Annotated in this window: 47 protein-coding genes (1 of these 47 only partly in view); 25 read left to right on the top strand and 22 right to left on the bottom strand. The window is 67.7% G+C overall.

Annotation, left to right across the window (positions count from 1 at the left end):
- The 4 genes in view from ASG64_RS17455 to ASG64_RS17470 are tightly spaced (at most 28 nt apart) and all read left to right on the top strand, a layout consistent with a single transcriptional unit that may run on beyond the window.
- Nucleotides 1–444: the 3' portion of an SDR family NAD(P)-dependent oxidoreductase gene (locus ASG64_RS17455; protein ID WP_056074845.1), read on the top strand. Its footprint begins 321 nt before the window's first position; the window shows 444 of its 765 coding nt (coding positions 322–765); the start codon falls outside the window, past its left edge; the stop codon is at nt 442–444.
- Complete coding sequence (locus ASG64_RS17460; protein WP_056075186.1) at nt 441–1658, top strand: bifunctional cobalt-precorrin-7 (C(5))-methyltransferase/cobalt-precorrin-6B (C(15))-methyltransferase; 1218 nt, start codon at nt 441–443, stop codon at nt 1656–1658. Before ASG64_RS17455 ends, ASG64_RS17460 begins: the two co-directional genes overlap by 4 nt.
- Entirely contained in the window at nt 1659–2408 is a 750-nt protein-coding gene (cobM, locus tag ASG64_RS17465; RefSeq protein ID WP_056074847.1) for a precorrin-4 C(11)-methyltransferase, read from the top strand. It begins immediately after the preceding gene.
- Between the two features lie 28 nt (nt 2409–2436).
- On the top strand, nt 2437–3225 hold the full coding sequence (locus tag ASG64_RS17470) for a cobalt-precorrin-6A reductase (protein WP_056074850.1): 789 nt from the start codon (nt 2437–2439) through the stop codon (nt 3223–3225).
- Here ASG64_RS17470 and cobJ read toward each other — a convergent pair.
- Genes cobJ through cobG form a run of 3 tightly spaced genes read right to left on the bottom strand, consistent with a single transcriptional unit; the run spans nt 3163 to nt 6462 of the window.
- Nucleotides 3163–4680, bottom strand: coding sequence for a precorrin-3B C(17)-methyltransferase (cobJ, locus tag ASG64_RS17475; RefSeq protein WP_056074852.1), 1518 nt, complete (start codon nt 4678–4680; stop codon nt 3163–3165). The genes ASG64_RS17470 and cobJ overlap by 63 nt on opposite strands.
- A complete protein-coding gene (locus ASG64_RS17480; protein WP_056074855.1) occupies nt 4677–5303 on the bottom strand; it encodes a precorrin-8X methylmutase in 627 nt (208 codons plus the stop codon). The genes cobJ and ASG64_RS17480 overlap by 4 nt, the downstream gene beginning before the upstream one ends.
- Before the next feature lie 16 nt (nt 5304–5319).
- Complete coding sequence (gene cobG / locus ASG64_RS17485) at nt 5320–6462, bottom strand: precorrin-3B synthase (RefSeq protein WP_056074856.1); 1143 nt, start codon at nt 6460–6462, stop codon at nt 5320–5322.
- Between the two features lie 162 nt (nt 6463–6624).
- Here cobG and cobN point away from each other — a divergent pair, with 162 nt between their 5' ends.
- From cobN to ASG64_RS21925, 3 genes are all read left to right on the top strand, one after another.
- Complete coding sequence (cobN, locus tag ASG64_RS17490) at nt 6625–10233, top strand: cobaltochelatase subunit CobN (RefSeq protein ID WP_056074858.1); 3609 nt, start codon at nt 6625–6627, stop codon at nt 10231–10233.
- Between the two features lie 18 nt (nt 10234–10251).
- A complete protein-coding gene (locus tag ASG64_RS17495) occupies nt 10252–10632 on the top strand; it encodes a PPOX class F420-dependent oxidoreductase (protein ID WP_056074860.1) in 381 nt (126 codons plus the stop codon).
- A gap of 615 nt (nt 10633–11247) precedes the next feature.
- Entirely contained in the window at nt 11248–12291 is a 1044-nt protein-coding gene (locus ASG64_RS21925) for an HNH endonuclease signature motif containing protein (protein WP_056074865.1), read from the top strand.
- A 5-nt stretch (nt 12292–12296) separates the two neighbouring features.
- On the opposite strand, the gene ASG64_RS17510 is transcribed toward ASG64_RS21925, so the two are convergent.
- The 3 genes from ASG64_RS17510 to ASG64_RS17520 are packed head-to-tail and all read right to left on the bottom strand — an operon-like array spanning nt 12297 to nt 15986.
- Nucleotides 12297–13685, bottom strand: coding sequence for a metallopeptidase TldD-related protein (locus ASG64_RS17510; RefSeq protein WP_082518572.1), 1389 nt, complete (start codon nt 13683–13685; stop codon nt 12297–12299).
- Nucleotides 13682–15217, bottom strand: a complete 1536-nt coding sequence (locus ASG64_RS17515; protein WP_056074867.1) for a TldD/PmbA family protein — start codon at nt 15215–15217, stop codon at nt 13682–13684. Before ASG64_RS17515 ends, ASG64_RS17510 begins: the two co-directional genes overlap by 4 nt.
- 1 nt (nt 15218) lies before the next feature.
- Nucleotides 15219–15986 (bottom strand): TSUP family transporter, encoded by a 768-nt coding sequence (locus tag ASG64_RS17520; RefSeq protein WP_056074868.1) that lies wholly within the window; start codon nt 15984–15986, stop codon nt 15219–15221.
- 42 nt (nt 15987–16028) lie between these two features.
- Here ASG64_RS17520 and ASG64_RS17525 point away from each other — a divergent pair, with 42 nt between their 5' ends.
- The 6 genes from ASG64_RS17525 to ASG64_RS17550 all read left to right on the top strand — a co-directional run bounded on the left by ASG64_RS17525 (nt 16029) and on the right by ASG64_RS17550 (nt 35491).
- Nucleotides 16029–17201 carry a sensor histidine kinase gene (locus ASG64_RS17525; protein WP_042575699.1) on the top strand — a complete coding sequence of 391 codons (1173 nt, stop codon included), beginning with the start codon at nt 16029–16031 and terminating at the stop codon, nt 17199–17201.
- A 10-nt stretch (nt 17202–17211) separates the two neighbouring features.
- Nucleotides 17212–17874 (top strand): response regulator, encoded by a 663-nt coding sequence (locus tag ASG64_RS17530; RefSeq protein WP_042575698.1) that lies wholly within the window; start codon nt 17212–17214, stop codon nt 17872–17874.
- 98 nt (nt 17875–17972) lie between these two features.
- Nucleotides 17973–18494: an FxsA family protein gene (locus ASG64_RS17535; RefSeq protein ID WP_082518573.1), complete on the top strand. Its 522-nt coding sequence runs from the start codon at nt 17973–17975 to the stop codon at nt 18492–18494.
- 44 nt (nt 18495–18538) lie between these two features.
- Entirely contained in the window at nt 18539–20128 is a 1590-nt protein-coding gene (locus ASG64_RS17540; RefSeq protein ID WP_056074870.1) for an amidohydrolase, read from the top strand.
- A complete protein-coding gene (gene lnt / locus ASG64_RS17545) occupies nt 20125–21678 on the top strand; it encodes an apolipoprotein N-acyltransferase (protein ID WP_056074873.1) in 1554 nt (517 codons plus the stop codon). Before ASG64_RS17540 ends, lnt begins: the two co-directional genes overlap by 4 nt.
- Nucleotides 21679–21973: 295 nt before the next feature.
- Nucleotides 21974–35491, top strand: coding sequence for a non-ribosomal peptide synthetase (locus tag ASG64_RS17550; protein WP_056074875.1), 13518 nt, complete (start codon nt 21974–21976; stop codon nt 35489–35491).
- A 66-nt stretch (nt 35492–35557) separates the two neighbouring features.
- Here ASG64_RS17550 and ASG64_RS17555 read toward each other — a convergent pair whose 3' ends face one another.
- A complete protein-coding gene (locus ASG64_RS17555; RefSeq protein ID WP_042575694.1) occupies nt 35558–35902 on the bottom strand; it encodes an RNA polymerase-binding protein RbpA in 345 nt (114 codons plus the stop codon).
- Nucleotides 35903–36063: 161 nt separating this feature from the next.
- Between ASG64_RS17555 and ASG64_RS17560 the strand changes: the two genes are divergently transcribed.
- Entirely contained in the window at nt 36064–36426 is a 363-nt protein-coding gene (locus ASG64_RS17560; protein WP_231568752.1) for a hypothetical protein, read from the top strand.
- Between the two features lie 13 nt (nt 36427–36439).
- Here ASG64_RS17560 and ASG64_RS17565 read toward each other — a convergent pair whose 3' ends face one another.
- The 3 genes from ASG64_RS17565 to ASG64_RS17575 are packed head-to-tail and all read right to left on the bottom strand — an operon-like array spanning nt 36440 to nt 39323.
- A complete protein-coding gene (locus tag ASG64_RS17565; protein WP_056074877.1) occupies nt 36440–37315 on the bottom strand; it encodes an oxygenase MpaB family protein in 876 nt (291 codons plus the stop codon).
- Entirely contained in the window at nt 37312–38757 is a 1446-nt protein-coding gene (locus ASG64_RS17570; RefSeq protein ID WP_056074879.1) for an aldehyde dehydrogenase family protein, read from the bottom strand. Before ASG64_RS17570 ends, ASG64_RS17565 begins: the two co-directional genes overlap by 4 nt.
- A gap of 44 nt (nt 38758–38801) precedes the next feature.
- A complete protein-coding gene (locus ASG64_RS17575) occupies nt 38802–39323 on the bottom strand; it encodes a winged helix-turn-helix transcriptional regulator (RefSeq protein WP_056074881.1) in 522 nt (173 codons plus the stop codon).
- Between the two features lie 99 nt (nt 39324–39422).
- Here ASG64_RS17575 and ASG64_RS17580 point away from each other — a divergent pair, with 99 nt between their 5' ends.
- Complete coding sequence (locus ASG64_RS17580) at nt 39423–40592, top strand: thiolase family protein (protein ID WP_056074883.1); 1170 nt, start codon at nt 39423–39425, stop codon at nt 40590–40592.
- A 12-nt stretch (nt 40593–40604) separates the two neighbouring features.
- On the opposite strand, the gene ASG64_RS17585 is transcribed toward ASG64_RS17580, so the two are convergent.
- Both ASG64_RS17585 and ASG64_RS17590 read right to left on the bottom strand, forming a co-directional pair.
- Nucleotides 40605–41885: a lipase family protein gene (locus tag ASG64_RS17585; protein WP_056074885.1), complete on the bottom strand. Its 1281-nt coding sequence runs from the start codon at nt 41883–41885 to the stop codon at nt 40605–40607.
- A gap of 46 nt (nt 41886–41931) precedes the next feature.
- Nucleotides 41932–43320: a cytochrome P450 gene (locus tag ASG64_RS17590; protein WP_056074887.1), complete on the bottom strand. Its 1389-nt coding sequence runs from the start codon at nt 43318–43320 to the stop codon at nt 41932–41934.
- A gap of 115 nt (nt 43321–43435) precedes the next feature.
- On the opposite strand from ASG64_RS17590, the gene ASG64_RS17595 reads away from it, so the two are divergent.
- From ASG64_RS17595 to ASG64_RS22210, 4 genes are all read left to right on the top strand, one after another.
- Nucleotides 43436–44017 (top strand): TetR/AcrR family transcriptional regulator, encoded by a 582-nt coding sequence (locus ASG64_RS17595; RefSeq protein WP_056075192.1) that lies wholly within the window; start codon nt 43436–43438, stop codon nt 44015–44017.
- Between the two features lie 10 nt (nt 44018–44027).
- The gene (locus ASG64_RS17600) at nt 44028–44465 is read left to right on the top strand and encodes a helix-turn-helix transcriptional regulator (protein ID WP_056074889.1); all 438 of its coding nucleotides are present in this window, start codon (nt 44028–44030) and stop codon (nt 44463–44465) included.
- Nucleotides 44466–44475: 10 nt separating this feature from the next.
- Nucleotides 44476–44889, top strand: coding sequence for a VOC family protein (locus ASG64_RS17605; protein WP_056074891.1), 414 nt, complete (start codon nt 44476–44478; stop codon nt 44887–44889).
- Nucleotides 44890–44957: 68 nt separating this feature from the next.
- Nucleotides 44958–45092 (top strand): hypothetical protein, encoded by a 135-nt coding sequence (locus ASG64_RS22210; RefSeq protein ID WP_268793340.1) that lies wholly within the window; start codon nt 44958–44960, stop codon nt 45090–45092.
- A 228-nt stretch (nt 45093–45320) separates the two neighbouring features.
- Here the strand turns inward: ASG64_RS22210 and ASG64_RS17610 are convergent, their stop codons facing one another.
- Nucleotides 45321–45602, bottom strand: coding sequence for a winged helix-turn-helix transcriptional regulator (locus tag ASG64_RS17610; RefSeq protein ID WP_056074893.1), 282 nt, complete (start codon nt 45600–45602; stop codon nt 45321–45323).
- Entirely contained in the window at nt 45599–46039 is a 441-nt protein-coding gene (locus ASG64_RS17615) for a VOC family protein (protein WP_235579644.1), read from the bottom strand. Before ASG64_RS17615 ends, ASG64_RS17610 begins: the two co-directional genes overlap by 4 nt.
- A 409-nt stretch (nt 46040–46448) precedes the next feature.
- On the opposite strand from ASG64_RS17615, the gene ASG64_RS17620 reads away from it, so the two are divergent.
- Nucleotides 46449–46907, top strand: a complete 459-nt coding sequence (locus tag ASG64_RS17620; RefSeq protein ID WP_056074897.1) for a VOC family protein — start codon at nt 46449–46451, stop codon at nt 46905–46907.
- Between the two features lie 109 nt (nt 46908–47016).
- Here the strand turns inward: ASG64_RS17620 and ASG64_RS17625 are convergent, their stop codons facing one another.
- Complete coding sequence (locus tag ASG64_RS17625; protein WP_056074899.1) at nt 47017–47292, bottom strand: YrhK family protein; 276 nt, start codon at nt 47290–47292, stop codon at nt 47017–47019.
- Between the two features lie 15 nt (nt 47293–47307).
- Complete coding sequence (locus ASG64_RS17630; protein ID WP_056074901.1) at nt 47308–47871, bottom strand: dihydrofolate reductase family protein; 564 nt, start codon at nt 47869–47871, stop codon at nt 47308–47310.
- 140 nt (nt 47872–48011) lie between these two features.
- Here ASG64_RS17630 and ASG64_RS17635 point away from each other — a divergent pair, with 140 nt between their 5' ends.
- Both ASG64_RS17635 and ASG64_RS17640 read left to right on the top strand, forming a co-directional pair.
- A complete protein-coding gene (locus ASG64_RS17635; RefSeq protein WP_156148962.1) occupies nt 48012–48632 on the top strand; it encodes an FKBP-type peptidyl-prolyl cis-trans isomerase in 621 nt (206 codons plus the stop codon).
- Nucleotides 48633–48661: 29 nt separating this feature from the next.
- A complete protein-coding gene (locus ASG64_RS17640; RefSeq protein ID WP_231568751.1) occupies nt 48662–48829 on the top strand; it encodes a helix-hairpin-helix domain-containing protein in 168 nt (55 codons plus the stop codon).
- Nucleotides 48830–48843: 14 nt separating this feature from the next.
- Here ASG64_RS17640 and ASG64_RS17645 read toward each other — a convergent pair whose 3' ends face one another.
- Nucleotides 48844–49194 (bottom strand): nitroreductase/quinone reductase family protein, encoded by a 351-nt coding sequence (locus ASG64_RS17645; protein ID WP_056074903.1) that lies wholly within the window; start codon nt 49192–49194, stop codon nt 48844–48846.
- A gap of 159 nt (nt 49195–49353) precedes the next feature.
- On the opposite strand from ASG64_RS17645, the gene ASG64_RS17650 reads away from it, so the two are divergent.
- Together ASG64_RS17650 and katG are read left to right on the top strand one after the other, a co-directional pair.
- Entirely contained in the window at nt 49354–49758 is a 405-nt protein-coding gene (locus ASG64_RS17650; protein ID WP_042575680.1) for a Fur family transcriptional regulator, read from the top strand.
- A 91-nt stretch (nt 49759–49849) separates the two neighbouring features.
- Nucleotides 49850–52030 (top strand): catalase/peroxidase HPI, encoded by a 2181-nt coding sequence (gene katG, locus ASG64_RS17655; RefSeq protein WP_042575679.1) that lies wholly within the window; start codon nt 49850–49852, stop codon nt 52028–52030.
- A gap of 56 nt (nt 52031–52086) precedes the next feature.
- On the opposite strand, the gene ASG64_RS17660 is transcribed toward katG, so the two are convergent.
- From ASG64_RS17660 to ASG64_RS17675, 4 genes are all read right to left on the bottom strand, one after another.
- Complete coding sequence (locus ASG64_RS17660; RefSeq protein WP_056074904.1) at nt 52087–53412, bottom strand: lipase family protein; 1326 nt, start codon at nt 53410–53412, stop codon at nt 52087–52089.
- Between the two features lie 43 nt (nt 53413–53455).
- The gene (locus ASG64_RS17665) at nt 53456–54442 is read right to left on the bottom strand and encodes an ABC transporter substrate-binding protein (RefSeq protein ID WP_042575678.1); all 987 of its coding nucleotides are present in this window, start codon (nt 54440–54442) and stop codon (nt 53456–53458) included.
- Between the two features lie 63 nt (nt 54443–54505).
- Nucleotides 54506–55420 (bottom strand): TIGR03620 family F420-dependent LLM class oxidoreductase, encoded by a 915-nt coding sequence (locus ASG64_RS17670; RefSeq protein ID WP_056075195.1) that lies wholly within the window; start codon nt 55418–55420, stop codon nt 54506–54508.
- Between the two features lie 25 nt (nt 55421–55445).
- Nucleotides 55446–55925, bottom strand: coding sequence for an SRPBCC family protein (locus ASG64_RS17675; protein WP_056074906.1), 480 nt, complete (start codon nt 55923–55925; stop codon nt 55446–55448).
- Nucleotides 55926–56052: 127 nt separating this feature from the next.
- On the opposite strand from ASG64_RS17675, the gene ASG64_RS17680 reads away from it, so the two are divergent.
- Entirely contained in the window at nt 56053–56877 is an 825-nt protein-coding gene (locus tag ASG64_RS17680) for an SDR family NAD(P)-dependent oxidoreductase (RefSeq protein WP_056075198.1), read from the top strand.
- 9 nt (nt 56878–56886) lie between these two features.
- Here ASG64_RS17680 and ASG64_RS17685 read toward each other — a convergent pair whose 3' ends face one another.
- Nucleotides 56887–57600 carry a Clp protease N-terminal domain-containing protein gene (locus ASG64_RS17685; protein WP_056074907.1) on the bottom strand — a complete coding sequence of 238 codons (714 nt, stop codon included), beginning with the start codon at nt 57598–57600 and terminating at the stop codon, nt 56887–56889.
- Nucleotides 57601–57671: the final 71 nt, after the last annotated feature.

The raw sequence follows: 57671 nt of genomic DNA on the forward strand, positions 1-57671 counted from the left end.
GACGCTGCCCATGCCGTCGCCGTCGTGCACACCGATTACGTCGCCCAGGTCAGCATGCTGACGCATCTCGCGACGGTCATGCGAGCCCGCGGATCGGGACGGCTGGTCGTGTTCTCCTCGGTTGCCGGAGCGCGGGTGCGCCGAGCGAACTACGTCTACGGGTCCGCGAAGGCCGGACTCGACGGGTTCGCATCCGGACTGGCAGATGCCCTGCACGGCAGTGGGGTCCGTCTGATCCTGGCGCGGCCGGGCTTCGTCGTCGGGCGGATGACCGAGGGCATGTCCCCGGCCCCGATGTCCAGCACGCCGGGGCAGGTGGCCGACGCGGTCGTGTCCGCCCTGGCGTCGCGCAAGGACGTGGTGTGGATTCCCGGCCGACTGCGGCCCGTGTTCTTCGTCATGCGTCTCCTGCCCCGTGCCGTGTGGCGCCGGATGCCACGATGACGACCGACGTGATCGATGTCGTCGGCATCGGCGCGGACGGGTGGAACGGCCTGGCTCCCGCGTCCCGCAACGCCGTCGACACCGCGGACGTGGTGTTCGGCTCCGCACGCCAACTGGAGGCACTCGGATCACTCGATGCGCAGCGGGTCGCCTGGCCGACTCCCTTGATCCCCGCGATGCAGGAACTCCTCGCGGTGCACTCCGGCCGACGCCGGTGCGTACTCGCCAGCGGCGACCCGATGTTCCACGGAATCGGCGTGACGCTCGTCCGGCTACTGGGTGCCGACGCCGTCCGCGTCTTCCCGCACCCCTCGTCGGCGTCGCTGGCCTGCGCACGCCTGGGATGGGCGCTGCACGATGTCGAAGTCGTGTCGGTCGTGGCCCGACCCGTCGAGTCGGTCCTGCCCGCGTTGACGGACGGCCGACGAGTGCTGGTGCTCAGCGAAGGCGCCGAGACCGTCGGATCGCTGTCGAAGCTGTTGACGGACAACGGTTTCGCCGAGTCGACGATGATGGTCCTCGAGCAGCTGGGGGGACCGGAGGAGCAGGTGCGCACCGCACCGGTCGATACCTGGCGGGGCGCGTCCGACGTGGACCCGCTGAACGTGATCGGTCTCGACGTGCGTCACGCCGGTCCACGCCTGACCCGTGTCGCCGGATTGAGCGACGCTGCCTACATCGGCGACGGTCAGCTGACCAAGAGTGAGGTACGTGCTCTGACGATCAGTGCCCTCGCCCCCGCGCCGGGGGAGCGCTTGTGGGATGTGGGCGGGGGATCGGGAAGCATCGCGATCGAGTGGATGCGGACGCATCCGAGTTGCCGGGCCGACGCCTTCGAGAGGGTGGAGAGTCGCTCCGAGACCATCCGCACCAATGCCTTCGCGCTCGGCGTGCCGGCACTGACCGTGCGCGGACCCGCACCCGACAGTTTCGCCGATGCCCCACGGCCCGACGCCGTGTTCGTCGGCGGCGGCGTCACGCAACCGGGAATGCTGGACGCGTGCTGGGACGCGCTGGGGCACGGTGGCAGGCTCGTCGCGAATGCCGTCACTGCCGAGTCGGAAGCGCTGCTGCTGCAGTGGTACTCACGTCACGGCGGATCCCTCCGACGACTGCAGGTCCATCGAGGAGAACCCCTCGGCGGATTCACCGGATGGCGTCCCCAGATGCCCGTCACTCAATGGATCGTCCGCAAGACCCGGCAGGAGAACTAGGTGACCGTCAGATTCCTCGGTGCGGGACCCGGCGCTGCCGATCTCGTCACCGTGCGGGCCGCTCGCATCATCGCGACCAGCCCCGTGTGCTTGTACGCCGGTTCGCTGGTGCCTCGCGAACTGCTGGACACGTGCCCACCCGATGCGCGCGTCGTCGACACCGCCCGGATGACCCTCGATGCCATCGTCGACGAGTTGATCACCGCCACTCGCGCGGGACTCGATGTCGCGCGCGTCCACTCGGGTGATCCGTCGTTGTACAGCGCGGTAGCCGAGCAGGCCCGGAGGCTCGACGCCGCCGGAGTCGACTACGAGATCGTTCCCGGTGTCCCGGCCTTCGCCGCCGCGGCTGCCGCGCTCGGGCGAGAACTCACGGTGCCCGGGATCTCACAGAGTGTCGTCCTGACACGCATTTCCACCCTGTCGACGGCCATGCCCGACGGTGAGGACCTCCCCACCCTGGCGCAGAGCGGGGCAACGTTGGTGATCCACCTGGGCGCTCGGCAGATCCACACCATCGTCGAGCAGTTGAGCCCTCACTACGGAACCGACTGTCCCGCAGCGGTAGTCGCGTTCGCGAGCCGAGCCGACGAGGTCATCGTGCGCGGCACCCTGGCCGACATCGCCGACGCGACGGTAGCCGCCGGAATCGTGAAGACGGCTGTCGTCGTCGTCGGGCGAGTCCTGTCCGCGGAAGGCTTCCCGGACAGCTTCCTGTACTCGGCTGCCCGCCGGCGGCTGGATCACTAGGGTCGTCGCTGCCGGTAAGGTCGCCCGAATGCATGTTCTGGTTCTCGGTGGCACATCCGAAGCACGTCAACTGGCCGCGCGGCTCGACGGAGTACACGGAACGACCGTGACGTCATCGCTGGCGGGCCGCGTCGCCGATCCCGTCCTCCCTGTCGGCGAGGTACGTGTCGGCGGCTTCGGCGGCGTCGACGGACTGACCACCTGGTTGACCGAGAACGAGATCACGCACGTCGTCGATGCGACTCATCCGTACTCGGTGACGATGACGGAGCACGCCGTGCAGGCGTGCGCGAACGCGGGACTTCCTCTCGTGGTGCTGCACCGGGCGCCGTGGCGGCCGTTGGCCGAGGATTCGTGGATCACGGTTCCCTCCATGGAAGCCGCTGCGGATGCCCTCACGGAGCGGCCCGCCCTCACCCGGATCCTGCTGACCATCGGACGCCAGGGCGTGCACTACTTCGCACATCTGACGGACCAGCACTTCATCGTGCGGTGCATCGACGCACCCGAGGGCGAGGTGCCGGAGCATTCGAGCATCCTCGAGGCACGCGGTCCGTTCGATCTGGCGGGCGAGAGCGAACTGCTCGACGAACACCGCATCGAGGCTCTGGTCAGCAAGAACAGCGGCGGAAAGCTGACCTCCGCCAAGCTTCAAGCCGCTCGCGAGCGCGGAATTCCGGTGATCATGGTGGATCGTCCCCCGGTGCCCGAGGGCGTCGACGTCGTGTCGACGGTCGACGCGTGCGCCACCTGGCTACGGACGCGCCGCGACGCCGGCAGTGGACGTGACGGTCAGGTCGCTCCCGTAACGCCGTGAGGTGAACACCCGAGGACCGTCGGGAGTGTGATCGACCGTGGTGGTCGACGCACCGACGATGAGAAGGCACCGCATGTCGATGCTCGACGCGTCGAGATCGCCGAGACGCACGACGGTGACCGACTCCTCGGGCCCTGAGACGTCGCGACCGATCACGACGGGGGTGTCGGGTCCGCGGTGCTCGAGCACCATCGTCTTGAGAGCCTCGACCTGCCAGGTCCGGGTCCGCGACGCCGGGTTGTAGACGGCGAAGGCCATGTCGGCGGCCGCCACTGCGCGAATGCGCCGCTCGACGACGTCCCACGGCTTCAGGCGGTCGGAGAGTGAGATGACGGCGTAGTCGTGGCCCAGGGGAGCACCCACCCGGCTGGCGACGGCGTTGGCGGCGGTGACACCGGGGCACACGCGCACCGGGACCGAGCGCCAGCGCTCCTGAGCTGCGACTTCGAGGACGGCCGACGCCATCGCGAAGACTCCCGGATCTCCCGAGGAGACCACCACGACACGTGAGCCGCGCGATGCCAGATCCAGCGCCATCTCGGCACGCTCGGACTCCACCTTGTTGTCGCTGGCGTGCCGACGCTGTCCGGGACGCGTCGGAACGCGGTCGATGTACGTCGTGTAGCCGACCAGATCGGTGGCGTGCGCCAACTCCTCGCGCACCTCCGGCGTGGTCCATGCGTCGGCGCCCGGGCCGAGTCCGACGACGACGACCTCACCCGACGGTGCCGGGTCGCGGACGACGTACGACGGACTCGAGACGACGGCGATGGAGAAGTAGGGAACATCGGTGGCGTCCTCGGCGGCGAGCACCCGCTCGCCGACGGTGCTCGCGCGCTCGACGTACCGGGCCTCGGCAAGCTTCCCGCTGTCGCGAAGTGCTTCGCGCACAGCGGGGTACGTACGACCCAGTTTCAGGATCGCCGCCGAGTCGGTGTCCCGCAGTCGCCTGGTGAGCTCGGCCTGCGGAAGCGTGCCGGGAAGGATGGTGAGGACTTCCTCGCCCTCGACCAGCGGCTCACCCACGGCGGCGGATGCGGCGCTCACCGACGTCACGCCAGGAATGACCTCGGTCTCGAATCGGTGCGCCAACCGGACGTGCATGTGCTGGTACGAGCTGTAGAACATGGGGTCGCCGGCTGCCAACAGAGCCACCGAGCGGCCCGCCTCGAGGTGAGCCGCCAGACGTTCGGAGGCCTCGACGTAGAAGTCCGCGAGCGCTCCGTCGTACCCGCCGGGGTGGTCGGTGCCCTCGGTGGTCACGGGGTAGACGAGGTGCTCCTCGATCTGCCCCTCGCGCAGGTACGGCTCAGCGGTACGCCGCGAGATGCTCTTGCCGTGGCGGGCGCTGTGGAACGCGACGACATCGGCGTCGGAAATGACCCGGGCGGCTTTGACCGTGACCAGTTCGGGGTCACCGGGACCGATACCGACGCCCCAGAGCTTTCCGGTCATTCCTTCTCCGTCGCAATCGCATTGACAGCAGCAGCCGCGATGGCACTGCCGCCTCGACGACCGAGGACCAGCAGGTGATCGAGTCCCAGACCCGACGCCACCAGATCGTCCTTCGACTCTGCGGCGCCGATGAATCCGACCGGGCCACCGAGAATCGCGGACGGACGCGGCGCTCCGTCCTTGATCAGTTCCATGAGTCGGAAGAGCGCTGTGGGCGCGTTCCCGATGGCGACGACGGCGCCATCGAGGTGATCGACCCACAGGTCGACGGCGGCGGCAGTACGGGTGGTGCCACGGTCACGTGCCATCTCGGGAACATCGGGTGCGTTCAGGGTGCAGATGACCTCGTTGTCCGCCGGGAGCCGTCGGCGCGTGATGCCCGACGCGACCATGGTGGCGTCGCAGAGGATGGGGGCGCCCGCACGTAGCGCAGCACGGCCCTTTGCCACGACATCGGCGGTCGACGCGATGGACTGCGCCAGATTCACTTCTCCGCACGCGTGGATCATGCGCACGACGACCTGCGCCACATCGTCGGAGAACGCCGACAGGTCGGCTTCTGCTCGGATGGTCGCGAAGGAGCGCCGGTAGATCTCGTCGCCGTCGCGAATGTAGTCGTGCATGGCTCCACGATAGGGGTCACGACGGTGGGACTCGCTCGTACCCCTCGTCGGTCGCAACCACGTCGGTGACCTCGCCGCGGGGTCGGCCGCACCGGCGCTCGCACCCCACCCAGTGCTCCCGGCCGTCGCCCACCTCGCCGTTCTGCACGGCGGCGTCGAGATCGGCGCGCACGTCGGAGTGCGACTTCGCGCAGCCGGGAGAGCCGACGCACGAGCTCGCCCGGACCCACGGCGATTCCGCGTCGAAGATCAGACCCATCGGGGCCAGCACGCGCACGACCTGCTCGGCGACGCCCTCGTCGAGATCGACGAGCACAATTCCGCGCCACGGCGTGACGTGGATGGGCTTCTCGACGGCCGCGAGGAAGAGTGCGGTGCGGGCCGGCAGCACACCGTGAGCGAGGGCGGCGCCGAGCGCGACGGTGGCGTCGTCCTGCACGAACCACCCGATCGGCGGCTCGACCGCAGTCTCGACGGCGACCCGCGGGTCGTCGCCGACAGCGTGATCGATGTGACCGAGCACGGCCTCCACGCCGTTCGGCATCTCCGCGATGCGCCAGTGCCCCAGCCGCTCGCGGCGGAATCCGCGCGCTGCATCGAGCATCACCGCGACCGCGTCCGCACGCCGCACCCGGACGCCGCTGTCGGCGCCCGCGAGGATGAGGGCGAAGGAATCTTCGCCGACGGCGTGGACACCGATGTCGGCACCGAAACCCGTCACGTCGCCGCGACCGTCGTCGAGGGAGAACAGCACCCGGCCCGGCAGTTCCGCCAGCTCGGGGTCACTCGTGAGCGAGGTGTCCAGCGACGACACGAGACCGCGGACGTCGGCCGTTCCGCCGAGCCGACCCGACAACGGTGAGGCCAGGATGTTGCGCACCCGCTCGTGGGTCTCCGACGGCAGCAGGCCCGCGGCCGCCAGACGGTCGGCCAGGTCGTCGGGATCGCGTACCGCGCGGAGCTGGATGTTGCCCCGGGAGGTGAGCACCAGTTCGCCGTCGGACAGGTCCGTCGACGCCGCCGCGAGCACGCCCATCTGCCCGGGGGTGAGCACACCGCCGGGCAGACGCACCCGCGCCAGCAGACCGTCCTTCGCCTCGTGCAGCTGGAGAGCCCCGGGGCAGGCGTCCCGCCTGCTCCTGTCCCCGACATCACTCATGCAGTCCAGGCTACGACGTACGATCACTGCGAAGCACCCCGGAAGCCGGTGAGACTCCGGCGCGGTCGCGCCACTGTGACTCCAGCATTCCTGGAGAAGTCAGACCTGGGGTGCACACTGACGCCGACGGGGCGCGAAAACCCCAGGGAAGGCTCCACCACCGTGATTCTGCTGCTCTCGACATCCGACACCGACCTGCTGAGCGCGCGTGCGTCCGGCGCCGAGTACCGCTGGGCCAACCCGTCCCGCATCCTCGTCGACGCCGACCTGCCGACGCTGATGGACGGCGTCGACCTGGTGATCGTGCGCATCCTCGGTGGGCGTCGGATGTGGGAGAGCGGTATCGACGCCGTACTCGGCGGTCCGGTACCCGTGGTCATGCTCGGCGGCGAGCAGGCCCCCGACGCCGAGTTGATGGAACTGTCGACGGTGCCCGCCAATGTGGCAGCGCAGGCGCACCAGTACCTGGCCGAGGGTGGCGCGGACAACCTCCGCGAGCTGTCGTGGTTCCTGTCGGACACCGTTCTGCTCACCGGTCACGGATTCGAGCCGCCCGCCCATCTCCCCACCTGGGGTGTGCTCCACACCCGTGCGAGCACGGGGTCGTCCGAGCCCACGATCGCCGTCCTGTACTACCGGGCCCAGCATCTCGCGGGCAATGTCGACTACATCCACGCGCTCTGCGAGGCCATCGAGGCGAAGGGCGCCCGCGCACTCCCGATCTACTGTGCGTCGTTGCGCAGCGCGGAGCCGGAACTGCTCGAGGCACTGCGCGAGGCCGACTCCATGATCGTGACCGTTCTCGCGGCCGGTGGCACCCGTCCGGCCAACGTGGGCGCCGGCGGTGACGACGAGGCATGGGACGTCGCGGAACTGGCTGCGCTCGACGTGCCGATCCTTCAGGGCCTGTGCCTCACCAGCTCCCGGTCGACGTGGGAGTCGAACGACGACGGGATGTCACCCCTGGATGTCGCGACCCAGGTCGCGGTGCCCGAGTTCGACGGTCGCATCATCACGGTGCCGTTCTCGTTCAAGGAGATCGACGCCGACGGCCTCAGCACGTACGTACCCGACCACGAGCGCTGTGCGCGTGTCGCCGGCATCGCGGTCCGGCACGCTCGACTGCGCCGAATTCCCGCAGCCGACAAGCGCATTGCGCTGATGCTGTCGGCATACCCCACCAAGCACGCGCGCATCGGCAACGCCGTCGGCCTGGACACGCCGGCATCGGCGATCAGGCTGCTGACACAGATGCGCGAGCACGGGTACGACATCGGCCCCGTCGACGGCGACGACGCGGTTCCGGGCCTGGCGGCACAGGACGGTGACGCCCTGATCCACGCGCTCATCGCCGCGGGTGGTCAGGATGCGGACTGGCTCACCGCCGAGCAACTCGAAGGCAACCCGATCCGCATTTCGGCTGCGCGCTACCGCCGGTGGTTCGACACGCTGCCGGAGGATCTCCGGTCCGGGGTGACCGAGCACTGGGGTGAGGCTCCCGGCGAGCTGTACGTCGACCGCTCGGCCGATCCCGAGGGCGAAATCGTCATCGCTGCTCTGCGATTCGAGAACGTCGTGCTGATGGTGCAGCCCCCACGCGGGTTCGGCGAGAACCCGGTGGCGATCTACCACGACCCGGACCTGCCGCCCAGCCACCACTATCTGGCCGCCTACCGGTGGCTCGCCGCCCCCGAGGAGGACGGCGGGTTCGCCGCCGACGCGGTCGTGCACCTGGGCAAGCACGGCAACCTCGAATGGCTGCCCGGCAAGACTCTCGGCATGTCCGCCTCGTGCGGCACCGATGCTGCGCTGGGCGATCTGCCGCTCATCTACCCGTTCCTGGTCAATGACCCGGGGGAGGGGACACAGGCCAAGCGTCGCGCGCACGCGACCCTGGTCGACCATCTGATACCTCCGATGGCGAGGGCCGAGAGCTACGGCGACATCACCCGCCTCGAGCAGTTGCTGGACGAGCACTCCAACATCTCGACCCTCGACCCGGCGAAGCTGCCGGCGATCCGTCAGCAGATCTGGACGCTGATGACGGCGGCGCAGATGCACAAGGATCTGGGGCTCGAGGAACGTCCGGACGAAGAGGTATTCGACGACATGCTTCTGCATGTCGACGGATGGCTGTGCGAGATCAAGGACGTCCAGATCCGTGACGGCCTGCACATCCTGGGGGAGTCACCGCGCGGTGAGGCCGAAGTCGATCTGGTTCTCGCCATGTTGCGAGCCCGGCAGATGTGGGGCGGCGAACGCACCGTTCCGGGTCTTCGTGAAGCGTTGGGACTCAGCGAGGACGGCGACGAGGCCCGCACGTCCGTGGACGCCGTCGAGGAACAGGCTCGAGGTCTGGTCGCGGCGCTGCATCGCGCCGACTGGTCTGTCGATGCCGTCGACGAGATCACTCACGGACTGCCCGACACGGTGGGGGACATCCTCCGGTTCGCTGCCACCGAGGTGGTGCCGCGACTGCGCGGCACCGACCAGGAAGTGCAGCGCGTTCTCCATGCTCTGAACGGTGGCTTCATTCCGGCCGGCCCCAGCGGATCACCGCTCCGTGGCCTCATCAACGTGCTGCCCACCGGGCGCAACTTCTACTCCGTCGACCCGAAGGCCGTGCCGTCGCGGCTGGCGTGGGAGACCGGCCAGGCGATGGCCGAGTCGCTGGTCGCCCGCTACCTGGCCGATCACGACGAGTACCCCCGATCCGTCGGTCTATCGGTCTGGGGAACCAGCGCGATGCGCACCTCCGGCGACGACATCGCCGAGGTGTTCGCCCTGCTCGGAGTCCTGCCGGTATGGGACGAAGCGTCACGACGCGTCACCCACCTCGAGCCGATCCCTCTGGACGAGCTCGGGCGTCCCCGCATCGACGTCACTGTGCGGATCAGCGGATTCTTCCGGGACGCGTTCCCCCACGTGCTGGCCATGATGGACGACGCGGTGCGCATGGTCGCGGGCCTGGACGAGACCGACGAGCAGAATTACGTGCGTGCGCACGCACAGGCGGACCTGGCCGAACACGGCGACGACCGCCGCGCCACCACCCGTATCTTCGGCTCGAAGCCCGGTACCTACGGCGCCGGATTGCTGCAGTTGATCGACAGCAAGAGCTGGCGGAGCGACGAGGATCTGGCGCAGGTCTATACGACCTGGGGCGGCTTCGCGTACGGCCGTGGGCTCAACGGTGTGCCGGCGTCCGACGACATGCGGTCCTCGTACCGCCGGATTGCGGTGGCGGCGAAGAACACCGATACCCGCGAACACGACATCGCCGACTCGGACGACTACTTCCAGTATCACGGCGGCATGGTCGCAACCGTGCGTGCTCTCACCGGCACCGCACCGGAGGCGTACATCGGCGACAGCACTCGGCCCGAGTCCGTGCGCACCCGAACGCTGCACGAAGAGACCTCGAGGGTGTTCCGCGCTCGCGTCGTCAACCCACGGTGGATGGACGCGATGCGTCGCCACGGCTACAAGGGCGCGTTCGAGATGGCGGCAACGGTCGACTACCTGTTCGGGTACGACGCCACCACCGGCGTCGTCCAGGACTGGATGTACGAGAAGCTGACGCAGGAATACGTCCTCGACGAGACCAACCGCAAGTTCATGTCCACGTCCAATCCCTGGGCACTGCACGGCATTTCGGAGCGTCTCCTCGAGGCGGTGGAGCGCGGGATGTGGGCAGAGCCCGATCCGGCGCTGTTGGCGGAGCTCCGATCGGTGTACCTCGAGACGGAAGGCGAGCTCGAGGGCGAGTGACGGCTTAGGCTGGCGGGCATGACCAATCCCTTCGGTGATGTCGGCACCGCCAAGTACGTTCTCCTGACCACGTTCACCAAGGACGGCACCCCCAAGCCGACACCGATCTGGGCGGCCCTCGACGGGGATCGGCTCCTCATGTGGACTCAGCGGGAGTCGTGGAAGGTCAAGCGGATCCGCAACACTCCCCGCGTCACGGTGGCCACCTGCGATCGCAGTGGAAAGAATGTCGGCCCGGCCATGGAGGCTGTCGCCGAGGTTCTCGACGACGCGGGTACCGCCCGCACACGCGACGTGGTGATACAGAAGTACGGCATCACCGGACGCATCGCCGTCACGATGAGCTCCCTGTTCAAGGGCAAGAACAGCACTGTCGGTCTGGCGCTCCGCGTCGCCTGACACCCGCAGCCGGTGTCGAGTAGACCTCACCGAACATCTGCCGGCTCCCGCTGACACTCCATGTTCCCGGAGGAGTTGCAGCATCAGCGGGAACGTGGAACGTCCGCGAGAAGCTGCGACCCCGGTTCGAACATGCGTTCGAGTTTCTGTCGGTGGTGTAGGTTACTGTGTGGTCAGGTCGTCGGGGGCGACCTGATCGGGCATCACCGGGGGGTGAATTCGTGTACGACGCACCAGTTTCCGTCGATGTGCTGGTGTCGGCGAAGGTCGACGCCCAGGCTTCGTTCGCCCGCACCGTGGCCGCGTCGTGCTCCTACATCCACGAGGAATCGCGGCGCCCCGCGGTGCTCGGTCCGGGTGGAGTGTTCGACGCCGATGCCGCCGAAGCGTGCGCGGTCGCCGAAGTCGCGTCGGCGCTGTCGGTGTCCACCGGGACGATCACCGAGTGGCTGTTCTTGATTCGTACCGCCCGTCCGGCGGTGCAGGAAGCCTTCGATGCGGGCAGGTTGGCGTACACAGCGTTCCGCACGGTCTGCCGATCACTTGCCGGGGTTCCGAACGCCACCGAAGCGCTGCTGCAGCGGGTGATCGCTGCCGCATCCCGCTGCACCCCGGGTGCGGTCACGTCGGCGATCGACCGGATCCTCGCCGACTTCGACGCCGAGTGGCACCGGCACCCCGGGTGCGGTCACGTCGGCGATCGACCGGATCCTCGCCGACTTCGACGCCGAGTGGCACCGGATCGTCCGGGAGCGTGCGGCGCTGGAGCGGGCCGCGACCGTGCGGAAACTCCCGCGCGGTCAGGCGGAGCTGATAATCCGTGGTCCGGCGGAGAAGGTCGCCGGGATGTGGCGGAACATCGCCGCTGCTGCTGCGCGGGGGGTGACAGATCCGACGTCGTTGCCGGCGCGGTTGTTCGACGCCGCCCACGCTCTCCTGACGGGAGCCGTGTCGGGGGAATGCACGAACCGTGCCGTGATCGTCCTCGATGCCGCCACGGCGGCGGGGTTGGCGGGGGAACCCGGTCACCTCGTCGGCTGGGGACCGGTCCCGGCCGATGTGGCCCGCACGATCGCAGAGGATGCGACGTGGCAAGGGCTCATCACCGCCGCGCGCGACAGCCAACACCACCCACCCGACCCGGAACCCGATCCACCGGTTCCGGTCGACGGCAGGGAGGTTCGCCGCACCCGCCGCATGCCGCCGGGCTGGACACCCACTTCGGGGAAACTGGGCAGCACGAGAGCCAGAAAGGTCAGGGAGCAGGTCGAGTACCTTCGCACGCTCCCACCATCAGCATTGGACCGTGCCGTCGAGAATCCCGACGGTCACGGTGGTTTCGTCGTGCCTCCGGACGGTGCACTGGTCTACCGGCCGTCGGAGGCGACCGCAGCGCTGGTGACAGCGCTGTATCCGACGTGCGTCCACCCGGGGTGTGCGGTGCCGAGTGAGGACTGCGACCTCGACCACGTCGTCCCGTTCGACCACACCGACCCACAGAGGGGCGGCTGGACCGTAACGGGCAACCTCGAACCCTTGTGCCGCCGACACCACGGACTGAAGACCCGCAGACAATGGCACTACCGCATGCTCCGCGACGGCATCGTCCACATCCGCGACTCACACGGCAACGACTACCTCACCGCACCCGGCGAATGAGCGGACTACTGAGCCTCACTGACGGAGGACATGTGGAAGTCCGGGACCCGCAACGGAGGCATCGCCGCGCGGGTGAACCAGTCCGACCACTCACGCGGCAGGGTGGGCACCGTCGTGCCCGCCTCCGTGGCGCGCCGCAGCAGGTCCAGCGGGCTCTCGTTGAAGCGGAAGTTGTTGACAGCAGCGGTCACTGCACCGTCCTCCACGAGGTACACGCCGTCCCGGGTCAGACCGGTGAGCAGCAGCGTCGTGGGGTCGACCTCGCGGATGTACCAGAGGGTGGTCAACAGCAGACCCCGCTCGGTGCGCGCGACCATTGCGTCGATGGAACCACCCGAGCCGCCCGTCATGATCAGATTGTCGCCCGGAGCTGTTGCAGCGGTACCGAATTCGACCGCCGCGGAACGCGGATACGTCAACGAGGTGATGGCGCCGTCCCGGAGCCAGTCGACACGGTCGGCGCTCATGCCGTTGTCGAACACCGATACGGAGTCGCTCGACGAGCCCGTCACGACGAACGGTGCGTACTCGAGGCCGGGCTCGGCCGGGTCGGAGTACATGGTCAAACCCAGCGTCCCCAACTGCTCGCCGATACGCGTGCCGCCGGGGGCCGACAGAGCCGTTCGCCCTTCGTGAGCCCCGCGGCCTTCCATCATCCACATCAGGTCGATCATCAGATCGGCCACCGCGGACGGCGGGAGCAGGGTCTCGTACCGTCCGGCAGGCAATTCGACTCTGCGAGCGGACCAGTCGAGCCGGCGAGAGAGTTCCGCCAGCGCCGCATTCATGTCGATATCGACGAAGTCCCGTGTGCCGGTGCCGACCCAGGCGCTGGATCCGTGTGCGAGCCCGCCCCGCTTACCGTTGATCTCCAATGATCCGGTGGGCTCGACGTGGCGGCGGCGTACACCGGCGGAGGTCCCCAACCAGATGGTGCGAACGGTGTGGTGCGCGAACCCGTACAGCGCGTCGGCCCCGTCGAAGCCCTGCGCAAGTCCCGGAACGACAGAATCGAACACCTCGATGCCGGTCCGTGCCGTGACGTCGCCCCAGCCGGCGTCCACGTCGTCGGCCGTGATCAGAGGCATCGTATCGGTAGCCGGCTGAGCGGCGCGCGCTGCGTCCTCGGCGGCACGGACGACACCGGCGACATCGTCCGGATCCATGCTCGTCGACGACACGGTGCCCACCCGGGCAGTGTCGCCGTCGCGGACGATCGACACGACGATCCAGGAGCGGGAGTCGCCGACACCGTTGGTGGTCATGGAATTACCTGCCCACCGCAACGACGCTTCCGACGTGTCGGCGACGATGACGACGGTGTCGGACACCGTGGCGTACGACAGTGCACGTTCTATTAGGTCGTGGCCGCCGAGGACGATGTTCGCGCTCACTGTCCTGCCTCCGATCGCGTATTGAGGACGTTGACCGAGCGGAACAGTGCCGCCGGGCACCCGTGCGACACCGCAGCGACCTGACCGGGTTGAGCCTTTCCGCAGTTGAACGCCCCGCCCAGCCGCCAGGTCGACGGACCGCCGACCGCGTCCATCGAGCCCCAGAAGTCCGTCGTCGTGGCCTGGTACGCCATGTCGCGTACCTGACCGGCCAGAGCGCCGTTCTCGATGCGGAAGAATCTCTGCGCCGTGAACTGGAAGTTGTAGCGCTGCATGTCGATCGACCACGATTTGTCGCCGACCACGTAGATGCCGTGCTCGACGTCCGCGATCAGATCGTCGACGCTGCGATCGACCTCCGGATCGGGTTGCAGCGACACGTTCGCCATCCGCTGGATCGGCACGTGGTGCGCGCTGTCCGCGTAGGCGCAGCCGTTGGACCGCTCGAGACCCAACCGTGGGGCGAACACTCGGTCCAACTGGTACCCGACCAGCACACCCTTGTCGACGAGGTCCCACGACTGCGCCGCGACACCGTCGTCGTCCCATCCCGTGCTCGACAGGCCGTGGCGTTCGGTCCGGTCGGCAGTCACGTGCATGATCGCGCTTCCGTAGCGCAGGGTCCCCAGTTGATCCGGCGTCGCGAAAGAGGTTCCCGCATAGGCGGCCTCGTAGCCGATGGCTCGGTCGTACTCCGTGGCATGGCCGATGGACTCGTGGATGGTGAGCCACAGATTGGTCGGGTCGATGACCAGATCCGTGAGCCCGGCCTCGACGCTGGGAGCTTTCGACTTCTCCGCGAGCCACTCGGGTATCCGGGCCAGTTCGTCGTCCCAGTCCCACAGTCCGTCGCCGCCCGTACCGGCCGAGGTCAGGTACTCCCATCCCCGCCCGACAGGCGGTGCGAGAGTGCGCATGGAGTCGAAGCCACCGGTCGCCGAATCGACGCTCACGGCCTCGATCTGCGGGTGGAGACGTACCCGTTGTTGCGTGATGCGGGACCCGGCGAGGTCGGCGTAGAACGTCTGCTCCTTGACCTGCAGGACGGACGCACTCACGTGGTCGACACCGTCGGAGGCCAGCAGCCGACCGGAGTACTCGCTCAGCAGGCCCACCTTGTCCGAGGTCGAGACATCGAAGGGATCGATGGCGTAGTCGGACACCCATGTCGCGTTCTCGTACACCGGCTCGGCCGCCAGAACGACGCGCTCACGGTTGAGATCACGCAGAGCCTGCGCCACCCGCACCGACCGCGATGTCACGGCCACCGCCTCGTCGACCGTCAGCACGACACCCGACGCGAAGCCCCAGGTGCCGTCGACGACGACGCGCACAGCCATGCCGACTGTCGTGCCCTCGACACTGGACTGGACGGCACTGTCGCGCAGACTCAACGACTGTGTCCGGAGCCGATGCACCCGCAGGTCGGCGTGCGTGGCACCGGCGGCACGGGCCGCGGTCAGTGCCGCGTCCGCGAGCGCGTGAAGCGGTAGGGCGACGAAATCGCTGTCGACATCTCTCACCTGCGTCACGCTAGCCGAACTGTTGCCACCCCAGTCGGATGACGAGCGCGAAGACGACCACCAGAAGAACCACGCGCACGAACCCGGCGCCGCGGGAGATGGCCATGCGCGATCCGACGAGGGAACCGGCCACGTTCGCCACCGCCATGGCCAGACCGAGAAGCCACAGCACGTCGTCGGTCGCGGAGAAGTACAGCAGGGCACCGATGTTGGAACCGAGATTGAGAACCTTGGCCATGGCCGCGCTGCGCACGAATTCGGTGCCCAGCAGTGTCGCGAACGTGATGATCAGGAAGGTGCCCGTACCCGGGCCCAGGATTCCGTCGTAGAAGCCGATGGCCACAGCAGCAGTGACCACGACGATCGCGATCCTGCGCCGGGTCGGCGGATCACCGACCACCACTCCGACCGTGGGGCGCACCGTCACGAGCACTGCGACGCCGATGAGCACCACCAACACGATCGGGATGAAGAGGTCCTTGTCGATGAGGCTGACCGTCGCGGCGCCGAAGGCGGACCCCACCGCCGCCACGACGCCGGCGGGTGCGAGAAGTCGCCAGTCCATCGGGACCTTGCGCGAGAACGTCAACACCGCCGCGGTGGTCCCGGCGACGGACGCCAACTTGTTGGTGGCCAGCACCGTCTGCTGCGTCGTGGCCGCGGGCGTGACCAACAACAGCGCGGGAAGCAGGATCAGGCCGCCGCCACCGACCACGGCGTCCACCCATCCCGCGGCGAGTGCGGCGACCAGCAACAACGACCAATCACCGACACCCATGCGGCCATTCCATCACGACTGCGGGACTACGATTCACCCACGATGCGCCGATTCAGTGAGTGGCTCCGCGACCGTCCGTTCGGGGTCGACTGTGCGCTGGCGGTGTCACTCTTCCTCATCGAACTCACGGCCGTCGCTGCCGTGCGACAACCGCTCGTCTACGTGGCGATGGCGGTCGCCGTGTCCACGCCGATCGCCTGGCGCCGCCGCTACCCGGTGGCCGCCGCCTGGACGGCGCTCGCTCTCGGCCAGGTCGCGACACTGATGGTGTGGGCATCGGAGGAACCACGCACGCTCCCGCCCGGGCAGCTCGGCTTCGTGGTGATGCTCTACACGTTGGCCGTGTACACCGACCGGCGCACGACCCTGCTCTTCGCGCTAGGCCTCGCGGCTGACATCGTCGTCGTTCGACTCGTGCTCGGGTCCGACTGGACCTCCACGATCTTCTTCGTTCTGCTCTACGCCCTGGCCTACATCACGGCGGAGTTCCTCGGGACTCGCCGCGCCTACGTCATGGAGGTTCGGGCGCGACTCGCGGTCGCGGAGTCGGACCGCGATCGACGAGCAGTCGACGCGGTCTCCGCCGAGCGCACCCGTATCGCCCGCGAACTGCACGACGTCGTCGCGCATGCGGTGAGCGTCATGATCGTGCAGGCGGACGGAGCGTCGTACGCGCTGCGGTCCGACCCGGACCGTGCCGAAGCCGCGCTCGCGAACATCTCCGCCACCGGGCGCACCGCGCTGACGGAACTACGCCGGACGGTGTCGCTGCTGCGCACCGACGACAGTTCCGAGTCGCATCCCGAGTACGGCACCGCGGCGCTGGCGAAGATCGTGGAGATGATGCGCGCCGCCGGGTTGCGCGTGTCCATCGAACAGACGGGGGAACTCGACGACCTCCCACCCGCGGTCTCGCTCGGCGTACATCGGCTGGTGCAGGAGTCCCTGACCAACGTTCTGCGGCACGGCGGAGAACGACCGCGCGCAGCGGTGGCCGTGCGGCGTGAACCGGGCGCGGTGACCGTGTCGGTCGTCAACTCGTCCGAGGGCGACTCCCCGGTCCGCGACATCCACGAAAGCTCCGGGTTCGGCGTGATCGGCATGCGCGAGCGGGTCGCCGTCCTCGGTGGTGAGCTCCGCGCCGGCCCGTTGCCCGACGGGCGGTGGCGCGTCGCCGCGACACTTCCGGTCGATCAGGTGGCCTTCGACCGTTAGGTTGTCACCCGTGTCCATCTCGGTGCTCCTCGTCGACGATCAGGAACTGATGCGCATGGGCTTGTCGATGGTTCTCGGCGCCCAGACCGACATCGACGTGGTGGGGGAGGCTGCGGACGGTGCCTCGGCGATCGCCGCCGCGGCTCGGCTCCGCCCCGACGTGGTCCTGATGGACGTCCGGATGCCCGGCATCGACGGAGTGTCGGCGACGGAGCGCATCATCGCGTCGCAACCCGGTGTGCGGGTCATCGTGATGACGACCTTCGACCTCGACGAGCATGCCCTGGGTGCGCTCCGTGCCGGGGCCAGCGGATTCCTGCTCAAGGACACTCCGCCGGAGGATCTGGTGTCCGCCGTCCGCAGTGTCGCCGCGGGCGACGCCGTGGTGTCGCCGCGCGTCACCCGACGCTTGATCTCCCGGATGGTCGACGGAGAGCGGCGGACCACGGCGGGCACGTCTGCGGAGGTCGAATCGTTGACCGACCGCGAACGCGAAGTCCTCTTACTCATCGCGGCCGGGAACTCCAACGCCGAGATCGCGGCACACCTGTTCCTGTCCGAGGCCACGGTCAAGACTCACGTCGGGCGCGTGCTCACCAAGCTGGGCCTGCGGGACCGTGTGCAAGCAGTGGTACTGGCCTACGAGCTCGGCCTCGTCACGCCCGGCGCCTGAGCCGTTATCGGACCGAGTCCGAGCCGGGGAGAAAAAGCAGGGCCTCGACCGTTGGACAGGCAAGACGGGTTCGACCAGTCGCCGAAAGGACTCCCACGATGCCCCTTCTCTACTTCTTCCTCTACCTCGTCGTCGAGATCAGCGCCCTCGTGTGGCTGGCCTCGACGGTCGGCATCCTGTGGACCGTGTTCGCGGTCATCGCGCTGTCGGCCGTCGGACTGGTCAGCATCCGTTCCCAGGGCAGGAGGGTGCTCTCGGAACTCCGGTCGGCCAACGCGGGTCGACGCTCGCCCGGTGGAGCCGTCGCGGACGGCGCACTGGTCGCGCTCGGGTCGGTGCTGCTGACCATCCCCGGTCTGGTGTCCAGCGTGCTGGGTCTGCTGTTGATGATTCCGCTGACCCGCGCCGCGCTGCGTCCGATCATCGCCCGGTCGGCCGCGAAGCGCGTCGAGACGGCAGTCGCCTCCGGTCGCGCCTTCCCACCCGGAGCCTTCGGCCCTCGCGGATTCTCCGCGGGTCACGTGGTCATCGACGGTGACGTGGTCCAGGAAGACCCCCGGCGGACACCGCCCCAGACCTTCCAGGTGATCGACGGCACAACCGGCCGCGACGAACGCTGACCCGGCCGGACAGCGCGGCGCGAGCACCGGGCACACTGGCGTCGGTGAGTACGCAACTGCTGGTAGGCGGACGCATCTACAGTCCGTTCGCTCCCGATGCGACGGCCATGGCCGTCACGGACGGCGTCGTGGTCTGGGTGGGGGAGGACCGTCCGGGCCTCGCTCTTCACCAGGGTGCTGAGGTGGTCGACCTGGACGGCGCCTTCGTGACTCCCGCCTTCGTCGACACCCACGTCCACACCACGGCAACGGGACTCGCGCTGATCGGCCTCGACCTGACGGACACCCGCTCTCTCGCCGACTGCCTGCGAGCAGTGTCCGAGTACGCCGCCCGCGAGCCCGGTGCCCTCGTCTGGGGCCAGAACTGGGACGAGTCGGCCTGGCCCGAAGGCCGGGCACCGACGACCAGCGAGCTCGACGACGCGGCACCCGGCCGAGCGATCTACCTGTCCCGCATCGATGCGCATTCCGCGGCGTGCTCGACGGTGCTCCGGCGTGCATCCGGTGACGACGTGGTGGGGGCCGATCCGGAGTTGCCGTTGATCGCCGAGGCTCACCATGCCGCGCGGACCACGGCACTCGAACTCCTGAGTCCTGCCGGTCGTCAGCGGGCCCGCATCGCGGCTCTCGATCACGCGGCCGCCCACGGTGTGGCCGCGGTGCACGAGTGCGCGGGCCCGGACATCTCCGGTCGCACCGACTTGGCGGAACTGCTGGCCCTCGAGCACGGCGTCGAGGTCCGCGGGTACTGGGGCGAGGCCGTCACGACAGCCGACGGCGCGCGGGATCTGCTCGCCGCGACGGGAGCGCACGCTCTGGGCGGCGATCTCTTCGTCGACGGATCGATCGGCTCGCACACCGCGTGGCTGAATCAGCCCTACGCGGATCACGAGGGGTGCGGCCGCTCGTACCTGGATGTCGACGCGATCGCGGCGCACGTCTCGGCCTGCACGCAGGCGAAGATCCAGGCCGGCTTCCACGTCATCGGCGATGCAGCCACCGATGCGGTGGTCGAGGCCTTCGGCCGCGTCGTCGCCGAACTCGGCGGGCCCGCGGTGGCGTCGCGAGGGCACCGACTCGAACACATCGAGATGGTCACCGAGGATCAGGCCGCGAAGCTGTCGTCGTGGGGCGTCATCGTCAGCGTTCAGCCGGTGTTCGACGCCTACTGGGGCGGCGAGAGCGGGTTGTACAGCGCGCGACTCGGTCGCGACCGTGCACTCGCCCTCAACCCGCTCGCGATGATGGCGTCGGCGGGAGTGTCCCTGGCCATCGGATCCGATTCGCCGGTCACGCCGCTGGAGCCGTGGCGCGGCGTCCGCGCCGCCATGTCTCATCGCACACCCGGTAGTGCCATCTCCCCACGTGCCGCGTTCTCGGCCGCGACGCGTGGAGCGTGGCGTGCCGGCGGCGTCCGGGACGGGCTCGCCGGGACATTGGTGCCCGGTGCACCCGCCAGCTATGCGGTGTGGGAGGCAGGCGAGCTCGTGGTCAGCGCGCCCAGCGACACCGTCCAGCGGTGGTCGACCGACCCGCGCTCACGCGTTCCCGCCCTTCCGCGTCTCGATGCGGACACGCCGGATCCGACGTGTCTGCAGACGGTCCACCGCGGCAGCACGGTGTTCCGAGCGTGATCGCCCTCGCGCGGCTCCTGCTGTCCGCAGGAGCGGGCGCCCTGCTGTTCGCATCGTTCCCGCCGCGCCCACTGTGGTTCCTCGCCCCGGTCGCGTTGGCCCTGATCGGGTACGTGCTCACCGAGAAGGACGTGTCCAAGAAGGGTGGCTTCCTCTACGGCCTCGCGTTCGGACTCGGCTTCTTCCTCCCACTTCTTCCGTGGATCGGTGTGTACGTGGGTCCACTGCCGTGGATCGCGCTCGCCACGGCGGAGTCACTGTTCCTGGGGTTGTTCGGAGTGGCCGGAGTCGTGGTGTCCCGGCTGCCGTTCGCGGCCGTGTGGCTGACCGCGGTGTTCTCCGCCGTCGAGTGGTTGCGCAGCACCGTGCCGTTCGGCGGGTTCCCCTGGGGCCGATTGGCTTTCGGCCAGTCCGAGTCGGTGCTTCTCCCACTGGCATCCGTCGGCGGGGCACCTCTGCTCAGTGCCGCGGTGGCGCTGGTCGGGATGTGCCTGGCACTGGCGTGGAGGGCGGCGCGATCGCGCAGCACTCTCGCGGTCCTCGGACTCGTCGTGCTCGCGGCGGTCGGTCCGGTCGTCGCACTCGCCCTGCGCCCGGGTCTCGCCGGTCCGCAGGACGGCGACAGCACCATCACGATTGCCGCGATCCAAGGGAGTGTGCCGCGTCTGGGGCTCGACTTCAATGCGCAGCGGCGACAGGTGCTCGAGAACCACGTGAAGGAAACCGTCAGGCTGGCGGAGGACGTCGACGCCGGCCGTGCGCCGAAGCCCGACGTCGTGATCTGGCCGGAGAACGCGTCCGACGTCGACCCCACTCGGGACAGCACGGCAGCCGCCGACATCACGGCCGCGTCGGTGCGTATCGGTGCGCCGATCCTGGTCGGCGCCGTACTGGCCAACGCCGACGGGACGTCGACGAACACCGTGATCGCGTGGGACGGGACGGCCGGACCGGGCGAACGACACGACAAGAAGATCGTGCAGCCCTTCGGCGAATACCTGCCGTATCGCAGCTTCTTCCGACTCTTCTCCTCGTATGCGGACTCCGCCGGCAATTTCGTGCCGGGCGACGGTGACGGTGTCGTGCACGTGGCAGCAGGTGCCGGGAGGGACGAGATCGCCCTCGCCGTCGGCGTCGCGACGTGTTACGAGGTGGCCTTCGACCGAGCACCGACGGAGGCCGTGCGTGCGGGCGCGCAGATCCTGGCGGTCCCCACGAACAATGCGACCTTCGGCGACACCGAGATGACCTACCAGCAACTCGCCATGTCCCGCGTTCGCGCGGTCGAGCACTCCCGATCCGTCATCGTCGCCGCGACCAGCGGGGTCAGCGCGATCATCGCCCCGAACGGGTCCGTGACGTCGCGGACGGAGCTGTTCGACGCCAGCTACCTGGTGTCCACGGTAGGCCTGCGCACCGAGACCACCCTGGCTACCCGACTCGGACCGATTCCGGAGTGGATACTGGTCGCGCTCGGTGCTGTGGGCGTGATCGGCGCCACTGTAATCAACCGTCGACACCGGACTGTGCGGTCAGCGCAGTCGTCGTGACGCTTTGGTGGTTCGTCACCACCATTCTTGTAACGTTTTGTGGTCCTTTTGCGAGATACTGGTAAGTCTCACCCATCCACAAGATGCGGTTGAGCGAATGCCACATACAAGGCTCGGCATAGAGCTACACAGTTTGATCTGACATGAGTGCGACCACGGTCGGGGACACCGGAAGTCACACATACACGCTACGAGCGGCAGATGCGTCTGCCTCGTCGTCGGCTAGTTCATGCTTTTGTTCGGTGGTAGGTGTGCGTCGTCTCGGTACGGGACCGACGAGCTAACGGGAGCTACCATGACGTCCGCGGACAACGCCCAGCGCACCGACGACCATCGCAACATCTCGACCGCATCGGAGCCTTTTCCGCTGTCGCCGGCCCAGGCGAGCCTGTGGTTCGCGCAGAAGCTTGCGCCCGAAGTTCCTCTGACCGTAGCGCAGTACGTCGATGTGCAGGGCGATTTCGATATCGACCTGCTCGAGAGGGTCGGCGCGATCGCCGCCGCCGAGCTGCAGTCCGGTCAGATCAGGCTCGTCGAGATCGACGGCCAGCCCTATCAGGTGATCGATCCCGCGGCGACCGTCAGGACCACCCGCCTCGACTTCCGCGCCGAGGCCGACCCCGTCGCGTCCGCCCTGCAGTGGATGCAGGACGAGATGAAGAACCCCGTCGACCTGGACCGCGATCCGCTGACCGTCAACGTGGTGTTCCGCGTCGAGGATCACCGTTACTTCTGGTACACCCGCATGCACCACATCGCCGGCGACGGTTACGGCGCCGTGACCGCCATGAAGCGCGTGGCCGAGCTCTACACCAACGAATCGGCCGGCGTCGACACCCCCGACAGCAAGGCGGGCGAGCTGTCGGCGCTGTACGCCGCCGAGCGCACGTACCGATCGTCGACGCGCTTCGAGACGGACCGGGAGTTCTGGAAGGACAAGCTCGCCGGCCTGCCCGACTCCTTCGGCCTCGCTGATCGGACGTCGTCGGCCATGCCTTCTCGCCGCCGCATCAACGGCTTCCTCGGCGACGAGGTCGGTGAGCTGCTGACCGCTGCGGAGGCGCGGTTCGAAGCCAGCGCCGCCGCGGTGGTCGCAGCGTCGTTCGCGGCATACCTGCACCGCATCACCGGCCGCCGGGACGTGGTCCTGAGCCTCCCGGTCTCGGTGCGCACCACCGCAGCGCTGCGCCGCTCGGGCGGCATGGTCTCCAACGTCGTCCCGATCCGCATCCACATCACGCCGGAGACGAATCTGGGCGACCTGGTGTCGTCGGTGACGCTCGAGATCACCGGCGCACTGCGCCACCAGAAGTACCGCCACGAGGACATCCGACGCGATCACGGCAGCTCGACGATGCACCGTGGATTCTTCGGGCCGATGGTCAACATCATGCTGTTCGACTGGACCGTGGGTCTGGGAGACCTGGTGGGCCGGTTGCACCTGCTCTCGAGCGGGCCGATCGAAGACCTCACCTTCAACGTCTACAACAGCGGTGGCGGCAACAGCCTCAACATCGACTTCGAGGCCAACCCGGCGCTGTACGACGAGGCGACGCTCGTTGCGCACCATCGCCGCTACATGGCGTTCTTCGAGAACTTCATCGGCCGTGGCGCGCGTACCCGCGTCTCCGGACTCGACGTCATCCTGCCCGACGAATACGAGCAGGTGGTCACGGAGTTCAACGCGACGGACGTCGACGTTCCGCACACCACTCTCACGGATCTGTTCGACGCACAGGTGCGCCGCACTCCGGACGCCGCGGCACTCGAGTTCCGCGGCGAGAGCATCGACTACGCGGAGCTGAAGCGACGTTCGTCGCGCGTGGCACGGGCTCTCATCGCTCGCGGAGTGGGTCCCGACTCGCTGGTCGGCGTCGCGATGCACCGGTCGATCGACCTGGTCGTCGCGCTGTACGCGATCACCGAAGCCGGGGGAGCGTACGTACCTCTCGACCCCGACCATCCTGTCGAGCGGCTCGAGCACGTCCTCGACACCGCTCGCCCGACAGTCGTGCTCACAGTGTCCACGCAGGGCGTCGACCTGCCGGAAACGGCTGTCCGAGTCGACGTCGACACTCTCGACCTGGCCGGCGTCGACAGTTCGCCCGTCACGGACGACGAGCGCACGGGGTCGCTGCGTCCCGAGTCACTGGCCTACGTCATCTTCACCTCGGGGTCCACCGGTCGTCCCAAGGGTGTGGGCGTGTCCCACCAGGCGATCGTCAACCGGCTGCTGTGGATGCAGGACGAGTACGGGCTGCACTCCGGGGACGCGGTCCTGCAGAAGACACCCGCGACGTTCGATGTCTCCGTGTGGGAGTTCTTCTGGCCGTTGCAGGTGGGAGCACGACTCGTCGTCGCCGAACCCGACGGTCACCGTGATCCGCGCTACCTCGCTCGGGTGATCGCCGACGCGGGCATCACCACCGCTCACTTCGTGCCCTCCATGCTCGGCGCCTTCACCGCCGAACTGAAGGCCGCCGGTGCCGGCTCTGTCGAAACGCTGCGGCTCGTGTTCTGCAGCGGCGAGGCCCTCCCTGCGGAAACCGCCTCCGCGTTCCGGGCCCTGACATCGGCTGCGCTGCACAACCTGTACGGGCCGACCGAAGCCGCGGTGGACGTCACCTACCAGCAGGTCACCGACGCCGACCGTGTCACCGTGCCGATCGGTCGCCCGGTCTGGAACACCGCACTCCACATCCTCGACGCCCGCCTCGAACCCGTGCCCGTCGGCACCGCGGGTGAGCTGTACCTCGCGGGTGAGCAACTCGCCCGCGGCTACGTCGGCCGACCCGACCTGACAGCCGACCGCTTCGTCGCATCGCCCCTGGCCGGCGAGGGCAGCCGGATGTACCGCACCGGCGACCTTGCGCGCTGGCGCGCGGACGGAGCCGTGGAATACCTCGGGCGCACCGACTTCCAGGTCAAGATCCGCGGTCTCCGCATCGAACTCGGCGATGTCGAAGCCGCCCTGGTGGCGCATCCGTCCGTGCATCACGCTGTCGCAGTCGCGCACGTCGACGAGCGCGGGGAGACCGCACTCATCGCCTACGTGGCACCCGAGCCGGGTGCCCCGACGGGGTCCGTCGATGTCTCCGACGTCACGTCGACTGTCGGACAACGACTTCCGTCGTACATGGTGCCGTCTTTGCTGATCGTTCTTCCGGAACTTCCCCTCAGCGCCAACGGCAAGGTCGATCGCAAGGCGTTGCCGGAGCCGGTCCGTCGCCAGTCCGACGTGCCGTCGGTGGCCCCGCGTACCGCAGTCGAGCGTCGCATCGCCGACACCATCGCCGAGGTCCTGGACGTGCCCGTGCCAGGAGTCCACGACAGCTTCTTCGACATCGGCGGCAACTCGCTGCTGGCAACGCGCGTCGTCTCCCGGTTGAGCGCCGAACTGGGTGCGGACATCGGCATCAAGGATCTCTTCGAAGCGCCGACCGTCGCACGCCTCGCCGATCGCGTCGCGCACGCACCCGTGTCCACGAACCGTGCGCCCCTGGTGCCGCTTCCGCGTCCCGATCACATCCCCCTGTCGCTGGCCCAGCAGCGCCTGTGGTTCCTCAACCGTTTCGACGCGGCGTCGCCGGCCTACAACATGCCGTTCGCGATCACCCTCGACGGCGACCTGGACACCGCAGCCCTCGAGAGCGCGCTGCGCGACGTCCTGGGTCGCCACGAGACCCTCCGGACGATCTTCCCCGATTCGGCCGACGGACCTCGTCAGCTGGTGCAGGAACCGGCGGACCACGACCTGACGTCCGTGGCAGTCGATCCTGCGGCACTCGGGGATGCGCTGCGCGCGTTCGCATCACGCGGTTTCGACGTCACGCGCGAGCATCCGGTCCGTGTCCGACTGTTCCGCACCTCGGATACCGGCCACACCCTCGCCGTCGTGCTGCATCACATCGCGTCCGACGGCTTCTCCTTCGGCCCTCTGGCCACCGACGTCATGACTGCCTACGCCGCACGCCGCGCCGGGGGCGAGCCGCAGTGGGCCCCCCTCGACGTCCAGTACGCCGACTTCAGCATGTGGCAGCACCAGGTCCTGGGGTCCGAGGACGACCCGACGAGCATCCTGAGCACACAGATCGACTACTGGACGACGCGTCTCGCCGGCCTGCCCGACGTCCTGGATCTGCCCACGGATCGCCCGCGACCCGCGGCACCGTCGTACCTGGGCGGAACCCACGACTTCACCATCGACGCCGACGTGCACACACAGCTGGTCGGACTCGCCACCGACGCCTCGGCCAGCCTGTTCATGGTCGTGCACGCTGCACTCTCGGTACTGCTCGGGCGACTCGCCGATGTCGACGACGTTGCCGTCGGATCGCCGATCGCCGGCCGAGGCGACCGCGCACTGGATCCCCTCGTGGGCATGTTCGTCAACACCCTCGTCCTGCGGTCGACACCGGCGCCGCACGTCCCGTTCACCGATCTGCTCCGCGAGGTCCGCGACAACGACCTCGAGGCGTTCGCCCGCGCCGACGTACCGTTCGAGCGGATCGTCGACGCTGTCGCACCCGAGCGTTCCACGTCGCGCCATCCGTTGTTCCAGGTCGTCCTGTCCTTCGAGAACCTCGAGCCCGTGCGAGTGGAGATGGCCGGACTGGTCGTCGAGGTGGGCGAGATCGCCTCGGACACGGCAAAGTTCGACCTCACCCTGCAACTGTCCGAGCGCACGACCCCGGACGGTCGGCCGGGCGGACTCGACGCGAGGTTCGGGTTCGCCCGCGATCTGTTCGACGCGCGCACGATCGAGTCGATGTCCGGTCGGCTGCTCTCCGTGCTGCACGCCGTCGCCGCCGAACCTGCCACCGCGGTCGGAGACATCGACATCGCCGCATCGACCGACGTGGCGACGATCGTGCCCGGCGCCGCACCGGGACCGACGGCGTCGCTCGCCGACATCCTGGTCTCGGCCGCTCGTCGCGATCCGGCGGCGATCGCCGTCGTGACCGCCGACGCGACCCACACGTACGGCGACATCGACGCCGCGTCCGATCGACTGGCCCACACGCTCGTCGCTCACGGTGCCGGACCGGAGTCGATCGTGCCGATCTGCATCGAACGTTCCGTCGAGTCGATCGTCGCGACCTGGGCAGTGGCCAAGTCCGGAGCAGCGTTCCTCCCCGTCGATCCTCGCTACCCGTCCGACCGCATCAGGGCGATGCTCGACGACGCCGGTTCGACTCTGGGCATCGCGTCGGCCGACGCGGATCTGCCGGGCACGGTGCGGTGGATCGGCGTCGACGGTCATGACGACGCTCCTGTCGTCACACTGCCCGTGCCCGTCCGGCCCGAGAACCCCGCATACCTGATCTTCACCTCCGGCTCGACGGGCCGACCGAAAGCCGTCGTGGTGCCGCATCGCGGCCTCGCCGACTTCGCCCGTGAACAGGTGTCCAGCTACGACCTCGATTCATCTTCGCGCACTTTGCATTTCGCGTCACCCAGCTTCGACGCGTCGGTGCTCGAACTGCTCATGGGGTTCGCCGCCGGGGCGACGGTCGTCGTGGCGGGAACCGACGTCTTCGGTGGCGACGCGCTCACCCGTCTGCTCCGCGATCAGCGGGTGACACACGCGTTCGTCACACCGGCTGCCCTCGAGACCGTCGACTCGTCGGACCTCGCCGATCTCCGTTTCGTCGGTGTCGGCGGCGACGTGTGCCCGCCGGCCCTGGTCGACCGGTGGGCCCCGAATCGTCGGATGCTCAACCTGTACGGCCCGTCGGAGGCCACGGTCGTCGCGACACTCACACCGCCGATGCGTCCCGGTGAGCAGGTCACCATCGGCGCACCGCGCCGCGGCGTGAACGTCCGAGTTCTGGACCGTCGTCTGCGCCCCGTGGTTGCCGGAGCCAGGGGAGAGCTCTATCTCAGCGGCCCGGCGCTGGCCCGCGGCTACCTGGGTCAGCTCGCCCTGACTTCCTCACGCTTCGTCGCCGACCCCTTCGGATCCGACGGCGACCGCATGTACCGCACGGGCGACGTCGTCGTCGCGTCGGCGACCGCGCACGGCACCCATCTGGCGTTCCGCGGGCGCGCCGACGACCAGGTCAAGATTCGTGGTCACCGTATCGAGCTCGCCGAGATCGACGCCACGTTGCAGCGCCATCAGGACGTGGACTTCTCCGTGACCGTGGTGGCCGGGGATTCCGCCGACGCGCACCTCGTCTCCTACGTGACGGTGCAGGGCGCTCCGTCCGTCGCGACGCTGACCGAGCACGTCCGTGCCTCGCTGCCCGCCTACATGGTTCCCTCCGCCGTCGTCGTTCTCGACGACGTTCCGCTCACACGTTCCGGCAAGGTGGATCGCACCGCGCTCCCCACGCCGGCCCTCGATGTGTCGTCGACGTATCGGGAGCCGCGGACGGCAACGGAATTCGCTGTCGCACGCGCGTTCGCCGATGTTCTGGGGGCAGCCCGGATCGGTCTCGACGACAACTTCTTCGAATCGGGCGGCAACTCGCTCATGGCCACCCGCGTCGCGTCCGCACTCGCCGCGTCGCTCGAGCGAGATGTCGAGGTCCGCACCGTCTTCGAGGCTCCGACCGTCGGCGAACTGGCCGCGCGTCTCGATGCCGATACCGGCACCGCTCGTCGGGTGCCCCTGGTCGCGGTCGCACCGATCGACCGTCCGGCCCTGATTCCGTTGTCACTGCCCCAACAGCGCCTGTGGTTCCTGAACCGGTTCGACCCGACCTCGGACGCCTACAACATCTCGTTCTCCGTGACCCTCGACGGGCCGTTGGACATCGACGCGATGCAAGCCGCGCTGACGGACGTCGTGGCCCGCCACGAGACACTGCGCACGGTGTTCCCCGAGAGCCACGACGGCCCGCACCAGGTCGTCCGGGCCCCGGAACCGTTCGATCTGGATCCTGCGCCCACCTCGGCCGGTGCCGTGCAGGACGCCCTGATGTCGTTCGCCCGACGCGGCTTCGACCTCACCGTCGAGACACCGCTGCGCGTGACCCTGCTGTCGGTGTCCGAGACCGAGCACGTCCTCGGCTTCGTGCTGCACCACATCGCCGCCGACGGCTGGTCGCTCGGACCTCTGACACGCGACGTGATGGGTGCGTACTCGGCCCGCACCCGCGGACACGCTCCCGAGTGGACCCCACTTCCGGTGCAGTACACCGACTTCACCCTGTGGCAACGCGCGATGCTGGGTGACGAGACCGACGAGTCCAGCCGCGCCGCAACGGAACTGGCGTTCTGGACCTCGACGCTCGACGACCTGCCCGACGAGTGCACGCTGCCCGGCGACCATGTGCGTCCCGCGATTCCCACGCACACGGCGGGCACCCACGAGTTCGCCGTGGATCCTGCCGTCGTCTCTCGCCTGGCCGAGGTGGCCGACCGTAACGGCAGCACGGTGTTCATGGCGATGCACGCCGTGGTCGCCGTCGTGCTCGCCCGGCTCGCGGACACCCGCGACGTGGTCATCGGAACCCCGATCGCCGGCCGTCGCGACTCGGCTCTCGACGAGCTGGTCGGCATGTTCGTCGGCACGCTCGTTCTCCGGTCGGACGTCTCTCCCGCGGACACCTTCGACGAGGTACTGCGTCGCGTCCGCGGCGTGGACCTGGACGCGTTCGCGCATGCCGATCTGCCGTTCGAGCGCATCGTCGACGCCGTCTCACCGTCCCGTGCGGGTGGTCGACATCCGCTCGTGCAGGTCGTTCTGGCGTTCCAGAGCGACGGCGCCACGTCGGGTTCACTCGACGATCTCACCGTCACCGCCTCCGAGATCGATCTGCAGCGCAGCAAGTTCGACGTCGAGCTCGCCGTCGTCGAGAGCGTGTCCGACGCCGGGGAGCGGTCCTGGCGCTTCCGCGTCACCTACACGCGAGACCTGTACGAGCACAGCACGATCGAGGCTTTCTCCCGTCGTTTCTCGGCGGTGCTGGGTCGCGTGTCGGAGCACCCGGAGTCGGCAGTCGGCGACATCGCCATGCTCTCGCACGACGAGACGGTCGACCTGACACACCGTGTCGGCGACGCTCCCACCGCGGCCGTGTCGCTTCCGGAACTGTGGACCTCGGCGGTGCGCGAGCATCCCGACACCGTGGCCGTGGTGCACGACCGTTCGCACGGAACCGATCCGTCGGCACGACGCGCCCTGACGTACGCGGGACTGGACACGTCCACCTCCCGCCTCGCACGGTTGCTCATCGACCGCGGCGCCGGCCCCGAGTCCGTCGTGGCCATCGCACTCGGCCGCTCGCTCGAGTCCGTCGCAGCGATGATCGCGGTGGCGAAGACCGGTGCGGCGTGGGTCCCCGTGGATCCTCGCTACCCGGCGGATCGAGTTGCGCACATGCTGGCCGACAGCGGCGCCGCCCTCGGCATCACCGTCTCCTCCGATCGTCCCGACGACACGGCGACGCCGGTGGACTGGGTTCTGCTCGACGACGCGGACAGCGTCGCCGACATCGAGAGCCGATCAGCCAACCCCGTCACCGACGACGACAGGATCAGCCCGGTGCGGCTCGATCACCCGGCGTACGTGATCTTCACCTCGGGTTCGACCGGTCGCCCGAAGGGTGTGGCGGTCACTCATCGCGGCCTGTCCAGTTTCGCCGAGGTCCAGCGTCGACGATTCGGCATCACCGAGTCCTCTCGGACGTTGCACTTCGCGTCGCCGAGCTTCGACGCGTCGGTGCTGGAACTGCTGATGGCCCTCGGCGCCGGGTCGACGATGGTCGTCGCTCCCACCGACGTCTACGGCGGTGAGGAGTTCGCCGATCTGGTCGACCGCGAGCAGGTGACCCACGCATTCGTGACACCCGCTGCACTGGCGACCGTCGACGTCGCCCCCGGATCGCTGCCCACCCTCGCAACGGTGGTGGTCGGCGGCGATGCCTGCTCGGCCGATCTGGTGCGACGTTGGTCGGTCGGACGATCCATGTTCAACGGCTACGGGCCCACAGAGGCGACGATCGTCGCCGCGGTCGCCTCGCTGCGTGCCGACGCTCCCGTCACGATCGGCTCACCGATCGACGGTGTGCGGGCGACTGTCCTCGACGCCCGCATGCATCCGGTCCCCGTCGGGGTCACCGGAGAGCTGTACCTCTCGGGAGTCGGGGTGGCGCGGGGCTACCTCGAACGCACCGCGCTCACCTCGAGCCGCTTCGTCGCCGACCCGTTCGGGGCGCCGGGGGAGCGGATGTATCGCACCGGCGACGTGGTCCGCTGGACTGCCGACGGCAGTCTCGACTTCGTCGGGCGCAGTGACACCCAGGTCAAGATCCGAGGGTTCCGCATCGAGCTCGGCGAGATCGACGCTGCTCTGACCAGCGTCGAGAACGTCGGGTTCGCCCACACGATCGTCCACACCGACGAGGCCGGTCAGCGCTCCCTGGCCTCCTACGTCGTTCCGGCGGCCGGCTCCGACATCGACACGGACGCAACGCTCGACGCGGTCCGAGCTGTCCTACCGGCCCACATGGTCCCCGCGTCGCTCACCACACTGGAGTCGATCCCGCTGACCCCGGTCGGCAAGCTCGACGTACGCGCCCTGCCGGTTCCGGCCGTCACCGCGTCCACCACGGTGCACGAGTCGCCCGCAACGGACCTCGAGCGCACCGTCGCCGATGTCGTGTCCGTCGTACTCGGTACCGGTGAGCCGGTCGGCCGCGGCGACAGCTTCTTCGAGCTCGGCGGCAACTCGCTGCTCGCCACTCGGGTGGCATCGCGGCTCGGATCCGAACTGGGAGTTCGTGTCCCGGTCCGCGCTCTCTTCGAGCACACGACGGTGGCCGCGCTCGCTGCGCACATCGGCACGCTGGCCGCATCGGTCGGCCCGATCCTGCAGGCCGGTCCCCGTCCGGATGTCGTGCCGCTCTCCTCGGCGCAGCAGCGTCTGTGGTTCCTCAACCGCTTCGACGCGACATCGGGTGCCTACAACGTTCCGTTCGCCGTCCGACTGACAGGACCGCTGGACGTCGGTGCGCTGGAGATGTCCCTGAACGACCTCGTGGAGCGCCACGAGATCCTGCGCACGGTTTACCCGGATTCGGCTGCCGGTCCGCACCAGGTCGTGCTGTCACCGGACGAGGTGTCGGTACGACTGGACCCGGCCACGATCACCGAGAACGACGTCACCGCCTCGGTCGTCGCGTCCGCTTCGGGGGGATTCGACGTCACGACCGAGGCCCCGCTGCGGGTGCGACTGTTCGAGATCGACGAGGTGACTCACGTACTCGTCGTCACGCTGCACCACATCGCCGCCGACGGATGGTCGTTGGCCCCCCTCGCCGCCGACATGATGACGGCCTACTCCGCACGGACGCAGGGGCACCCGCCGACGGCGGACGCCCTTCCGGTCCAGTACGCCGATTACGCACTATGGCAACGTGATCGACTCGGATCCGACTCCGATCCGACCAGTCTGCTGTCCTCCCAACTGGCCTACTGGACGTCCGCACTGTCCGGCGCGCCGGACCGCATCGACATCCCGACGGATCGCCCAAGACCGGGTACACCGTCCTATCGCGGTGCGACGGCATCCGCTGCCGTCGGCGCGGACACCCATCGCCGACTCCTCGACCTCGCACGGGACGAGAACTCGACGCTGTTCATCGCCGTGCACACCGCACTCGCGATCGTCCTCGGACGCCTTGCCGGTCGATTCGACACCACCGTCGGCACAGCCGTGGCCGGCCGCGGCGAGGAAGCGCTCGATCGACTCGTCGGCATGTTCGTCAACACCCTCGTTCTCCGGACGAGAGTGTCACCCGCGTCCACGCTCGTCGACGCGATGCGTCATGTCCGACGTGTCGACCTCGATGCCTTCGCACACCCGGACGTGCCGTTCGAGCGACTGGTGGACGTCCTGCACCCGCAGCGGACAGCGAGCCACCATCCGCTGTTCCAGGTCATGCTCTCCCTGCGTGACGACATGCCCACGTCCGCCCACATGGGCGACGTGCAGGTCGACGCCGCCGAGGTGGACGTCGCGATCGCCAAGTTCGACATCCAGTTCACGATCACCGATCACCGGACGCACGACCGCGCGCCTGCCGGTCTGACCGTCACGGCCGACTACGCGACGGACCTGTTCGACGCATCGACCGTCGAGGCAATGCTCGAACGTCTCGTCAACGTGCTCGCGGTGCTCGCCACCGAACCGGACCGCACCGTCGGGCGGGTCGAGATGCTGACCACCGCGGAGCGCGCTCGCCTGGTGCCCGTCCACGGCACGGAGACGGACCCCGACCCGAGGTTGTCGCTCGCCGAGATCTTCGAGCGCTCCGCGCACCGGTTCCCGGACCGCGTCGCGGTGGAGTTCGCCGGGTCGTCGATGACCTACGAGGACCTCGACCGCCGGTCCAATGCTCTCGCACGCGCGCTGATACGTCGAGGCGTCGGGCCGGAGACGCTCGTCGCTCTGGGGTCGACGCGGTCGTTCGCGTCCCTGATCGGCGTTCTCGCGGTGGCGAAGGCCGGCGCCGCGTTCCTGCCCGTCGACCCCACGTACCCGGTCGACCGTGTGCAGCACATGCTCACCGACTCGCACGCGGCTCGTGGTCTCACCACACTCGAGCACCGGTCGACGTTCGACGGTGTGGCATCGACACAGTGGATCGTCGTCGACGACGACGAGATCACCACCGAGTTGGCAGGCACGTCGTCGGAACCCCTGGTCCCGGCGGAACTGCTCGGCACCGCGTCCCTGGCGAATCCCGCCTACGTCATCTACACCTCGGGATCGACGGGAGTTCCCAAGGGCGTCGTCGTCACGCACGGCGGCATCTCCAACTTCGCCGGCGAACTGCGGGATCGTTTCGATGTCGATGCCACCTCACGGGTATTGCACTTCGCCACACCGAGTTTCGACGCCGCGGTCATGGACCAGCTCTTCGCCTACGGTTCCGGCGCGACACTGGTCGTGTCCCCGCCCGGGGTGTACGGGGGCCGCGAACTGTCCGAGCTGCTGGGCTCCGAACGGATCACCCACGCATTCGTCACCACCGCGGCGCTGTCCACCGCGGACCCGGCGCGGGCGACGTCGTTGCGCCACATCCTCGTCGGAGGTGAGGCGTGCCCGCCCGAGCTCGTGGAACGGTGGGCACTCGGACGTCGTCTCTACAACGTCTACGGTCCTACCGAGACGACGATCGTCACGACGATCAGTGCACCGATGCAACCGAAGGCACCCGTCACCATCGGCGGACCGATCCGCGGCGTCGCCGCCCAGGTCCTGGACCGTCAGCTCGAACCCGTGCCCTTCGGTGTCGTCGGCGAGCTGTACCTCGCCGGGCCCGAGCTCGCTCGGGGCTATCTCGGCCGCGCCGCTTTGACGTCCGACCGGTTCGTGGCCGATCCGCACGGCAAGCCGGGTGAGCGGATGTACCGCACCGGCGACTTGGTGCGCTGGCGGTTCTCACCGGACGCCGACCCGAGCCTCGTCTACGTGGGCCGCTCCGATCACCAGGTCAAGGTCCGAGGCTTCCGCATCGAACTGGGCGAGATCGACGCCGCGTTCGACGCCCACGACGGCGTCGACTTCTCGACCACGATGGGCCACGTTCTCCCGTCGGGGGACACCGCCCTGGTGTCCTACGTTCTGCGACACAGCCATTCGGCTGTCGACGCCGCGTCGCTGCGTCGACACCTGCAGGAACGACTTCCCGCCTACATGGTCCCGCAGTCGATCACGCTGCTCGACGAGCTGCCGTTGACGGCCGTCGGAAAGCTCGATCGCCGTGCACTGCCGGCCCCGGTCTTCGCCGTGAACGGTGAGCATCGCGAGCCCGTGACGGAGACCGAACGAGCAGTCTGCGCGATCTACCAGGACGTGTTGGGAGCTCACGGAGTCGGACTGGACGACAACTTCTTCGAGCTCGGCGGCACCTCGCTGGTGGGTACGCGCGTCGTCGCGCGGCTCGAGGAGGCACTCGGGGCGACGGTGCCCATGCAGTGGTTGTTCACCGATTCGACACCGGCCGCGCTCGCACAGCGGATCGACGAGAATGCACACCTGTCCGCCGACGAAGTGACCGCGACGGCGACAGGATCACTGGAGATGGTGTTGCCGTTGCGCCCGCAGGGCACCGCGTCACCCGTGTTCTGCATCCACCCCGCATTCGGGCTCTCGTGGAGTTACAGCGGACTCCTGGCGCACGTCGACGCCGATCAACCGGTCTACGGGCTGCAGTCGCCGGTCATCTCGGGTCGCACCGAGGAGTTCGGGACGATGGAGGAGCTGGCTCGGTACTACGTCCGCGAGATCCGGTCGATCCAGCCGCACGGACCGTACAACCTGCTCGGGTGGTCCCTGGGCGGTCTGATCGCGCACGCGATGACCGTCGAACTGCAGAGAGTGGGGGAGAAGGTCGGGACCCTGACGATGCTCGACAGCTACGTGCTGGCCGACGAGTACCTGGAATCGACACCGTCGGTGCGGGACCTCGTCCACGAGTTCACCGGTCACGAGCTTCCCGACGGTGTCGAACTCACGGTGGCCGACGCGGCGGCAGCGCTGGGTGACGAGCGGAGCGGCGCGGCCGCGGCACTGACTGTCGACACCCTCGAGCGCCTGTACGCCGGTTACGTGAACGGGACGACGCTGGCGCACGGGTACGAACCCGGTGTCGCCGAGTGCGATGTCCTCTTCTTCAGTGCCGTCGACGACGAGGTGAACAGAAAGGACCTGCGGCGAACGGCCTCCGCGTGGCGTCGCCACGTGACGGGCGGAATCTTCGACTACGCCGTCCCGTGCTCCCACACGGCGATGACGGACCCCGAAGCCCTCGCCGTCATGGGGCCGGTCGTCGCCCGCCATCTCGGCGGTCGCTGACCGACACACACGAAAGGGCCCCGGAGCATCGGATGCTCCGGGGCCCTTGTCGGCGTAACGGATCTGTCAGACGCCGGCGCCGCGGCGCTTCGCCTTGAGCAGATCCATCCGCTCCTTGAGCAGCTCTTCGAGCTCCTCGACCGAACGACGCTCGAGCAGCATGTCCCAGTGGGTACGCGGAGGCTTGACCTTCTTGGCCTCGGGTGCGGTGCCCTCGAGCAGGGCACCCTCCATGCCGTTGCGGCACAACCAGGTTCCGGGCAGTTCCGCATCGTCGGCGAAGGGAACCTCGAACACCTCGCCGTTGTCGGTGCGGTACTTGGCCATCCGACGGGGTGCGAGATCGTGGTCGCGATCGGTCTCGTAGCTCACCGCTCCGAGTCGACTACCTCGTAATACGCGATCTGCCATGGTGGAGTCCTCTCTCGATCGTGGAACGTATGCGTGTCAGCGTGCACCGAGCTCGACGAACAACACGCTACGAAGAGCATTAACGCACGACGCGGGTGAAACGTTCCCGCACACGAACGGCCTATTCTACCCCGTCCGGCGCTGTCGGTATCGTCACCACCGTGGCGGTCACCGACAGTGCGATACGAGACGGATCTGCACGCTCGCGCCGACCCGGGACCTGCGTCTGGTGTGGCCGCCCCGTCGCCGAGGTCGCCCTCGGTCGGCGACGTCGCTACTGCCGACGGTCCTGCCGACAGCGAGCCTACGAACAGCGCGAATCCGTCAAGGACACGACGATCCCGGCGGACGCGATGATCCTCAGCAACGACGAGGTCGTCGCCGCCGCGGACCGGGCGTTCGGGGTCCGCTGCGCCGCCGAGGACGTGGCTACCGCCGTGGCAGAAGGCGCGAACGCCGAGGAGCTGGCGGAACTGTGCGAACAGCTCGTAACCTTGGCCAAGGACGCCGAGCGACTGCGATGACCCTCCAGGCCGACTAGGCCCGGACCCCCAGATCGGTGGGGTGGTACCCGTCCGGATACCCGGGATAGGTGCGATTACGAGGATCTCGACCGGACCGCGAGACGGTCCGCTTCGGTAGTACCCGCACCAGTCCGGAGCGCATCTGCAAGGCCGCGCGGAGTGTCGAGGTGACAGCGGGGCGTGCCGGCGGGAATCCGAACGCTGCCGTCATGTCGGCGTCGATCATCGAGTGGACGGCGGTGCGGACCACCGGCCCCAGCGGCCTCGGGTACCACGATGCGAGAAGGTCACGGGTGTACTCGCCGACCGCACGGTTGTCGTCGGAGAAGAGGAACTGCTCCCGTTCGTACCGGAGCTTGAACGCGTGGAACTCCTCGTCGGATGTCGGGATGTCCCGGATACCCATACGGATGCCCACCTGGCGGTAGAACTCGACTCCGGCGCGGCGCTCGTTCGGACGCAGTCGGCGCCAGCCGTACCGGTCGATCCAGTCGAGGGGATCGAACGCGAACGTCGACAGCACGTACAGCATGTCGTCGTTCGAGATGTCGTAGCGCGCGTGCATGCGGTTGACCGTGCGGAGCGACGCACGTCCGCGTTCCGAGTCGTACCCGTGCTCCACGAGTTCGCCCATCAGGAGCGCCGTGTCGTCGTACCGTTTCTGCGGGCGCTTCTCGAACTCGCCGGTCCGCCGGAGCAGGTTCGAGATCGTGGGAACACAGTACGTGCGGAAGAGGGCGAACTCGAGCGATCGCTGGTAGTCCCACGGGAATTCACACCCGGCGGTGATCTTCACGATGGTGGGGGCATCGCGCACCGGATCCAGATCGTCGATCACCTGCGCCCACCCGCCGCGCCCCCGTCGGGGCCGCGGGAGGACCGTGGTCATCGGCCGTAGACCTTCGTCAGCAGCAATCGAGCGACTGTGACATCGCGCTTCTTCCGCGTCATCGTCACCAGGCCGAGCGGGGCTGCGAAACGCTGCTTGGTGACCGACTTGACCCTCGAGAATTCGCGGAGTCCGTCGGCGCCGTGGATGCGACCGAACCCGGAGTCGCCGACACCGCCGAACGGAAGTGCTCCCACGGCGGCGAAGCCCAGGACGGAGTTGATCGTGACGACACCGACCCGCAATCGGTCCGCCGCGCGCTCTGCCGCTGCTGCCGACGCCGTGAACACGGAGGCGCCGAGGCCGTACTTCGAGGCGTTGGCCTTCTCGATTCCCTCGTCCAGGTCGCGGATCCGGTTCACCACCACGGTCGGGCCGAACGTCTCCTCGGCGACGGCCGAACTGTCCTCGGGAACGTCGACCAGCACGATCGGGTCGACGAACGGTGCCCTGATCGAGTCGATTCCACCCACCACGGCGCGGCCGCCGCGTGCGAGAGCGTCCTCGACCTGATCGCGCACGATGTCCACCTGCTTCGGCAACGTCATGCGTCCGTACTGCGAGTCGTCCGCGTCGCCGACCCGTAGTCCGCGGACACGGGAGGTGAGGGCCGCCATGAACTTGTCGGCCACCTCGTCGACGACGTAGATGCGCTCGACACCCGCGCAGGTCTGACCCGCATTGCCCATGGCGCCGAACGCCGCGAAGGTGGCCGCCGCCTCGATGTCGGCGGTCGCGTCGACGATGAGCGCGTCCTTGCCCCCACCTTCGACGACGATCGGTGTCAACGTCTCCGCGCATACCGCCATCACCTTCTTGGCCGTCGCCGTCGACCCGGTGAACGCGAGCTTGTCCACGCCGGATCGACACAGCGCCTCGCCGACTCGGCCGTCACCGGTCACCGTCTGCAGCACCTGGTGCGGTGCCGCGAGCGACGCCCACGCGTCGGCAAGCCAGAGTCCGGTGCGGGGAGTCAGCTCGCTGGGCTTGAACACCACCGTGTTGCCGGCGGCCATGGAGTACGCGATCGAGCCCATCGGCGTGTAGACCGGGTAGTTCCACGGGCCGATGACACCGACGACACCCATCGGCTGATAGCGCACGGACGCAGCATGATTGATGCTGACGACACCCGGATACACCGATCGCTCCCGCAGCACACGGCGCGCGTTCTTGGCCGCCCATGTCAGGTGTTCGACCGCGAGCATCACCTCGAGGAGGGCGTCGTCCTTCGGTTTGCCCGTCTCCTCCCGCATCGTGTCGATGAGAGAAGCGGAGGTCCGCGCGATCGTCGATCGGAACTCGAGCAGCCAGCCCTTGCGGTCCGCGTAGTCCAACCGACCCCACCACTGGAACGCATCGCGGGCGCGGGCGACGGCGGCTGTCACCTCCCCGTCGGGCGATGTCTCGGTCGTGCGGTCCGGAGAGTGCTGGACGGTCATCTATATCCCTCGATCGCGCGGGTGTACCACTGTGATCGGTGACACTATGACTCTTCTGCGTCCGTAACAATGACCGAGCCGACCGTGGTCGGTGACTCCTGAGCAACGCGAAGGTGCAGACGGTCGATGTCGACCGGCGCTCCCGACGCTGTCGTCACGGAGACTCGCACCGTGTCGCCACTGTCCTCGTCGACAACCGACAGCGGAGCCGATTCCTGGAGATACGTGTCGCCCCACTGCATCAGGCTCAGGACGATAGGCACCAGATCGTCACCCATATGCGTCAACACGTATTCGTGGCGCGTCCTGCCCTTGTCGGGGCGGTAGGGCCTCTTGACCAGGATTCCGGCCTGGACCAGCTCTTTCAGTCGGGCCGAGGTGATCGCATCGGTGATCCCTACGCGTGCTGCGAAATCGTCGAATCGCGTTGTGCCGTACCAGGCCTCGCGGATGATGAGCATGGTCGACCGCGTGCCGATCACCCCCATCGCGCGACTGATAGAACATCGCTCACCGGTTGCCCAGGCGCTTCTGTCGGCGAGGGGTCCGTCCAAGGTGAGAGCCATGCCACCAGTGTACTGACTTGATAGAACTATAGTCAGCTCGTACAGTCGACCTGTGCGGCATCGGAGCACGCACCGGCAGAGAGCATTCGGAGAATTCTGATGAGAGATGCAGTGATCGTCGAGGCAGTTCGAACCCCGCTGGGCAGGGGCAAGGCGAACGGGGGACTACACGACGTGCACCCCGTGGATCTGATGGCCCACAGCCTGCGCGAGGTGGTGCAGCGCAGCGGGATCGATCCCACCGAGATCGACGACGTGATCGGTGGGGTAGTGACGGCAGTGGGGGAGCAGTCACTGAACATGACTCGCCGCGCCGTCCTCGCCGCCGGTTTCCCCGATTCGGTGCCCGCGACGACCATCGACCGGCAGTGCGGTAGTAGTCAGCAGGCTCTGCACTTCGCCGCTCAGGGAGTCGTCGCAGGAGCGTACGACCTCGCCGTCGCCGCCGGATCCGAGTCGATGAGCCGGGTGCCGATGGGCGCCTCGGTCGTCGGCGCGGAGGACCTGAACGGCACCGCGTTCGACGAGCGCTACCCCGACGGTCTGGTGCCTCAAGGCATCAGCGCGGAATTGATCGCCGCGCGGTGGAGCCTGAGCCGGGCAGAACTGGACGAGTTCGCGCTCGCATCCCACGCCAAGGCGGCAACGGCGAGGGACAGCGGACTGTTCTCGGCAGAGATCAGCCCTGTGGGCGAACTGAAGACGGACGAGGGCATCCGCGTCGGGTCCGACCTCGACTCGATGGCGCGCCTGCGCTCGGCGTTCTTCGATCCCGACATGGCCGTCCGATTCCCGCAGATCGACTGGAACGTCACCGCCGGAAACGCCAGCCAGATCAACGACGGCAGCGCCGCCGTCATGGTGACTACCAGTGACAACGCCCGGCGTCTCGGATTACGACCACGAGCTCGCGTGCACTCCGTCGCCGTCGCCGGCGACGACCCGCTGTACATGCTGACAGCTGTCATCCCGGCCACCCGCAAGGTCCTCGCCCGCGCGAACCTGGGCATCGACGACATCGATCTGTTCGAGGTCAACGAAGCGTTCTCATCCGTCGTCCTGGCCTGGGCGACGGACACCGGTGCCGATCTCGCGAAGGTCAACGTTCACGGCGGTGCCATCGCCCTGGGGCACCCCCTGGGCGCCAGCGGAGCTCGGCTCACGACCACGTTGCTGCACGCTCTGGAAGCCCGCGGTGCCCGGTACGGACTGCAGGTGATGTGTGAAGCAGGCGGCCGCTCGAACGCGATGATCATCGAACGACTCTGAGGCGCTGACCGATCAGTCGATGCTGCACCCGGCGGTCGGGACGTCGGCGAACCTGTCCATCAGGTACGCCGCGGCCTCGCCGCCGTAGCCGTCGATGATCTGAGGCCCGAAGTGGTTGGGCAACACCGCCCCCGGAAGAATCGGCGGCAACGGATTCGATCGAAACGTCACCGACGCACCCTGCCCGCACCACTCGTTCGCCAGGTCCCGAGCCTGTCCGTACGGCACCGTGTCGTCGTTGATGCCGCTGGTGATCAAGACCGGGGCCGACGGTGTCAGTGCGCCGGTGCGCAGCTTGTCGAAGATGGGCCCCGCCTCGGGAATGGACCGTAGATTCTCGGACATCGACAGCCCGTCCTTCGTCAGCGTCTCGGTGCGCAGGAACGGGTACTTCAGGATCGTGTCGGCGATGCACTCGGTGGAAAGGTCGCTCAGAACGGCCTTGCCGTAGTCGGACACACGCTCCTCGACCCGTGAGCGCAGCGACGGGTTGCGTTCGAGAACTCCGTTGAGGGCGTACCCGATGACCCCGCCGATCAACGTGCCGTCCACCCGGTTCAACACGTCGAGGAGATCGGCGGTGGGTGCGCCCGCCCAGGTTCCCTTGATGTTCAGGTCCGGTGCGTAGGACGCAGCGGACTCGGCCGCGGCTGCCGTGGCACCGCCGCCCTGCGAGTATCCCCAGAGCCCGATGGGGGAGTCCGGGTCGCCGGCCAGTGCAGTGGCAGCGCGGGCACCGTCCAACACCGCGTGCGCCTGCTCAGGACGGTTGACGTAGGTGTGCACGCCGGGCGTTCCGAGTCCGATGTAATCGGTGACGAACACCCGCGCGCCCATCGATCCCCACAGGGTCGAGGACACGAGCTCCTGGTTCGCGGACAGCGACAGCGGGTCCGTCGTGAGGTTCAGTGCGAGAGGAAACGCTCGCGAGGGCGCGCACTGATCTCCTTGCCCTACGGTGCCCGGTGCCACCACGACGGTGGGCCGCGGACCGGAGCCGCGCCACGGCACGGCGGTGTCGATGTACGTCCCGGTGACGGCGACGGGCTCGTCGTTCTCGGTTCGCGAGGTGTACATGACGCGTTGTGCCACAGCCGGATACGACCCACCGGCACCGGGCGCCGCGAGATAGAGCGGCATCGGCTCCGTCTTGATCACGGTGCCGGGAGCACTCGTGAGCGTGGTCGGTGGGGTGTAGAAATCGTCCGCGGGAGAGGCATACGCGGGTGCCGCGCCGACTACGACCAGCGCGGCGGCGACGGTCAGCACCACGAACCGACGGGACAACTTCATGAAGGACCCTCTCCACCGCACGGACCCCCCGGCAGGCGTCCTGAAACTAGACAGTTCCGGCCCGATGTGTCAAGGACAGTTCGAAGCCCTTCGGCATGAGGGTCAGTCGCTCCTCGATGACGAGCTCGTAGTCCGGATCGGGCGCCACGTCGAACGTCTGCAGGATCGTGCCGAGGACGATCAGCGACTCGTGAATCGCGAACTGCCGGCCGATGCAGGCGCGCTCGCCCGTACCGAACGGCTTGTAGGCGTGCGGGGGGCGCGCCCTGACGTTGGCCGACAGAAAACGGTCGGGATCGAACTTCTCCGGATCGGCGCCCCACACCGGATCGCGATGCAACCCGGGGATCAGCACCAGCGCCCAGTCGCCGGCGGCCATTCGGCGACCTCCCACCGTCGTGTCGGTCCTGGCTTCGCGGGCGTACCCGGGCGCGGTCGGCCACAGACGCAACCCCTCGTCGAGCACCCGACGCACGAAACGGAGCTTGCCGACCTGCTCGAACGACGGGGCGCTCGATCCCCAGACCTCGTCGACCTCCGCGCGGGCCTGCGCCCACAGCTCGGGGTTCCGTGAGAGGTAGTACAGCGCGAAGGACAACGAGCCCGACGTCGTCTCGTGGCCGGCGATGAGGAAGGTGATTATCTGGTGCCGGATGTTGACCTCGTCCAGAGCGTTCGGATCACCGTCCCGCGCCGCCTGCAACATGATGTCGAGCAGATCGCCGTCCCCGTGAGTCTCACCGTCACGGCGTGCCCGCACGATGTCGTCGAGAAGGTCGGCCATGAAGGCTTTGTCCTCGTCGTTGCGACGATTCCTCCTCCGGAACAACAGATCACTGCCGGGAACAGGGAGGAGTGCGCGCCGCTGGTTGTGCTGGAGAGTACGGACCATCGCACGCACGAACGGGTGCGTCTCGGCGCGCGTGAAGGAGTCGAAGCTGTAGCTGAAACCGGTGCGTCCGATGGTCTCGAGTGTCAGTTTCGTCATGTCCGACGAGACGTCGACTCGGTCACGAGAAGACCAGTGCGACACCAGTTGTCCTGCCACGTCGAGCATGATGTCGTGATAGCTGCGCATGGCCGACTGCGTGAACGCCGGTCGGAGCAGATCGTGGGCCTTGCGCCAGTTCGGCTCGTGCGAGTACGCCGTGAACAGCCCGTCCCCGCCGATCGACCGGAGACCTGCCACCGCGGGCGCCACGTGTTTGACGAAGCGTGTCTCGTCGCTCATCTCCTCCACGAGGTCAGCGCCGGACACGATCACGAAGCGACGTCCGAAGACGACGCGCTCGAAGATGGGACCGAGTTCTCGTGCGAGCGCCACCGAATCCTGCACCGGAGTCGTCGCGTGCACTCCGAGCACATCGCCGAGCAGGGGAAGGCGTCGACGAGGGTGGGGGAGTGCGGGGGTTACGGACGGGATCGTGGTGGCCACGGTCGGACCTTTCGGCAGAGGATCCGGCTTACTGAACCGGCATGCAACAAGGCACGCTACGCGCTACTGAACGCGTGTCAAGTATCACGCTCACTCCCGTAGAATGACCCACGTCATGACCACCCCACGTAAGCGCCTCTCGCCCGATCAGCGTCGGCACCAGCTGCTCGAGATCGGGTCACGGCTGTTCGCCGAACGGCCGTACGACGAGGTGTGGATCGAGGAAGTCGCGGACCTCGCGGGCGTCTCGCGCGGTCTGATGTACCACTACTTCGACTCCAAGCGTGACTTCTTCGCCGACATCATCCGGCTCGAATCGGCGCGCATGGTCGAGATGACCGCGCCGGACACCACACTTCCCGTCGACGAGCAGGTCGCGGCGGGCCTCACCGCTTACATCCGCTACTCCGCCGACCATGCGCACGGTTTGCGAGCACTCAACCGCGGCACCATGTCCGGTGACGTCGAGATACAAGCCACCCTGACCGCGGAGCTCGAGATCCAGCAGGAGCGCATCCTCGCTGCACTGGGTCCCGAAGGCGGTGCGGACGAGGTGACCAGGGCGGCCGTGCGGGGATGGGTAGCGTTCGTCCGCGCAGTGTGCGTCGACTGGGTGGACCGTCGTTCGATCTCGGCGGAGGATGTGCACGCGCTCTGCATGCGCGCGCTCCACGGTCTCCTCCACGCTCCCGAGTGATCGAGATTCCATGACCACGTCCGATGCGCAGCGGCTCGAGGACCTCCGACGACTACGCCGCGTGCGCGATCGTATGGACCGCGACTACGCACAGCCATTGAACGTGGAGGCGCTCGCGGAGGGCGCACACATGTCCGCCGGCCACCTCAGCAGGCAGTTCCGCGCCGCCTACGGCGAATCGCCGTACTCCTACCTGATGACGAGACGCATCGAGCGTGCGATGGCGCTCCTGCGCGGGAGCGATCTGTCGGTGACGGACATCTGCTTCGCCGTCGGATGCTCGTCGCTGGGTACCTTCAGCACTCGTTTCACCGAGCTGGTCGGATCACCACCGAGTGCGTACCGGCAGCAGAACCGCGCCACCGAAGCCGGGGCGCCCTCCTGCATCGAGAAGGTGGTCACCCGACCGATCAGGAATCGAGAAGCGAGCGGCCACAAGGCTCTCTAGGGTCGTCGCCATGACACTCTCCATTGCATCCAGCTTCCTTCCCCAGGACGACCCGGAAGCGGCGCTGACCTTCTACCGGGACCTGCTCGGCTTCGAGGTGCGACTCGACGTCGGCTACGAAAATCTGCGCTGGCTCACCGTCGGCCCTCCCGGACAACCGGACACCGCCATCGTCCTCACCCCGCCCGCCGTCGATCCGGCGATCACGGAGGACGAGCGCCGCGTCATCACCGAGATGATGGCCAAGGGCACGTACGGCGGAATCCTGCTGGCCAGCGACGACCTCGAGAAGACCTTCGACGCGCTGCAGGCCGCCGACGCGGACATCGTGCAGGAGCCCATCGATCAGCCGTACGGCATCCGGGACTGCGCAGTGCGTGACCCCGCCGGCAACCTGATCCGCATCCAGCAACGGCAGCAGTAGTCGCTCTCCGGTTTCACCGCGCGACCCTCGGGTACCTGTGCCCGAGGAATCGACAAGGAGACATTATGATGAGTAGCCCGTCCGACAAGCAGGCCGACGATTACGACCCGGACGCAGATCCCGACATGCTCGAATCCACAACCCACCAGCCCGATCAGGCCGAGGGCGACGACGACAGCGGTATCGGCGACCCGGCTCGCTAGGTGCGCGGTCACGCATCAGTCGAACCGGTAGACAACGTCCTCGAAGTGCGGCACGGCGAAGGTGTAGAACACGCGCAGCACACGATCGACCCACATCCTCCGGTTTCGGCAACCTGCTCCGGTTGTAACCGGAGAGCCTTGCTGGAAGCGGAGCAGGTTCGACCTTCCCGCAACGGTTGCGGGTTGTGCGGACTGTGACGGGGACGGTGCGCTCGCTCATGTCAGCTTTCAAGAGTTCTCCTCGCCCCAGAGTCCGAGTGCGACGATCGCGTCGCGCAAGGCAAGTCCACGATCGGTCAGCGCGTAGGCCCGAGTGTTGTGGCGCAGGGGGAGTCGAGTCAGAACGCCGGCTTCCTGCAGCTCACGGAGGCGGGTCGCCAGCATGTTGGTCGGCACTCCGAGATCGCGCTGGAGATCGCCGTAACGCTGCGGCCCGTCGAGTAGACGCTCCACGATCAGCAACGCCCATCGCGCTCCGACGACGTCGAGGGCCCGAGCGAGATCGCTCATTCCGCCGAATCGGCGTCCGGCTTCATCCAGAACGGTGAGTAGTGGTAGCCGTCGAGGTCGTCGAACTGCCGCTGGTACATGAAGGGGTAATCGTCGGTATCGCCGATCCGCCCACCGGCGGCACGGGCGCGCTCGACGAGCTCGTCGACCGCTTCGCGGCTGCCGAGATCGAACGACACCGTGACCTTCGACGGGGTACGAGAATCCCCGACAAGGTCCTCGACGCCGCCGACGCTCGCGTACATCTCGCGGCTGCCGAGCATGACGTACTGCTCCGGGGCGATCGAGAAGCACGACACGTTGTCATCCGACATTTGCTCGATCAGAGGCCAACCGAGGGATCGGTAGAAGGTAGTCGCGCGCTCGACGCTCTCGACCGGACAGGTGATGAAGAGGCTCATGTGGGATACACTTGCAAAATACAAGTGCGACGTCAATGCCTGGTACTGCGGGCGGAGCCGTACGGCATAGGACCCGGGTCGACGACAGATGCGCGCCAGATGTTTCCGACATCGGGTTGCGCTCGAAAAGCGGACGGGAGACGGCTGTGCGAACTGTCGACGCCTTTGCCTGCCGTCGCCGGCCCCGGACGTCCCAGTCGAGAGTTCCATCGGCCAGAACAGGGTTCCAGTCGCCGATCGGCTCGCCCGAGACGACAGCACTTCGAATGTCGTGAAGCATCGACGCCAAGGACGACCACTGCGGGATGCCCAGGTGACCTCCGTCAGAGCTTCGGAACGATATGCAGCCTCGACGTTCTCCGGGGCGGGTGTCACGGAACAAGTGGTTCGAATCCCAGCGCGCCCGGCGCTATCGGCACAATCGCTGTGGGCGACAATTGGTTCCATGGCTGATACGACGTCGTTTCGACTACACCGCTCCGACCATGTCGGATTCTCCGTCGGTGTGCTCGATGACGCCCTTCGGTTCTGGATCGACGGTCTCGGAGCGACCCTCGAACGCATCGGTGAGATGGGTGGAGATTTTCTCGGAGAGGTCACCGGAGCGCACGGGGCCGCAGTCCGGATGGCGGTGGTTTCCGCTGCGGGTCAGACGATCGAGCTGCTGGAATATCGCAACGTGCAGGGACAGCGGGGGTCGTCTCGACCCTACGATCCGGGTTTCGCACATCTGGCTTTCGAGGTCGACAACATCGATGCGGTCCTGACGCGTATCGCGGAGTTCGGATGGAGGGCGCAGGGAACTCCACAACCGATCGCCGGCGGCACCAAGGTGGGCACCCGAGTCGTGTACGCAGTGGGCCCGGATGGCGAGACCATCGAATTCATGGAGCCGCCGCAGTGACGACTAGGCCGGGTTGCGCAGGAAGGGCGACGCCCGATGGAGTTGATCGGCACCGACAATAACTGCCGATAATCGACATTATGTCAGGTTATGGCAATTCGGTCGTGGATCAGTACTCCCCGCCGTCACTGTCGTCGGCCGGCGCGTGCAGGCGAGTCAGGTGCACCCGACGTGCGAGTCGAATGACCGGCCGGATCAACAGTTCGATGCTGCCGATCAGGAACAGCCACGTTCCCGCCGTGGTGGTCGATTCATGGAAGAACAGAACGCTGCCGGCGATGAACCACACGGCGACCAGGATGTCGTTGATGATGCTGACGACTTCCCACCGTTGTCTGATGATCAGTTCTTCACGGCCGATCGTCACCGTGATCGGATTGCTCATCCGTGTCCCCACCGATCAGTTGCGTACATCGAAGACCTGCTTCTGTATCCCGTTGCCGTAGACCTCGTGCTCGACCAGTGTCAGCAGTGTCGCATCCTTGTCCGCGTCGCTGAACAGGCGCTTGCCTGCACCGAGCAGCAACGGAAACACCAGCAGGTGGTACCGATCGACCAACCCGGCATCGGCCAATGCCCGTCCCAGGGTTGCGCTCCCGTGCACGATGATCGGTCCGCCGTCGGCCTCCTTCAACGCGGCCACGTCGTCGACCGACCGCAAAACCGTTGCGGGCCAGCGCGAGTCGTCCCCGTCGAGGGTCGTCGAGACCACGTACCGCGGCATCGCGTTGTACCCGGCGAAGTCCTCCATCGTCGGCCACACAGGCGCGAATGCCTCGTACGACCGTCGACCGAGCAACAGTGCGGTGGACTCTCCTTGCTCACGACCCTTGATCTCGTACGCAGCCGCGTCGAACTCGACATCGTTGAAGGTCCAGCCCGCGTTGCGGTAGCCGGCCTCTCCACCGGGCGCCTCCATCACGCCGTCGAGTGAGACGAACGCGGTGACGATCAGTGTGCGCATCGGTGAACTCCTTCCGGGTGGTCTCCGTGGACGCCGTTCGGCCCCACGAACACAATGACCTATGGACCCCGGGAAAGTCATCGCTCGACCCGGTCACCGCTGCACTCGCCCGGGCGGTCGAGTAGTCGGACGGCTGTAGCGTGTCGTGCGTGAACTCTTCTCGCACTCTCGGTGTCCTGCTGGCCTCGTCCGCGTCTCTCGTCCTGGTTCTGTCCGGATGCAGTTCCGATGCGGACACGACGTCTGCCGGCACCTCGACCACCGCGTCGTCCGGCTCCGGATCATCGTCGACCGCCGCTGCGGAGTCGTGCCCCACCGCCGCGCCCGAGTCGGGTGCTGCCGCCGAGTGGACGCTCGACGGGGACACCGGCAGCATCGCGGTGACCGGATCCACCGACGACGCCGCTCCCCTGGTCACCGTGCAGGCCCCGTTCGGTGTGGCCGAGACGCAGGTGAAGACGCTGCAGGCCGGCGACGGCCCTGTCGTCGCGGCGGATGCCACCGTCTCCGTCTGCTACATGGGCGTGAACGGACGCGACGGATCCACCTTCGACAGCAGCTACGAGCGCGGTGCCCCCGTCGAATTCCCCCTCGACGGTGTCGTGGCCGGTTTCCAGAAGGCCATCGCCGGTCAGACCGTGGGATCCACGATCGGCGTCGCGGTGACCTCCGCAGACGGCTACCCCAACGGTCAGCCGCGCGCCGGCATCGAGGCCGGCGATTCGCTGATCTTCGCGATCAAGGTCCTCGGCGTCAGCTGATGGAGGTCCACCCGGTCGACCGTGGTCCCGTGTTCGACGGTGTCCGCATCGGTCGGCCGGCGGTGGGCGCTTTGATCGACGCGGGCTATTGCACGGTGAGCGACCTGCCGACAGATCTTGCCGAGTTGCGAGCACTTCACGGGGTGGGTCCCGCGGCGATCAGGAAACTGGAAGGCGCACGCGGCCAACCGACGTGACGGTTCCTAGGCAGTCACGACGACGTCGTCGCGAGGTCGATGGTGACCCGCACCCCACCCTTCTCGGAGAGAGTCGCCACTGCCGTTCCCTGATGCTCTCTGCCGGCGATGTCCACGGTGACCGGAGCGCCGTCCGGGTGGAAGTTGCGCCACCACGACTTCTGGCTCGGTGCGGCGACCATCACCGTGACCGTCGATCCGGACTTCCGATACGACACCGGCAGCGAGATGGTCTTGCCCGAGCGTCGGCCCACGTAGGTGAGCGTGGCGAGCCCGCGGCCGAGGACGGACGAGAGCACCGGCAGGCCCATCAGGGGCCTGACGATCGTGTTGGCGGCGTTGGCGACGGTCTGGAATGCGGTCATCTTCGGTCCCCCTGCGAGCGATGGATGTCGCCTCGCATCATGCCTGTGCCACGGCACCACGACACGCCGTTCGGCCGGTGTTCGCGCCCCGTTTCCTGACTCATTCCAGATAAGTCGTGCATACTGGTCGACGTGAGCCCATCGTCGAACTACCCGGAGATGCTGCGTGGTGCCGCGCTCCGAGTCACCCGCCCTCGTCTGGCGGTGCTCGACGCGGTGCACGAACACCCGCACGCCGATACCGACACGGTCTACGGAGCCGTTCGGGCCACCCTGCCCGACGTGTCCCGCCAGGCCGTGTACGACGTGCTCCATGCCCTCACCTCCGCGGGACTGGTCCGGCGCATCCAGCCGTCCGGTTCGGTGTCGCGGTACGAGAGCAGAATCGGCGACAATCACCACCATGTCGTGTGCCGCGCGTGCGGCACCATCGCCGATGTGGAATGCGCCGTCGGCGAGGCTCCGTGCCTCACTCCGTCGGAGGCCCATGGTTTCGTCGTCGACGAAGCCGAGGTCATCTACTGGGGCGTGTGCGAGAACTGCTCCACCAGCGTCAGCCCCTGATCCCGTGGCGCGAAGGCGCCCGAGATCAGTTCATTCATCTTCTCTTGGAGGGAAACTCGTGTCCGAGGACCACACAACACGCGAAAAAGAGATGAACCAGGACCAGCCGCAGGACGCGTCCGGCGGCTGCCCTGTCATGCACGACAAGATGCCGATGCCGGTCGAGGGTGGCACCAACCACGAGTGGTGGCCCAAGGCACTGAACCTCAAGATCCTGAAGAAGAACCCCGCCGTCGGTGATCCGATGGGCGCCGACTACGACTACGCGGCCGAGTTCAACTCGCTCGATCTCGCCGAGGTCAAGCGCGACATCGAAGCCGTCATGACGAACTCGCAGCCCTGGTGGCCCGCGGACTTCGGCCACTACGGCCCCTTCTTCATCCGCATGGCGTGGCACGCTGCCGGCACGTACCGCAAGCAGGACGGACGCGGCGGGGCCGGAGCCGGCATGCAGCGCTTCGCACCGCTGAACAGCTGGCCGGACAACGCCAGCCTGGACAAGGCCCGTCGCCTGATCTGGCCCGTGAAGCAGAAGTACGGCCGCAAGCTCTCCTGGGCCGACCTGATCGTGCTCACCGGCAACGTCGCCATCGAGTCCATGGGACTGCCGACCTACGGCTACGCCGGCGGTCGCGTCGACGCCTGGGAGCCGGACGAGGATGTCTACTGGGGCCCCGAGCAGACCTGGCTGGGTGACGAGCGCTACAACGGTGATCGCACGAGCCTCGAGAACCCGCTGGCCGCCGTGCAGATGGGTCTGATCTACGTCAATCCCGAAGGCCCGAACGGCAACCCGGATCCCGTGCAGTCCGCACTGGACATCCGCGAGACCTTCGGCCGCATGGCCATGAACGACGTCGAGACCGCAGCACTGGCCGTCGGCGGACACACCTTCGGCAAGACCCACGGTGCGGCCGACCCCGATGCGCACATCGGAGCCGAGCCCGAGGGCGCCCCGATCGAGCAGATGGGCCTCGGCTGGAAGAACAGCTTCCAGAGCGGTGTCGGCGCGGACGCGATCACGAGTGGCCTCGAGGTCATCTGGACCCCGACCCCGACCCAGTGGGACAACACCTTCCTCGAGACCCTCTATGGCTTCGAGTGGGAGCTCTACAAGAGCCCCGGCGGCGCTCACCAGTGGCGTCCGAAGAACGGTGAGGGTGCGGACCTGGTTCCGGATCCCGCGGACCCGACCAAGCGTCGCCATCCGTCGATGCTCACCTCGGACATCGCGATGCGCGTCGACCCGATCTACGAGCAGATCACCCGTCGCTGGCTCGACCACCCGGAGGAGCTCGCGGAAGAGTTCCAGAAGGCGTGGTTCAAGCTGACCCACCGCGACATGGGACCGGTCAGCCGGTACCTCGGACCCGAGGTGCCGTCGGAGACCCTGCTGTGGCAGGACCCGATCCCGGCCGTCGACCACGAGCTGATCGGTGACGCACAGATCGCCGAGCTCAAGTCCGCGATCCTCGATTCCGGGCTGAGCACCGAGCAGCTCATCTCGACCGCGTGGGCCGCAGCGTCGTCCTTCCGCGTCAGCGACAAGCGCGGCGGTGCCAACGGCGGTCGCCTGCGTCTGCAGCCGCAGGCCGGCTGGGAGGTCAACGAGCCCGACGAGTTGGCACAGGTCATCCGCGTGCTCGAGGGCATCCAGGAGTCGTTCTCCGGAACGGTCTCGTTCGCCGACCTCGTCGTCCTCGGCGGCGTCGCGGCACTCGAGAAGGCATCGGGCGTCAGCGTTCCGTTCACCCCGGGCCGCATGGACACCACGCAGGAGCAGACGGACGTCGATTCGTTCTCCGACCTCGAGCTGAAGGCCGACGGCTTCCGTAACTTCCTCGGCAAGGGCCAGAAGCTGCCGGCGGAGTACTCCCTCGTCGACCGGGCGAACCTGTTGTCGCTCAGCGCACCCGAGCTGACCGTCCTCGTCGGTGGTCTGCGTGTCCTCGGCGCCAACTACCAGAACTCGTCGCACGGCGTTCTGACCGACAAGGTCGGCACACTGTCCAACGACTTCTTCGTGAACCTCCTCGACATGGGCACCGAGTGGGTTCCCACGTCCGAGGACGGCATCTACGAGGCCAAGGATGCTGCCACCGGTGAGACGAAGTGGACCGGCACCCGTAACGACCTGGTGTTCGGCTCGAACTCCGAACTCCGCGCCATCGCCGAGGTGTACGCCTGCGACGACGCGAAGGACAAGTTCGTCCAGGACTTCGTCGCCGCGTGGGACAAGGTCATGATGCTGGATCGCTTCGAACTGGCCTGATCTCTCCTGACCATCACCGCCCCCGCATCGGTTCTCGGTGCGGGGGTGGTGTCGTCTCAGCGGCGTGAGCGGCGGGTCGAGATAGGCAGACCGACGAGCGCTCTCGCTGCGGACCCGGCGAGCGCGAGATACCCCGCCGCGCTGCGCAGCGACCAGGCGACCGACCACACCGTCGTGGTCGACTGCTCCCCCGTCGGCCGTCCGGCGAACCGGTCGTCGAGCCAGCGCAGCGTCAACGGCACCGACAGTGGCAGCAAGGTGATGTGTTCGCTGGTCCGGTCGCGGATGTACTGCACGGAGGCACCCGCATCGCGGTACCGCGTCACCTGACCGTCGACGTCGTCCACCGCGATGATCTGATCGTGCGTCGCCTGCAGGACGAGGAGCGGGAACTCGGGAGCCGAACGCCCGGGTTGGATCTCCTCGAAGATCGTCACCATCTCGGGTTTCGCCATGACGTCGGCGATGGGGATGGTCGCGTAGCGATCCAGGTCGAACCCGCGCAGCGCGATGATCGCCTGCATCGTCGTCATCTTGTTCGTCGACGCGAGCAGCTCCAGGCCCTCGTCGTTCACGAATTCCTGCATCACCGCGTCGAGGTCGGGATACGTCAGCCGCAACCCCTCGATGACGAGGGCAGGTAGCGCGGCGTAGCGGGTCGCGTTGAGGCGGAAGAATGCCGATGCCGGGTCACCCACCGGTGACCCGAGGACCGCTCCGACCACGTCGAGTTCCGGGGCATGCTCGTCGACCGCCTCGGCGGCCCACGAGGAGGCCAGTCCACCACCGGAGTAGCCCCAGAGGCCGACGGGCGTGGAGGTGTCGAGGCCCAGTTCGTCGAACGACACGGCAGCCCGGACGGCATCGAGGGTGCAGTAACCGGGCTCGAGCGGAGCGCCCCAATGACCCTCCGCACCTTCGTGATCGGGGATGCTCACGGCCCACCCCAGGCGTAGCGCGTGCAGCACCAGCAGGAATTCGTACTGCGGCACCGAGCCGCGCGCGTGCGATCCCAGACGCAGTGCGTAGGACGGGAACGACCGGCCCGAGACCGCGTCGATGGCGCACTGGTACGACAACAACGGACGGCGTGCATCCGGGCGAGCACCGGCCGGCAGCAGCACGGTGGTGACGCCGACACGGGGATGCCGCTCGAGGTCCTGCGTGCGGTAGAGCAACTGCCACGCCTGCAGACGTTGGCGCACTCGGCCGAACACCCCGATGCGCACGGGACGCGACCTCAGGAGATCACCGCAGGCGGCGTTCTCGAAGCCCTCGGGAGGGAGGTAGAACGGGTCCCGCTCCGGCGTCGTGACGGGTCCCTCCGACCAGTGCTCGGTCTCGGGCGGATCCACGTCCCGCTGGTGCTGTTCGATACTCATGCCTACGGTTACCCCTGTCGTCGGGTCACACTAACCCGTGCGCTCAGCCCTCCACCGTGCCGACTCGGGTCGACGGGTCGTCGTCGGATGCGCGGGAGAGCACCGGAACCAGTGCATCCACGGCGTACGGGAGGCTCAGCGGGCTCGCGAAGCCGAGTGCAGCGGGTACCGGTGTGCCGAACTCACCGACGTACACCGTCCGGTCGTCCTTCACGACGTTCAGGCTCTGCAGCAACGCGTTGCCCGCGACATCCTCGGGTGTGACACCGAGGAGGACGAGTGTCTGCTGATCGAGCAGGTCGTAGCGCTCGGCGCTGACGAGTCCGGTGGTCTCCGGAGTGGTGAATCCGAGGTCGGTGAAGAAGCGGTTGCGGGGATCTCCGCTGTCGAGGATGTAGAACGTGCCGTCGAGGTACAGAGCGACCGCGGCGGTGCGACCCTCGAACGACGGGTTCTGCGCGGTGGCGTCGGAGAACTTCGCGTCCACCTCCGTGCGCACGGTGTCCGCCTCGGCGGTCTTGCCGAGCGCAGTTCCGTAGGCCGCCAGCTGATCCCGCCACGACGGCGTCTCCGACCCGTCCGAACCGGCGATATCGCCCACCGTGGTCGCGATCCGACCGAGCTGCTGGTACTCCGGCTCCTCGAGGTACGCGTAGGTGGCCATGATCAGGTCCGGTTCGGCCGCCGCCACGCCTTCGACGTCGAGTGTGTCGCTGCCGACCTCGGTGATGGTGTTGCCGGCCAGTTGATCCTGCGCCCACGGGCGGGTCGCGTAGTCGTACCCGGAGAAACCGCGTGTGGCGACGGGCGTGACGCCCAGCGAGAGCGCAAAGTCCTGATCGTTGTACCCGGCGGTCACCAGGCGCTCCGGCGCGGCGTCGACCGTCACGGTGCCGAACTTGTCGGTGATCTGCGCCGGGAAGGCACCGTTCGACTCCGTCGGTGCGGAGTCGGTGTCCGACGAGCTGCACGCCGCCGTGCCGAGAAGTAGAACCGTGGCCGCGACGGACACACCGACGGAGACGCGCATGAGACACCCTTCGAGAGATCAGATCGTTTGAAGTAAGGCTAACCTCAGAGGCGCTGCGCCCGTCTACCGACCCAACCCGAGTGCACCCGCGAGCCGCGCCCAGTCCCCGACCGGTGGAACGTCCATCCGGGCGCCGAGCACCTGGACCACCACGCTCGTCGCGCCGGCGTCGATGTGCTCCTGGACGCGTCGAGTGGTGGCCTCGAGGCCCCGCGTGACCATGGCATCGGCAAGCTTCGCGCTCCCGCCTCGGACGAAGTCGTCCTGCCCGAAACCCAGTCGCTCCCAGTTGTTCCGGTAGTTGGGAAGTCCCGTGTAGATGTTCAGATGGGCGTGAGCCCGTTCGCTCCACACCGACTCGTCCGAGTCCGCGGCCGGGTCCACCACGGCGGCCTGTTCGACCACGAGTTCCGGACGGTGCTCGCTGTCGCCCGCATCGAGGATCTCGCGCGCCATCGACGTGTGCTCCGGTGTCACGAGGTACGGATGAGCGCCGGCGGTGCGATCCCGCGACAGCTCGATCATCTTCGGACCGAGGGCCGCGAGCAGCCGCGGCGGGTTCTCCTCCTCCCCCGCCACCGCGGCCGGTGCAGCGTCCAGAGCGTCGAGGTACTCCCTCATCGCTGCAACAGGTTTCGCGTAGAGATGCCCGCGCATACGTTCGACGAGGGGTGCGTGGGAGACACCGAGACCCAGGACGAAGCGGCCGCCCGACACGGCGTGCAGGGTCCGCGCGGCGGACGCCGTCGCGACGGCATCACGGGCGTAGATGCTGGCGATACCGGTTCCGACCACCAGCGAGGACGTGGCGCCGAGGTAGAGCTGAGCCGCGGTGAGTGCTTCACGCCCGTACGCCTCACCGAACCAGAGCGAGTGCCACCCCTGCTGTTCGACCTGCCTCACCACGTCCGTGACGTCGGTGACGGGCACGCCGTCGAGAGTTCCCGTCCAGAGGCCGATGGTCGCGTCGGAAGTCATGTTCACCAGTGTGCACGCGGCGGGGTCAGACCCGGTCGACCGACTGCCTGAGCCTGTCGAGTGTCGCCGCGATGTTCGCGGTGTTGGCGGTGGCACGATCACGGACGCCCGTGGCCAGCCCGCCGATGCCCACGAACCATCCCGGACGTCGATCCCACATCCGCTCCGTGACCACGGTTCCGTCCGACGACTGCTCCACGTCGTATCGCCAGTGCGCGATCGGGATGGAGAAAGGTCCGTACGCGACGTCGAAGGCGAACGCGCGCCCCGGATCGGCGTCGGTCACGGTGCACGTCGTCGACCATCGGTGCAGGCCGTTGCGATTACTCCCGACGAACGTCGCACCGACTCCCGCCGACGAGCCGCTCTTCCAGCGCATCGTGTGGGCCTCGTCGGCGAAGTCGGCGAGACGGTCCAGGTCCGTGACGGCGGCGTACACGGTGTCGGCGTCGGCGCGCACCGTGACGGTTCCCGACGCGAGAGCGGGTGTGGAAGATTCGGTCACCGCGCCACCGTATCGAGGCCGCCACCGGAGAATGCCGTTTCCGACGCGGTGTCGTACAGAGTCAAGAAGGACCGGCCTACGTCGTGCAGAGTCGACTGCACACCGTCACCTACTTCCAGGAGTGTTCATGCCGTCCCTCCCCCCCTTCCGTTTCCCGGGCGCCACCGCGCTGGTCACCGGCGCAGCCAGTGGAATGGGCGAACAGATGGCGTACGAACTCGCCCGCCGCGGAACCGATCTCATCCTTCTCGACAGGGACGCCGAGCGTCTCGCAGACGTCGCGCAGGCCATCGGTGCGGCCTCCCCCGCCCGGTCCATCGACACCGTGGTCGCCGATCTGTCCGATCTGGACCGTCTGGGTATCGCCATCGACGGCATCGTCGAGCGGCACAAGCGCATCGATCTGCTGATCAACAATGCCGGCATCGCCTTCGGCGGGTCGTTCGAGCAGCTGTCGGCCAAGGATTTCGATACGGTGATGGACATCAACTTCCGTGCGCCGGTGGACATCACACGTCGACTGCTTCCCACGTTGCGTCGCTCGCCCGGCTCGCACATCGTCAACGTGTCCAGCCTGTTCGGGATCGTGGCCCCTCCCGGCCAGTCGGCGTACTCGTCGAGCAAGTTCGCCATCCGCGGCTTCACGGAGTGCCTGCGCCACGAACTCGCTCCGAACATCGGCGTCACGTCCGTGCATCCCGGCGGCATCAAGACCCGGATCGCCGAGACCGCCGGATCGGCCGCCGGTGCCACCGACAAGGAGATCGAGGCGGGCAAGGCCACCTTCGCGAAGCTGCTCACCTACCCGGCAGACAAGGCCGCTCTACGCATCCTCGACGGTGTGGAGAAGCGCAAGGGCCGCGTTCTGATCGCGGCGAGTGCGCACTCCGTCGACATCCTGGCGCGACTGTTCCCGGCGACCTACTTCTCGGTCATGCGCCGCGCCATGTAGCAGCGTCACTCACGACAGGGCCAGGGCCTCCGCCAGATCGGCGTCGACCCTGGCCTTGTTCGCGCCCAGGCCGTGCAACAGCCCGGAGCCGTTCTCGTGTTCGAGCAGCGCGAGAAGGATGTGTTCGGTCCCCACGTAGTCGTGGCCCAGCCGGAGCGCCTCCCGGAACGTCAACTCCAGCGCCTTCGCGGCGTCCTGATCGAACGGGATCAGGGTAGGTAGATCGGCAGCGACAGGGCTCGGTTCGGTGCCCACGGCACTCCGCAGATCGTCGACCGAGATGGACTGCTTCCCCAGCAGTTGCACGCCGAACGAGTCCGGCTCGGCCAGCATGCCCAGCACGAGGTGCCCTGGCGTGATGGTGGCGGATCTACGGTCCCTCGCCTCTGTCTGCGCCGAGACGACGACGTTGCGAGCGCGCGTGGTGAATCGGGAGAAGCCCTGGCTCGCGTTCAGCGGTTCCTCCGAGCGAGGCTTGGCCACGAACTTCTTCTGGGCGGCCTGCTTACTGACGCCCATACTGCGGCCGATCTCCGTCCACGATGCACCCGACCGACGGGCCTGGTCGACGAAGTGGCCGATGAGGTGGTCGGCCACGTCCCCGAGGTGATCGGCGACGACCATCGCACCGCTGAGCTGGCTCAGTGCGTCGTCGTTCGACCGTGAGATCGCTTCGATGAGGTCGTCGAGTCGAACGTTCGTGATTGCTGTCTTGTCCGTCATGCGTCAACTCTAAGTTGACGAACCCCGACCGTCAACACATGATTGACGGGCGGGGTTCGCACCGACGGGAC

It is taken from the genome of Rhodococcus sp. Leaf247, from assembly GCF_001426185.1.
GTDB lineage: Bacteria > Actinomycetota > Actinomycetes > Mycobacteriales > Mycobacteriaceae > Rhodococcoides.

Bases quoted from the DNA above. Each gene is read 5' to 3' on its own strand.
- ASG64_RS17605 (WP_056074891.1), top strand. From the start codon at position 44,476: ATGACACTCTCCATTGCATCCAGCTTCCTTCCCCAGGACGACCCGGAA.
- ASG64_RS17660 (WP_056074904.1), bottom strand. From the start codon at position 53,412: ATGAGTATCGAACAGCACCAGCGGGACGTGGATCCGCCCGAGACCGAG.
- cobJ (WP_056074852.1), bottom strand. From the start codon at position 4,680: ATGACCGGAAAGCTCTGGGGCGTCGGTATCGGTCCCGGTGACCCCGAA.
- ASG64_RS17575 (WP_056074881.1), bottom strand. From the start codon at position 39,323: ATGGCTCTCACCTTGGACGGACCCCTCGCCGACAGAAGCGCCTGGGCA.
- ASG64_RS17625 (WP_056074899.1), bottom strand. From the start codon at position 47,292: ATGAGCAATCCGATCACGGTGACGATCGGCCGTGAAGAACTGATCATC.
- ASG64_RS17580 (WP_056074883.1), top strand. From the start codon at position 39,423: ATGAGAGATGCAGTGATCGTCGAGGCAGTTCGAACCCCGCTGGGCAGG.
- ASG64_RS17680 (WP_056075198.1), top strand. From the start codon at position 56,053: ATGCCGTCCCTCCCCCCCTTCCGTTTCCCGGGCGCCACCGCGCTGGTC.
- ASG64_RS17470 (WP_056074850.1), top strand. From the start codon at position 2,437: ATGCATGTTCTGGTTCTCGGTGGCACATCCGAAGCACGTCAACTGGCC.
- ASG64_RS17600 (WP_056074889.1), top strand. From the start codon at position 44,028: ATGACCACGTCCGATGCGCAGCGGCTCGAGGACCTCCGACGACTACGC.
- ASG64_RS17650 (WP_042575680.1), top strand. From the start codon at position 49,354: ATGCTGCGTGGTGCCGCGCTCCGAGTCACCCGCCCTCGTCTGGCGGTG.
- ASG64_RS17570 (WP_056074879.1), bottom strand. From the start codon at position 38,757: ATGACCGTCCAGCACTCTCCGGACCGCACGACCGAGACATCGCCCGAC.
- ASG64_RS17565 (WP_056074877.1), bottom strand. From the start codon at position 37,315: ATGACCACGGTCCTCCCGCGGCCCCGACGGGGGCGCGGCGGGTGGGCG.
- ASG64_RS17585 (WP_056074885.1), bottom strand. From the start codon at position 41,885: ATGAAGTTGTCCCGTCGGTTCGTGGTGCTGACCGTCGCCGCCGCGCTG.
- ASG64_RS17645 (WP_056074903.1), bottom strand. From the start codon at position 49,194: ATGACCGCATTCCAGACCGTCGCCAACGCCGCCAACACGATCGTCAGG.
- ASG64_RS22210 (WP_268793340.1), top strand. From the start codon at position 44,958: ATGAGTAGCCCGTCCGACAAGCAGGCCGACGATTACGACCCGGACGCA.
- ASG64_RS17480 (WP_056074855.1), bottom strand. From the start codon at position 5,303: ATGCACGACTACATTCGCGACGGCGACGAGATCTACCGGCGCTCCTTC.
- ASG64_RS17630 (WP_056074901.1), bottom strand. From the start codon at position 47,871: ATGCGCACACTGATCGTCACCGCGTTCGTCTCACTCGACGGCGTGATG.
- ASG64_RS17685 (WP_056074907.1), bottom strand. From the start codon at position 57,600: ATGACGGACAAGACAGCAATCACGAACGTTCGACTCGACGACCTCATC.
- ASG64_RS17550 (WP_056074875.1), top strand. From the start codon at position 21,974: ATGACGTCCGCGGACAACGCCCAGCGCACCGACGACCATCGCAACATC.
- ASG64_RS17670 (WP_056075195.1), bottom strand. From the start codon at position 55,420: ATGACTTCCGACGCGACCATCGGCCTCTGGACGGGAACTCTCGACGGC.
- ASG64_RS17610 (WP_056074893.1), bottom strand. From the start codon at position 45,602: ATGAGCGATCTCGCTCGGGCCCTCGACGTCGTCGGAGCGCGATGGGCG.
- ASG64_RS17525 (WP_042575699.1), top strand. From the start codon at position 16,029: ATGCGCCGATTCAGTGAGTGGCTCCGCGACCGTCCGTTCGGGGTCGAC.
- ASG64_RS17535 (WP_082518573.1), top strand. From the start codon at position 17,973: ATGCCCCTTCTCTACTTCTTCCTCTACCTCGTCGTCGAGATCAGCGCC.
- ASG64_RS17520 (WP_056074868.1), bottom strand. From the start codon at position 15,986: ATGGGTGTCGGTGATTGGTCGTTGTTGCTGGTCGCCGCACTCGCCGCG.
- katG (WP_042575679.1), top strand. From the start codon at position 49,850: ATGAACCAGGACCAGCCGCAGGACGCGTCCGGCGGCTGCCCTGTCATG.
- cobG (WP_056074856.1), bottom strand. From the start codon at position 6,462: ATGAGTGATGTCGGGGACAGGAGCAGGCGGGACGCCTGCCCCGGGGCT.
- ASG64_RS17495 (WP_056074860.1), top strand. From the start codon at position 10,252: ATGACCAATCCCTTCGGTGATGTCGGCACCGCCAAGTACGTTCTCCTG.
- ASG64_RS17665 (WP_042575678.1), bottom strand. From the start codon at position 54,442: ATGCGCGTCTCCGTCGGTGTGTCCGTCGCGGCCACGGTTCTACTTCTC.
- ASG64_RS17555 (WP_042575694.1), bottom strand. From the start codon at position 35,902: ATGGCAGATCGCGTATTACGAGGTAGTCGACTCGGAGCGGTGAGCTAC.
- ASG64_RS17620 (WP_056074897.1), top strand. From the start codon at position 46,449: ATGGCTGATACGACGTCGTTTCGACTACACCGCTCCGACCATGTCGGA.
- ASG64_RS17460 (WP_056075186.1), top strand. From the start codon at position 441: ATGACGACCGACGTGATCGATGTCGTCGGCATCGGCGCGGACGGGTGG.
- ASG64_RS17595 (WP_056075192.1), top strand. From the start codon at position 43,436: ATGACCACCCCACGTAAGCGCCTCTCGCCCGATCAGCGTCGGCACCAG.